The sequence below is a fragment of the Neobacillus sp. NRS-1170 genome (genome assembly GCF_050468025.1).
In genome coordinates this window covers 115,343-163,941 of record NZ_JBITPF010000039.1, presented here as the reverse complement: position 1 = coordinate 163,941, position 48,599 = coordinate 115,343, and the positions used below count along the sequence as shown (strand labels likewise).

Annotated in this window: 53 protein-coding genes, 1 other RNA gene and 3 pseudogenes (1 of these 57 cut by a window edge); 41 read left to right on the top strand and 16 right to left on the bottom strand. The window is 38.2% G+C overall.

Annotation, left to right across the window (positions count from 1 at the left end):
- The first annotated feature begins 84 nt into the window (after positions 1-84).
- The 3 genes from ACIFOT_RS18505 (at position 85) to ACIFOT_RS18495 (ending at position 1,049) form a co-directional block, all read left to right on the top strand.
- Positions 85-435: a hypothetical protein gene (locus tag ACIFOT_RS18505; RefSeq protein ID WP_430066810.1), complete on the top strand. Its 351-nt coding sequence runs from the start codon at positions 85-87 to the stop codon at positions 433-435.
- 48 nt (positions 436-483) lie between these two features.
- Positions 484-627 carry a spore germination protein gene (locus ACIFOT_RS18500; RefSeq protein WP_430066817.1) on the top strand — a complete coding sequence of 48 codons (144 nt, stop codon included), beginning with the start codon at positions 484-486 and terminating at the stop codon, positions 625-627.
- A gap of 242 nt (positions 628-869) precedes the next feature.
- Positions 870-1,049 carry a hypothetical protein gene (locus tag ACIFOT_RS18495; RefSeq protein ID WP_430066809.1) on the top strand — a complete coding sequence of 60 codons (180 nt, stop codon included), beginning with the start codon at positions 870-872 and terminating at the stop codon, positions 1,047-1,049.
- Here ACIFOT_RS18495 and ACIFOT_RS18490 read toward each other — a convergent pair.
- From ACIFOT_RS18490 to ACIFOT_RS18475, 4 genes and pseudogenes are all read right to left on the bottom strand, one after another.
- Positions 967-1,167 (bottom strand): annotated as a pseudogene (locus tag ACIFOT_RS18490) (recombinase family protein); the annotation flags it as partial. The gene ACIFOT_RS18495 and the pseudogene ACIFOT_RS18490 sit on opposite strands and share 83 nt — an antisense overlap.
- Positions 1,168-1,207: 40 nt before the next feature.
- Positions 1,208-2,257 (bottom strand): Ger(x)C family spore germination protein, encoded by a 1,050-nt coding sequence (locus ACIFOT_RS18485; protein ID WP_430066808.1) that lies wholly within the window; start codon positions 2,255-2,257, stop codon positions 1,208-1,210.
- Positions 2,244-3,326 carry a GerAB/ArcD/ProY family transporter gene (locus ACIFOT_RS18480; RefSeq protein ID WP_430066807.1) on the bottom strand — a complete coding sequence of 361 codons (1,083 nt, stop codon included), beginning with the start codon at positions 3,324-3,326 and terminating at the stop codon, positions 2,244-2,246. The genes ACIFOT_RS18485 and ACIFOT_RS18480 overlap by 14 nt, the downstream gene beginning before the upstream one ends.
- The gene (locus tag ACIFOT_RS18475) at positions 3,323-4,636 is read right to left on the bottom strand and encodes a spore germination protein (RefSeq protein WP_430066806.1); all 1,314 of its coding nucleotides are present in this window, start codon (positions 4,634-4,636) and stop codon (positions 3,323-3,325) included. Before ACIFOT_RS18475 ends, ACIFOT_RS18480 begins: the two co-directional genes overlap by 4 nt.
- Positions 4,637-5,041: 405 nt before the next feature.
- Here ACIFOT_RS18475 and ACIFOT_RS18470 point away from each other — a divergent pair.
- Positions 5,042-5,218: pseudogene (locus tag ACIFOT_RS18470) on the top strand (recombinase family protein); the annotation flags it as partial.
- 145 nt (positions 5,219-5,363) lie between these two features.
- Here the strand turns inward: ACIFOT_RS18470 and ACIFOT_RS18465 are convergent.
- Positions 5,364-6,011 carry an ATP-dependent DNA ligase gene (locus ACIFOT_RS18465; protein ID WP_430066805.1) on the bottom strand — a complete coding sequence of 216 codons (648 nt, stop codon included), beginning with the start codon at positions 6,009-6,011 and terminating at the stop codon, positions 5,364-5,366.
- A 184-nt stretch (positions 6,012-6,195) separates the two neighbouring features.
- Between ACIFOT_RS18465 and ACIFOT_RS18460 the strand changes: the two genes are divergently transcribed.
- Both ACIFOT_RS18460 and ACIFOT_RS18455 read left to right on the top strand, forming a co-directional pair.
- Positions 6,196-6,498 carry a hypothetical protein gene (locus ACIFOT_RS18460; RefSeq protein ID WP_430066804.1) on the top strand — a complete coding sequence of 101 codons (303 nt, stop codon included), beginning with the start codon at positions 6,196-6,198 and terminating at the stop codon, positions 6,496-6,498.
- A gap of 471 nt (positions 6,499-6,969) precedes the next feature.
- On the top strand, positions 6,970-7,308 hold the full coding sequence (locus ACIFOT_RS18455; RefSeq protein ID WP_430066803.1) for a YolD-like family protein: 339 nt from the start codon (positions 6,970-6,972) through the stop codon (positions 7,306-7,308).
- Positions 7,309-7,657: 349 nt separating this feature from the next.
- On the opposite strand, the gene ACIFOT_RS18450 is transcribed toward ACIFOT_RS18455, so the two are convergent.
- Positions 7,658-7,858, bottom strand: a complete 201-nt coding sequence (locus tag ACIFOT_RS18450) for a helix-turn-helix transcriptional regulator (protein WP_430066802.1) — start codon at positions 7,856-7,858, stop codon at positions 7,658-7,660.
- 464 nt (positions 7,859-8,322) lie between these two features.
- On the opposite strand from ACIFOT_RS18450, the gene ACIFOT_RS18445 reads away from it, so the two are divergent.
- The 4 genes from ACIFOT_RS18445 (at position 8,323) to ACIFOT_RS18430 (ending at position 10,381) form a co-directional block, all read left to right on the top strand.
- Positions 8,323-8,598, top strand: a complete 276-nt coding sequence (locus tag ACIFOT_RS18445; protein WP_430066801.1) for a hypothetical protein — start codon at positions 8,323-8,325, stop codon at positions 8,596-8,598.
- Positions 8,595-8,840: a hypothetical protein gene (locus ACIFOT_RS18440; RefSeq protein WP_430066800.1), complete on the top strand. Its 246-nt coding sequence runs from the start codon at positions 8,595-8,597 to the stop codon at positions 8,838-8,840. Before ACIFOT_RS18445 ends, ACIFOT_RS18440 begins: the two co-directional genes overlap by 4 nt.
- 34 nt (positions 8,841-8,874) lie before the next feature.
- Positions 8,875-9,126: a hypothetical protein gene (locus tag ACIFOT_RS18435; protein ID WP_430066799.1), complete on the top strand. Its 252-nt coding sequence runs from the start codon at positions 8,875-8,877 to the stop codon at positions 9,124-9,126.
- 358 nt (positions 9,127-9,484) lie between these two features.
- Positions 9,485-10,381 carry a DUF4238 domain-containing protein gene (locus ACIFOT_RS18430; protein ID WP_430066798.1) on the top strand — a complete coding sequence of 299 codons (897 nt, stop codon included), beginning with the start codon at positions 9,485-9,487 and terminating at the stop codon, positions 10,379-10,381.
- A gap of 626 nt (positions 10,382-11,007) precedes the next feature.
- On the opposite strand, the gene rpsD is transcribed toward ACIFOT_RS18430, so the two are convergent.
- Positions 11,008-11,610, bottom strand: coding sequence for a 30S ribosomal protein S4 (rpsD, locus tag ACIFOT_RS18425; protein WP_430066797.1), 603 nt, complete (start codon positions 11,608-11,610; stop codon positions 11,008-11,010).
- 422 nt (positions 11,611-12,032) lie between these two features.
- Between rpsD and ACIFOT_RS18420 the strand changes: the two are divergent.
- A pseudogene (locus ACIFOT_RS18420) lies at positions 12,033-12,801 on the top strand (PLP-dependent transferase); the annotation flags it as partial.
- Positions 12,802-12,836: 35 nt separating this feature from the next.
- Here ACIFOT_RS18420 and ACIFOT_RS18415 read toward each other — a convergent pair.
- Positions 12,837-13,319, bottom strand: a complete 483-nt coding sequence (locus ACIFOT_RS18415) for a GAF domain-containing protein (RefSeq protein ID WP_430066796.1) — start codon at positions 13,317-13,319, stop codon at positions 12,837-12,839.
- A gap of 157 nt (positions 13,320-13,476) precedes the next feature.
- Between ACIFOT_RS18415 and refZ the strand changes: the two genes are divergently transcribed.
- The 7 genes from refZ (at position 13,477) to rarD (ending at position 21,534) form a co-directional block, all read left to right on the top strand.
- Entirely contained in the window at positions 13,477-14,109 is a 633-nt protein-coding gene (gene refZ / locus ACIFOT_RS18410; RefSeq protein ID WP_430066795.1) for a forespore capture DNA-binding protein RefZ, read from the top strand.
- Positions 14,110-14,276: 167 nt separating this feature from the next.
- Positions 14,277-15,965 (top strand): septation ring formation regulator EzrA, encoded by a 1,689-nt coding sequence (ezrA, locus tag ACIFOT_RS18405; RefSeq protein ID WP_430066794.1) that lies wholly within the window; start codon positions 14,277-14,279, stop codon positions 15,963-15,965.
- Positions 15,966-16,053: 88 nt separating this feature from the next.
- Entirely contained in the window at positions 16,054-17,196 is a 1,143-nt protein-coding gene (locus ACIFOT_RS18400; RefSeq protein WP_430066793.1) for a cysteine desulfurase family protein, read from the top strand.
- Positions 17,197-18,402: a tRNA uracil 4-sulfurtransferase ThiI gene (gene thiI, locus ACIFOT_RS18395; RefSeq protein WP_430066792.1), complete on the top strand. Its 1,206-nt coding sequence runs from the start codon at positions 17,197-17,199 to the stop codon at positions 18,400-18,402.
- Between the two features lie 107 nt (positions 18,403-18,509).
- Positions 18,510-18,716, top strand: a complete 207-nt coding sequence (locus ACIFOT_RS18390; protein ID WP_430066791.1) for a small, acid-soluble spore protein, alpha/beta type — start codon at positions 18,510-18,512, stop codon at positions 18,714-18,716.
- Positions 18,717-18,873: 157 nt separating this feature from the next.
- A complete protein-coding gene (mbcS, locus tag ACIFOT_RS18385) occupies positions 18,874-20,460 on the top strand; it encodes an acyl-CoA synthetase MbcS (RefSeq protein WP_430066790.1) in 1,587 nt (528 codons plus the stop codon).
- A gap of 147 nt (positions 20,461-20,607) precedes the next feature.
- Positions 20,608-21,534, top strand: coding sequence for an EamA family transporter RarD (rarD, locus tag ACIFOT_RS18380; RefSeq protein WP_430066789.1), 927 nt, complete (start codon positions 20,608-20,610; stop codon positions 21,532-21,534).
- 41 nt (positions 21,535-21,575) lie between these two features.
- Here the strand turns inward: rarD and ACIFOT_RS18375 are convergent, their stop codons facing one another.
- A complete protein-coding gene (locus ACIFOT_RS18375; RefSeq protein WP_430066788.1) occupies positions 21,576-22,376 on the bottom strand; it encodes an NAD kinase in 801 nt (266 codons plus the stop codon).
- 164 nt (positions 22,377-22,540) lie between these two features.
- Here ACIFOT_RS18375 and sppA point away from each other — a divergent pair, with 164 nt between their 5' ends.
- The 9 genes from sppA (at position 22,541) to ACIFOT_RS18330 (ending at position 29,932) form a co-directional block, all read left to right on the top strand.
- Positions 22,541-23,548 (top strand): signal peptide peptidase SppA, encoded by a 1,008-nt coding sequence (gene sppA, locus ACIFOT_RS18370; RefSeq protein WP_430066787.1) that lies wholly within the window; start codon positions 22,541-22,543, stop codon positions 23,546-23,548.
- Positions 23,549-23,607: 59 nt separating this feature from the next.
- Entirely contained in the window at positions 23,608-24,033 is a 426-nt protein-coding gene (locus tag ACIFOT_RS18365; RefSeq protein ID WP_430066816.1) for an RDD family protein, read from the top strand.
- A gap of 71 nt (positions 24,034-24,104) precedes the next feature.
- Positions 24,105-24,779, top strand: coding sequence for a DUF2953 domain-containing protein (locus ACIFOT_RS18360; protein WP_430066786.1), 675 nt, complete (start codon positions 24,105-24,107; stop codon positions 24,777-24,779).
- Between the two features lie 17 nt (positions 24,780-24,796).
- Entirely contained in the window at positions 24,797-25,261 is a 465-nt protein-coding gene (gene ytfJ, locus ACIFOT_RS18355) for a GerW family sporulation protein (RefSeq protein ID WP_430066785.1), read from the top strand.
- A gap of 137 nt (positions 25,262-25,398) precedes the next feature.
- Entirely contained in the window at positions 25,399-25,899 is a 501-nt protein-coding gene (tpx, locus tag ACIFOT_RS18350) for a thiol peroxidase (protein ID WP_430066784.1), read from the top strand.
- Between the two features lie 192 nt (positions 25,900-26,091).
- A complete protein-coding gene (locus tag ACIFOT_RS18345) occupies positions 26,092-27,075 on the top strand; it encodes a class I SAM-dependent methyltransferase (protein WP_430066783.1) in 984 nt (327 codons plus the stop codon).
- 226 nt (positions 27,076-27,301) lie between these two features.
- Positions 27,302-28,492, top strand: coding sequence for an acetate kinase (locus tag ACIFOT_RS18340; protein WP_430066782.1), 1,191 nt, complete (start codon positions 27,302-27,304; stop codon positions 28,490-28,492).
- Positions 28,493-28,580: 88 nt separating this feature from the next.
- Entirely contained in the window at positions 28,581-29,423 is an 843-nt protein-coding gene (locus ACIFOT_RS18335) for an EcsC family protein (protein ID WP_430066781.1), read from the top strand.
- A complete protein-coding gene (locus ACIFOT_RS18330; protein WP_430066780.1) occupies positions 29,420-29,932 on the top strand; it encodes a MogA/MoaB family molybdenum cofactor biosynthesis protein in 513 nt (170 codons plus the stop codon). The genes ACIFOT_RS18335 and ACIFOT_RS18330 overlap by 4 nt, the downstream gene beginning before the upstream one ends.
- 31 nt (positions 29,933-29,963) lie before the next feature.
- Here the strand turns inward: ACIFOT_RS18330 and ACIFOT_RS18325 are convergent, their stop codons facing one another.
- Positions 29,964-30,278, bottom strand: a complete 315-nt coding sequence (locus tag ACIFOT_RS18325; RefSeq protein WP_430066779.1) for a hypothetical protein — start codon at positions 30,276-30,278, stop codon at positions 29,964-29,966.
- A gap of 111 nt (positions 30,279-30,389) precedes the next feature.
- Entirely contained in the window at positions 30,390-30,839 is a 450-nt protein-coding gene (locus ACIFOT_RS18320) for a universal stress protein (protein ID WP_430066778.1), read from the bottom strand.
- Positions 30,840-30,941: 102 nt separating this feature from the next.
- Between ACIFOT_RS18320 and ACIFOT_RS18315 the strand changes: the two genes are divergently transcribed.
- From ACIFOT_RS18315 to ald, 3 genes are all read left to right on the top strand, one after another.
- Positions 30,942-31,103, top strand: coding sequence for a hypothetical protein (locus ACIFOT_RS18315; protein WP_430066777.1), 162 nt, complete (start codon positions 30,942-30,944; stop codon positions 31,101-31,103).
- Positions 31,104-31,258: 155 nt separating this feature from the next.
- On the top strand, positions 31,259-31,549 hold the full coding sequence (locus tag ACIFOT_RS18310) for a hypothetical protein (protein WP_430066776.1): 291 nt from the start codon (positions 31,259-31,261) through the stop codon (positions 31,547-31,549).
- Between the two features lie 158 nt (positions 31,550-31,707).
- The gene (gene ald / locus ACIFOT_RS18305; RefSeq protein WP_430066775.1) at positions 31,708-32,826 is read left to right on the top strand and encodes an alanine dehydrogenase; all 1,119 of its coding nucleotides are present in this window, start codon (positions 31,708-31,710) and stop codon (positions 32,824-32,826) included.
- A gap of 98 nt (positions 32,827-32,924) precedes the next feature.
- Here ald and ssrS read toward each other — a convergent pair.
- Together ssrS and ACIFOT_RS18295 are read right to left on the bottom strand one after the other, a co-directional pair.
- Positions 32,925-33,120: non-coding RNA, 6S RNA (gene ssrS, locus ACIFOT_RS18300), on the bottom strand.
- Between the two features lie 50 nt (positions 33,121-33,170).
- Positions 33,171-34,268 carry a M24 family metallopeptidase gene (locus tag ACIFOT_RS18295; protein WP_430066774.1) on the bottom strand — a complete coding sequence of 366 codons (1,098 nt, stop codon included), beginning with the start codon at positions 34,266-34,268 and terminating at the stop codon, positions 33,171-33,173.
- A 178-nt stretch (positions 34,269-34,446) separates the two neighbouring features.
- On the opposite strand from ACIFOT_RS18295, the gene ACIFOT_RS18290 reads away from it, so the two are divergent.
- The 3 genes from ACIFOT_RS18290 to ACIFOT_RS18280 all read left to right on the top strand — a co-directional run bounded on the left by ACIFOT_RS18290 (position 34,447) and on the right by ACIFOT_RS18280 (position 36,874).
- Positions 34,447-35,127, top strand: a complete 681-nt coding sequence (locus ACIFOT_RS18290; protein WP_430066773.1) for a metal-dependent hydrolase — start codon at positions 34,447-34,449, stop codon at positions 35,125-35,127.
- A 78-nt stretch (positions 35,128-35,205) separates the two neighbouring features.
- Entirely contained in the window at positions 35,206-35,442 is a 237-nt protein-coding gene (locus tag ACIFOT_RS18285) for a hypothetical protein (protein WP_430066772.1), read from the top strand.
- A 112-nt stretch (positions 35,443-35,554) separates the two neighbouring features.
- Positions 35,555-36,874, top strand: coding sequence for a DRTGG domain-containing protein (locus ACIFOT_RS18280; RefSeq protein ID WP_430066771.1), 1,320 nt, complete (start codon positions 35,555-35,557; stop codon positions 36,872-36,874).
- A 51-nt stretch (positions 36,875-36,925) separates the two neighbouring features.
- Here the strand turns inward: ACIFOT_RS18280 and ACIFOT_RS18275 are convergent, their stop codons facing one another.
- Complete coding sequence (locus ACIFOT_RS18275; protein WP_430066770.1) at positions 36,926-37,234, bottom strand: YtpI family protein; 309 nt, start codon at positions 37,232-37,234, stop codon at positions 36,926-36,928.
- Positions 37,235-37,320: 86 nt separating this feature from the next.
- Between ACIFOT_RS18275 and ACIFOT_RS18270 the strand changes: the two genes are divergently transcribed.
- Positions 37,321-38,256, top strand: a complete 936-nt coding sequence (locus ACIFOT_RS18270; protein WP_430066769.1) for a DHH family phosphoesterase — start codon at positions 37,321-37,323, stop codon at positions 38,254-38,256.
- A 41-nt stretch (positions 38,257-38,297) separates the two neighbouring features.
- On the opposite strand, the gene ytrI is transcribed toward ACIFOT_RS18270, so the two are convergent.
- Together ytrI and ACIFOT_RS18260 are read right to left on the bottom strand one after the other, a co-directional pair.
- Positions 38,298-38,801, bottom strand: coding sequence for a sporulation membrane protein YtrI (gene ytrI, locus ACIFOT_RS18265; protein WP_430066768.1), 504 nt, complete (start codon positions 38,799-38,801; stop codon positions 38,298-38,300).
- Positions 38,798-39,136: a YtrH family sporulation protein gene (locus tag ACIFOT_RS18260; RefSeq protein WP_430066767.1), complete on the bottom strand. Its 339-nt coding sequence runs from the start codon at positions 39,134-39,136 to the stop codon at positions 38,798-38,800. Before ACIFOT_RS18260 ends, ytrI begins: the two co-directional genes overlap by 4 nt.
- A 284-nt stretch (positions 39,137-39,420) precedes the next feature.
- Between ACIFOT_RS18260 and dnaE the strand changes: the two genes are divergently transcribed.
- From dnaE to pyk, 7 genes are all read left to right on the top strand, one after another.
- Positions 39,421-42,783 (top strand): DNA polymerase III subunit alpha, encoded by a 3,363-nt coding sequence (dnaE, locus tag ACIFOT_RS18255; RefSeq protein WP_430066766.1) that lies wholly within the window; start codon positions 39,421-39,423, stop codon positions 42,781-42,783.
- A 115-nt stretch (positions 42,784-42,898) separates the two neighbouring features.
- The gene (locus tag ACIFOT_RS18250) at positions 42,899-44,137 is read left to right on the top strand and encodes an NAD(P)-dependent malic enzyme (RefSeq protein ID WP_430066765.1); all 1,239 of its coding nucleotides are present in this window, start codon (positions 42,899-42,901) and stop codon (positions 44,135-44,137) included.
- 56 nt (positions 44,138-44,193) lie between these two features.
- Positions 44,194-44,760: a FadR/GntR family transcriptional regulator gene (locus ACIFOT_RS18245; protein ID WP_430066815.1), complete on the top strand. Its 567-nt coding sequence runs from the start codon at positions 44,194-44,196 to the stop codon at positions 44,758-44,760.
- Positions 44,761-44,966: 206 nt separating this feature from the next.
- Complete coding sequence (gene accD, locus ACIFOT_RS18240; protein WP_430066764.1) at positions 44,967-45,842, top strand: acetyl-CoA carboxylase, carboxyltransferase subunit beta; 876 nt, start codon at positions 44,967-44,969, stop codon at positions 45,840-45,842.
- Positions 45,839-46,816: an acetyl-CoA carboxylase carboxyl transferase subunit alpha gene (gene accA, locus ACIFOT_RS18235; RefSeq protein WP_430066763.1), complete on the top strand. Its 978-nt coding sequence runs from the start codon at positions 45,839-45,841 to the stop codon at positions 46,814-46,816. The genes accD and accA overlap by 4 nt, the downstream gene beginning before the upstream one ends.
- Positions 46,817-47,111: 295 nt before the next feature.
- A complete protein-coding gene (pfkA, locus tag ACIFOT_RS18230; RefSeq protein ID WP_430066762.1) occupies positions 47,112-48,071 on the top strand; it encodes a 6-phosphofructokinase in 960 nt (319 codons plus the stop codon).
- 28 nt (positions 48,072-48,099) lie between these two features.
- Positions 48,100-48,599: the 5' portion of a pyruvate kinase gene (gene pyk, locus ACIFOT_RS18225; protein ID WP_430066761.1), read on the top strand. 1,264 nt of this gene lie beyond the right edge of the window; 500 of the gene's 1,764 nt are visible here — the first part of the coding sequence; it begins with the start codon at positions 48,100-48,102; its stop codon lies beyond the right edge, outside the window.

Genomic DNA, 48,599 nt, shown 5'->3' with positions numbered 1-48,599 from the left:
GGTTCTCTTCTACTCAACTAGTTGAAGAACTGCGGTAGGATATAATGATGTTAAATGACTTTTTTCAAAATGGGGGGGATGGGTTTGAAAAAAAATAGTTCAATGCTTATAGATGAGTTTGTAAAAAATGCAATAATCCAGGGGAATGCAACCTTAGAAGGAAATTATAAAAAAGGGAATAAAGCAAGTGATAAACTATTTAAAATAATTGAAGTTATGAAACAAGACATTAATTTGGCAAAAACTATGCTAGATGTATTAATGATAAGCGGAGAACCCAACGTAAAAATATGGGCGTGCGGAACGGCATTGGATATTGATTATAAAACTAAGGAGGCAGAACAAATATTAGAGGAAATTTCAAATTCTTCAGAACTTGGAATTTTAAGTTTTAATGCTGAAATGTCGTTGAAAGTGAGGAAAGGTGAAATATAACCCAACAAGTCTTATTCAGCTAACGGGTGCGATGGTTCAACAAATGAGCTGTCGCTTTCTTGTTCCACTAAACCAGCTAATATTATTTATGCTGCCAGTTTAAAATCCTTGGGCGTACCTTATTTAGCTCCTCTTATCCCGTTTCATCCTAACGAATGGAAGGATACCTTATACCGAGGGGAATCTAGATAATATTACCAATAGTCCTCATACCTTTCCGTCAAAAGAGAATAAAGAATGAGCAGAGTCCTGCTCATTCTTTATGGGTAATAATATTGAAATTAGGATGCTCTTGAAAATTTTCAAAATGAATAGTAAGTTGAACAGGAATTATACTCTATAATTGCAGATTGTGAAGCATTGTACTGATATGAATGAAACTGTCAATGCTCCCTACACAATTTGATTTTGTTTCGATTTTTGGATTAACACTGATGAAGGTTCAATGCCTAATCTTTGAAACAATTAATGGTATCCAAATAGCTTTTACTGATGAACTCGATATGACCCCAGATGAAGATTTACCAAATGTAATGCTTTTCCTTCCTGAGTTCGTTCTACAATCATGTTTCTTTCCATTTCCAACATGGTTTGAAAGAAGAATCGCCCCATAGTTGTGTTTTCGAGTAACCCGACATTCAATACGTGGACACGTATACCCTTATTGAATAATTCCTCTACAACGTCAATTCCTTCACGTACATTCCTGGCTAACCGATCAAGCTTGGTTACTCAAAGTAACCTATTAATCCTACACCTGGAATTAAAGTGCTCACTCCATACTGGCATGGACATGAAAATTCACTTTTAAATTAGGATAATATTTTTCTCTCCAATTTTTTAAATCATCATATGGAATTTGATTTCGGAAATATTGACCAAATCCAAAAATGTCTGTATTGTTTTCTTGGGCTTTGTCAAACATGTTGTTAAACCGCTCTTCAAAAAGCTTTTCCAGCTCTTTTTTGATCTGGTAATTCGTGATACCTGCTTCTTGTTCCAAAACGTCTATTTTTAGCTTTACGTCAGTAGACACTAGTGGTTTATTATTTTCCATAAACGTTTTATTTTTAATGGCGCTTCTTTTTACCATAACACTTGCAATACCCACATCCTCTATCTTTCCTTTTGCATTATTGGTTTGGAACAAATTAATTAAATGGGTTACATTTGGATCGATTCTTTGAGTTATTTCCCCCATTTTTAAAGCGGCAGCGCCTTTAATACTTAATACTGTATCTTTTCCAGAATCAACAACAGGAATGGATATATCTTCAGTATATGAATACAAACTACGATACACTTCCCAAATACGAGTACTTAAAATCTCGGGTGCCCAGCCAGCCCCTTTGTTAAAAAAATCATACAAAGAAGAGGAATCAGCGCCTAATTTATCGTTAATACTTGACAACAGTTTCTCAATAGGATCATCCGTAAAGGCCAACTGTGCGTTTTTAGGGATTTCATTTGATGTCATCAAAAAAGTTATAAGTTGCATTAATTCTTCTTGGTTAACTGATAAATCCTTTGATATTACAACTAATTGTATATGTGAGTAATCCACCACATTTTCAGAGTTTGTCCTTATTTGTCCAAGGGCACTAGAAAAGCTTTCATCTATACTTGTTACTATTCTCGAAATATTGCCATTTTTTTTGGGTATGGGAATTTGCACTGTTACCTTATATTCATCATTGTCATCTTTAGTAATACCCATGACCACGGGGAGAACCCTTTTATCTATATCCTTATTATTCCAACATCCGCTGAGAAAGGTTACCAAAAACATTAACGCAATCAAAGTTATATTAACCTTTTTCATCACACGCCGTGCCCCTTTTCATTACAAAGCTATAGATATAAGTGGAAAATGGAATAATTATCATAAAATACACATTGGCACCTCCACTCCATAAAAAGGATTTTTCTAACCAGGATAGACTTGGAACCAATAATGCACAAATAAATGCGACAACAGAAAAAGCAATGATCCAATAAGAGGCTTTTGCCTTTTTCCATCTCAACATCTTGTGCATAATTCTTCCAATAATCCAAAGTAAAACGGCATTCAGTATGATCGTAAATCCAATCTGTGATAAGCCCAAGAACATTGATTGCTTATTTAAAAAAAACCAATTAAGGTCAACTGTATAAATTGCTCTTACCATGGAAAATGTCAAAGTAATGGCTGACTCTTGTCCGAATATTAAAAGTGGGATATATACGGAAGAAAGAAAAAAGAACATTACACAAACCCATGCTAAAAAAATAGAACCAAATGTTAATTTAGTTTTATACGCCATGAATCCTAAAGGTAAGAAAGCCGAAAAACCCATAAGATAGAAGAATTTTTTATTAATTAAAAAATCCAAAGATGGGTGCCAAACCGGCGAAGCGTTATACCAATCAGTATTTATAAAGGATGTAAAATAGACCAACACTATCATGGGAATAATCAAGAAGAAAATGAAAAATGAAGAACGTAGAATTGTACCTAAACCTGATAAGGCGATATATGTTGTGACAAAAATGAGAAGCACCAATACCGGCCAGGAGGGTGTACGCGATAAAAAAATCGAAATAATAACCTCAGTATGTAAACGATTATTAAGTGCAACTATCGCTGTTAAGAAAATTACAAATGGGATAAGAAGAATAAATGCAACTGGTTTTCCCATTTTCAAATAAATATCAATTACATCCTGTTGGGGAAAATAACTCAATCCTTTAATGTAGATCCAAATTAAAAACAATTGAAGCAAACCTTGGCAAAGAACCACTTCCCAGTGACCAGAATTCGTTAACTGAAATATGAGATCAGGATAAAACAAATGGTTTAAACTTAAATACATGATGATAAAAATAAATCCTATCTGTAATTTTAGACTCATTTAACGTCCTCTTTTCTAATACGAAACGTTGTATACGGGATACCGTTTGATGTTAAACTTGCCAAATATACGATGGTAAAAAGAAAACCGGTAAACATACCTAAAATGCCATAAATAGAGGCTAAAATTAAAATTGGATATCTCAACAGACGGATGTACAAGGCATTTTGTATACCTGAAACCACCGAACCCGAAATGACCATGGCAGTAATCACAATAACCAATAACTGACTCACTAATTTCGCCTCCACCATCGCCTGGCCCAGTATGATTCCTCCAACCATTGTAATGGTAGGACCTACGCTTTTGGGAAGCCTCACAATCGCTTCAAGTGTCAAATCAACTATAACCACCATTATAATAGTTTCCATTAAAGCTGGAAATGGTATGCCTTGCCTGCTTTCTGAGACAAATAAAGCGAAGTCTATTTTTAATGCCTCAGGATTGACAGATATGACTGAAACATATAAAGCGGGAAGTAGGACATTGACGATAGCCCCAACCCCCCTTAGGGTTCGTATCGCATGCACCAATATTGATGGGCAATTGCGATCACTTGCAATACTAAACATATCCCATAAGGTTTGAGGAAAAACAAGTGCAAAAGGGTAATTATCTAAAAAAAGCACAATTCTGTTCTTTTTTAATAAGTGGGTGGCCTCATTCGGTATTTCTGTTTGAAAAACATGACTGACAAGACTGAGCCTACGCTCACCAAAATGTTTATTGAGATCTTCAACCGTTTCAATATCCGTGTCAATTTGTTTTATCTGCCTCTTAATCTCCCCAATTAGATCATCCGGAGCCATTCCTTTGATATAAAGCATTGACAGTTTTCGACTTTCCAGTTCTCCGACTTCATAGGAACAATGACACAGACGTTCAGTGTTCATCCTTTTCCGGATCAGCCCTATGTTAGTATTAATATCCTCGACAAAGGCATCCACGGACGCTTGAGTGGGACTTTCACTTTGTGGTTCAGCAATGCTTCTTGTTAGATTTCGGTAGACAGGGTCCACTATCGCATTAAGTTGGTCTTTCTCTGTTACGATCACCAATTTCCCTTTTAATAAAGCATTTATTATTTGCTCAGTATCAACGTCAAGCTGGTCACTGAGGTTTATAAAAAGCTCCTTTACCGAAGTTGAAGATGATGCCATTTGTCGAACATATAATTTCGATTTGGTTAAATCAATTAGCGTGTTAAATCCCATAAGGTAGATTGGCGTTCTATCTTTTAGTTCCTTCTCCATGAAAAAATCATCATGGTCAGAAAACATATTTTGTATTTCTTTAACCAAATTCCTCATTAGAATGCTCCTCAAATTTTGTGTCTTAATTAATATTGCCATCAAACGAGTTTTTATGGATATTTTTGTAATTACAAGTCTATCGATACACCAAAGTGCGGAACGAATGAGGAAGTCGATGGTTCGTCCGCGGAAAGCGAAAGTTTTTACGATTTATTAATGAACAATTAGGTAGGATTTTTAAGAACCCTGCTTAATTTTAAGGTAGGCAAAATTTAAATAAGCTGCATAGGTTGACCCCCTATGCGAAATAAAAGAGGCTACCTCTAAAGTTGCTTTTTCATCCTTATTTTTCCTAAACACTTAAATAATATGTAAACGGGAGTTCTTCAAAATTCTATTTGATGTGGTTTTGAAAAGTTTAATAACCAAGGTACATTTATCTGGAATTCTAATTGAATCACGTCAAGGCAGCGTGAGGATTTTAGAGAAGGACGACCGAAAAAATTTAAAAAGGCACAAATTGAACACGCTTTGAAGCTGCTGGAAACTAACTCTTACAAGCAAGTGGAGGATATAACCGGGATAAGCAAAAGCACTCTGATTAGGGCGAAGAAAAGGCAGGAGCAGCTCTACCAATAAAAGTAAAATCTATGTACAATAAATGGACCATCACAGGTCAAAGTTTCGATCAAGTTGCCATAATGGCAGCTTTTCCTTAGTGTGCCAGGCATGGCAACTATCTAGGTGGTGAAAGTCCACTGTGGGGGCACACATCAGCCAACCACTAATCATAGGATAAGAGCCAGCCAAATTCATCTTTACGGTACCCGTTCACTATTACATTCGCATAATGGTAATTAATCACTTTGAGCCAGGAGTATGACCGCTTCCCAATTTCATAAGTGCTGTCCTTTTTCTTCAGTACAATTCCCTCAAGATTTTGTTCTTTGATGAGATTAAAGAGGGTAATACCGTTGCCATCTATGCTCATTACTTTTGTTAAAAGGGGGGTATTAACTGGTATGATCGCATTAAGGATTTCTTTTCGCTTATATAAAGGCAGCTGGGTTACCTTCTCACCCTTATAATACAATACGTCGAATGCCACGAAAGATACTGGATTCTGCCTTGTCAACAGTTTCACCTTTTCAGAATTGAACACCGAAAACCGACTCATTACAGCTTCGAAATCAGGTTTACCTGATGTATCTGTGAGGACCACTTCCCCGTCAAGAACAGTTCCTTTTGGAATATTTAAGTTTATTAGTTCAGGAAAACGGTTGGTAACATCCGTTTTATGGCGTGTATAAAGCTTTTTATCTTTTATATAGGAATAGATGAGCCGAAACCCATCCATTTTCGGTTCTGAAAAATAATCGTCATCGTTGAACGGTTGATCCGATTTATGGAGGAGCATTGGACTTATAAACATATTTTTCACCTCTATACTATAATACTATGGAATTAGATTACAGAAATTAGGAGGTTGTTGGAATCACCTCCAAGTCCCAAGAATATTACAACAGCAGCCGTAGAAAGTTCAAATTAAATTCATAATTGTTCCATCGCTATGTTTTTTAAAAGCCTCATAATAAAAGGGAAAAGGAGTGATACAAATGAGTCGGCTTGTGTTAATGGAAGTGGCGATGAAAGAGGAATTACCTGAATTGTATGATATTTATTTTGGAGGTAAGGTGCTCCTGCATTATGAAGAAGAAATTCCTTTTATTGTGGTTGGAACGACATCAAGAATGGGTCAAGAAGCCGCAATTGAGCTTTTAAGAGGATGCGAAAATTTTAAAGCTTATCATAAGCATCTTTTCGGAACGGAAGTAAAATCATTTGTTATGGATGATAAGCAGTTTAAGAAAGTGAAAAATTGGATGTATTACTTTCATCCGAATGGAATCTACCGATAAAAAGTGATTAATTAAACAAAATGTACATAATAAAAGGCAGTCAGTCATTTCGTCAACTGCGAGCATTCCCGAAAAGATTAAATAGCAACGCTGTGAAGGCAGGAATAACAAGAATTTGCATCCGTTCTTATTTCCTCATACTGCAGCGACAATTTTCCTGGAAGCTGAATAAACCGCGCAAGATAAAGCGATAAACTATTACGTCACCTTAACGGGTGGCGTTTTTATGTACGAAAAAAGAAAAAGCGCCATAAGACGCTCTTGTAAATGTTTACATTAATCAAGGGATATTAATATATTATGAGGTTTGTCTTATAAAGACATGGACAAACATGGAGCTTATATAAAAAACCACCCTTGAATTAAAAGGATGGTTTCATATGGAGGATTCCTAATATTGTTTCTTATATATCTTTATGTATACATACAGAACATAAGTTCGTATATAATATTAAGAAAGGAGGCGATTATATGGCGATACGTGATCGCGGTATGGTTAAATGGCAGGCAGCATTTCAGTTGCCAGAGTTAGCGAAGACACAGAAGGATTTATGGCGTGATACCGAGCGGGAAAAGAAGCCAATCATTGACGAGCATGAAGCAGAAGAGTTCGATTTACGCATTATTTACGCAATGGAACATAACCATTTGGTAAAGCTGACCATATGGGTAGATGGCTTTACTAAGGAATTAGCGGGGCGAATACACTTCGTTGATCCGCTAACGCATGAGCTGCGTATTGAGGTTAAAGACGTAGAGATTGAACGATTGGGTTTCGATTGTGTGGTGGGAGTGAAGGTCGTTAGTTGACACAGATATAAAATATGCTGCTAGTACTGGTCTACAAAATTAATTTACCCAATTCCAATGAATCAGGTTTAGAAATCGTAAAGATTATATCAATCTTGGATTTGATGGTATTGGTAGACCGACACAGGCTTTTCTCCGATTAGGAAACTGATGACTTATCAAACCGTTAGTGTTGTTACTACTAGCGGTTTTTCTTGTTGGAAAAATTTCAATCCTGATTTAGTAGGGTAATACCGCTTTAAACTTCGTGGGTAATACTCCCTCCCCAATGGACGATCACTCAATCATAACCACCTTTAGCACACAGAATTACAAATTATTAGTGTCCTGGGAGGTCATACCATATCATTTATTCTTTTTTTCGTTCGTAAAGTTCATCGATGCCAACACCGAGCAAGTCTGCCAGTTCATACGCCTTATCAAATGGTATCAAGCTACGCCCGATTTCATAATTGCGTAGCTGCTTATATGTAATTCCTAATTTATCAGCGATAAAGGCTTTTTTATATCCACTCTCATTTATCAGTTTCTCAATACGGCTCCGTAACATGTGCATCACCTTATTTAATTATTCTATTTTTCCTGTTGATTGCCTATAGGAAATTTAAGTTCATGTTTTTGGTAAATTTAAATTCATATTATAGAATGACCGCTCATACCATGTATTAATCAATGGGAAGGGAGGGAGTTAACGTGTGCAAAAACAAAGTTATCAAATCGGTATCATTCAACGTTTCCAACGAAGAGGACCGACGGTGTCTCGAGCGCATTGAATCGCTGGACAATTTTAGTGGCTACGTCAAGCGGCTGATCGAGAAGGATATACGGCAGCGGAGGGTGATTAAATCCGAGAGAACACCTGTTCAAGCACCAGCTGATCATACCGCAATCGTTACGAAAGGGACTACGTTAATACTGAAAACGGAGTAGCCTCTTCTCTCGCGGGTATTTCGTAACAGTGTAACACGGTTGGCGTTGTCAATTGTCATTACTATTGGAAAGGGGATTTGCGTTTTGATAGAAGGGAAGGGGTTAGGAGGAAAGAAAGTTCATCGAGTGAATGTGTCGCTAACGAACAAGCAAGCATTTAAACTAAACCGACTGGCAACCGCATGCAATATGAAACCAACAACACTCGCGGCAGTACTTATCGAAAAAGGGCTTAATGATCCAAAGCTTGTATCAGAATTACAGCGCGATTATTGCATACAATCAGCTTACCGAGTGATAGTTGTAAATAATCATGGAGAACTGAACTATGTATTAACAAGACGGGAGGACATCCGATGAGCTGGCTAAGTTACATTTCCGGCGGTATGACTGTTTTACTGGCATATGCATTCTTTTCTACAAGTACAGACGAAGAGGAAGAGGAGCTGATCATAGAGGGGAGTAACCTAGTTGTAAATGAATTTAGCGGCAGATATGTAACGTTAAGCTGCCAGACATGCAGGAAGTTGAAACGACACAAAGAAGTTGAACCAAACTTGTTTCAGTGTACGAAGTGCAAACGGCACGTTGATATTAGGTAGTTATAACAAATTTCAAATTATAAGGAGCGAGTGTATGAATAGTGAAGATTTTAATAAATTTACAAAAGCTGAGCTGATTAAGGTAATTGAAAATTTACAGGGGCAGGTTGAATATTTAAAAGGGAGACAAGAGGACTATGAGGAACAACTCGAACAATTAAAGACAGAAAATGAACGTAATAGGAGCAGCATCCATGAATATGAACAAAAAGCCAGAGAAGAGGAGTTATACAGTCAATTTCCTCACATGAGACCATTATGGATGAAAAAGGGGTTTGACTATTAACAGCGATTGCCTTAGTAGGAATCGTAAGCCCTTCTGATATCGAGAAGGGTTTTGCTCTTTTTGTTGGAGGAGGAACAAGAAGAAATTGGAGTTGAAAAGGAAGCAGGGGTAGTGGTAAATGGTTTATCTGGCCGATATGTCACACTTTCCTGTCAAACATGCAGGAAATTAAAGAAACACCTAGAAGTTGAAACTAATCTTTACCAGTGCACGAAATGTAAGCGGCATGTAGATTTGCGGTAAATTTCAGAGAATTTTTAAATTAAGCAGATTTCGCATTCCAAATGGAGGGGTTAACTATTCTTCCTTAAGATTGAGCGAAATGATATGGTATAATATGGGTAAAAAGGAGTCTTAAATGAGTAATCCTAAAAAGCAGCATTACGTTCCTCAAGTTTATTTAAAGCATTTTACCCATGAATCTGGATTTTTATTTATTTATGACAAAGCAACTGACGAGTTTAGAAAACAAACCCCAGCGAATACAGGATATAGTAAACATTTTTATACTGTAGAGAAAAATGGGGAAAAAGATTATACGATTGAAAAATTATTAGCAGCTCACGTGGATACTCTTTATCAACCAGTTATAAAAAAAATAGAACGTAAAGAAATATTAACAAGGGAAGATAAGGTGAATTTAGCCATATTTCTATCCTTTCAACACCTTCGTACACCTGCACAGCGGAAAAATTACCACCATATGGTAGACGAATTTTATAAGAAAACTTCTAAAATAATATTTCAAATGAAAAAAGTTCATGGTCAACTTGAAAATTATAATGAACATGAGATTGAAATGCTCGAGGATATCTTTGAAAATGAAAAGTATGATGTTGAAGTACCTAAAGAACAAAGCTTGGAATTAATGTTAAAATTCTCAGAAGAAATGTCAACTATGCTTTCCAATCATAACTTTGTCATCTTGGAGGCTTCTAGCAAAAGTGTATTTATTACGAGCGATGACCCATATTGTATGGTGAAGGAAAAGTGGAGTGAACCTTGGAGTGGGTATGGTATCATCAATACCACAAAGTTATTTCCTCTTACACCTAGGCACTTACTCGTACTTAAAGATCCTGGTGAAAAGATGTTTTATATGCAAATGGATAAATCACAAGTAAGAGAAATAAACTTCACTATTGCGTTGTGGTCAGACCGATTCGTGTATTCTAGTAATGAAATTTTATTAAAAAGTTTGGTGGCGAAGATAAAGAAAAAAGTAGAGGAAAGAAACCAGAAAAGGACCGATTAATGGTCCTTTATTTTTTTATTCCAATTGAGTTTCCTGAAGGATTCCTTTTCCATTTTATATGTATGTCTTTACAATTTTTCCTGCCATGAATCTCAGTTTTATGCGATTTTGGATAAAAATAAATGGTGGTCAAATGGTGGTAAATTGGTGGCAAAACCAATCATTCTGCCACCAATTACATCTGTTTAAATCATATATACTAAAAATAAAAACATATTATATCAACGATTTAAACTAAATCTGTTATAATCGGATTCGTTTTACAACCTTGACAGGGTTGTGTTCATAGTAGGTAAAACATTGCAGCAAAAAAATAATTATTAATCTTTGCTTTCTTATAGTAAATTTCGAGGTCAATCAGGTCATTATGACCTATGTGACCTCAAAAATAAATAAAACACATGTGTCCTATTATAAAATAGGTCTCCTTACTGGCAGTCTGACTGTGCAAATAAAATGCGCCTGTCCACATAATATTTTTCCTTGAAACTTCCCCCAAAACCTCCCCCAACAAATTGGGGGATAATACATTATTCTACAAAGCAGACAAAAATAAAAAACCCTAGAAGTTGAGTAATTTCAACGTTTCTAGGGTTTTCATACGTGCAGTTTACAACTCGTATTAATTAACGAGAGTAGAACTCAACGATAAGAGCTTCGTTAATTTCAGCTGGAAGTTCAGAACGCTCAGGTAAGCGAGTGAAAGTACCTTCTAGCTTGTCAGCATCAAAAGTTAAGAAGTCAGGTACGAAGTTGTTTACTTCAACTGCTTCTTTAACTACATCAAGATTACGTGATTTTTCACGAAGGCTGATAGTTTGACCAGCTGTTACGCGGAATGATGGGATATCTACGCGTGAACCGTTAACTAGGATGTGACCGTGGTTAACTAATTGGCGAGCCGCACGACGAGTACGAGCTAAACCTAAACGGTAAACTACGTTGTCAAGACGTGATTCAAGAAGAACCATGAAGTTTTCACCGTGTTTACCAGCAAGTTTGCCAGCTTTGTCAAATAGGTTGCGGAATTGACGCTCATTGATTCCGTACATGTGACGAAGCTTTTGCTTCTCTTGTAATTGTAATCCGTATTCAGAAAGCTTTTTGCGTTGGTTTGGACCATGTTGTCCAGGAGCGTAAGGACGCTTTTCTAATTCTTTACCTGTGCCGCTTAGAGAGATTCCAAGACGACGGGATAATTTCCAGCTTGGGCCGGTATAACGAGCCATGAATGACTCCTCCTCTGTGTTTTTATTTTGGTAAAATAAAAACCGTTATGAAACATCATTAAAGCCATTTTGTTTTCATGCACCTTCGCCCTAGCAGCTAAGGGTTACAAGATGCACCTTCGTAAGGCGGCTGCCTTATGAGGAACAAAATGAATCAAATAAAGTTGTTCACATAGGCTGCAATATTTTACACAAAGAGTATTATATATTTTTTATTCATCAAAAGTCAAGTATATTTTTTGTCTGTCAGCAAAAGGAACAAGAATGATGTGAAAAATATTTATAAATTATTCAAATTAATATTCCAAAAATATACGAATATTATCCATAATTAGGGTACGGTGTATATTTTTGGAATTGAAAATGTGTGGAAAATTAGGTGGAGATGGAATGGATATTCTCGAAAGAGAGTTAATCTTGCCCTAGAAAATAACATTCGTCCGAATACAGCTTGTATTTATATTGAAACTCCGATTAACCCTACTATGAAGCTCGTTAATTTGGAAATGGCAGCAAAAGTAGCTAAGGAAAGAGGAATACCTGTTGTTGTAGATAATACATTTTGCTCCCCATACCTGCAAACGCCTATTACCCAAGGCTGTGATGTTGTCATTCATAGTGCTACCAAATATATTTGTGGTCATGGGGATGTCATAGCTGGTCTGGTCGTAGGAAAGACAGAATTTATACGGCAGATCGCTCAATCTACCCAAAAAGATATTGGAGGCATAATTTCTCCCTTTGATGCATGGCTGTTATTAAGAGGGATAAAAACCCTGCCCGTACGGATGGACCGGCACTCCGAAAATGCCAGGCATTTATTTGCATATTTAAAAAATCATCCGAAAATCGAAACAGTTTATTACCCTGGGGATCCGGACCGGAGCACTCCGATTATAAAATTATGAAAAAACAGATGAAACAAGCTGGAGGACTTATTTCCTTTTCAATCAAGGGGACGAAGGAAACCGCGCAAAGGTTCATGAACCAACTGAAATTGATAAAGATTGCTGTAAGTTTAGGCGAGATAGAAACATTAATACAGCATATAGCTACCATGACCCATTCGGTTGTTCCCGAAGAAGAGCGTAAAAAATGGGCATCTCCAATACTTTGGTTCGTCTGTCGGTTGGACTTGAAGCATCTGTGGATTTACTTGAAGATCTGGAACAAGCATTTAAAAAAATATAAATAGGCACGGAGGAATTTCTCCGTGCCTAATTTTATTAAATATGCTCTAATAAAACAGCCGTAATTTCTTCCAGTTTTTGTTGATCGATTTCGTCGAAGCGATTTTTTTCAGGTGAATCGATATCCAATACCCCAATAAGCTGTTCCCCTTTTACTAGTGGAATGACAATCTCTGATTGGGATGCAGCATCGCAGGCGATATGACCAGGAAATTGGTGCACATCCTCGATGCGTAATGTTTCTCTTTTCAAAGCAGCAGTCCCGCAAACTCCTTTACCAAGCGGAATACGGACACAGGCCGGCAAACCTTGGAAGGGTCCTAATACAAGCTCGCCGTTTGAATCTAAGAGATAAAAACCGACCCAGTTGATTCGGTCAAGAAATTGGTTTAATAATGCAGAAGCGTTACTGAGATTTGCAATTTGATTTTTTTCATCGTGCAGAAGTGCCTGCAATTGTTTTTTCACGAGATCATAATTTTCTTCGCGACTTCTACTATACATTTCGACGTTAAACATGAAATTTCTCCTTTTTCTTATAATTTTTATAGTTTATTTTATCAAAACAAGAAGAAAATGAGCAGACTTTGTCGATATTTTCATAAAGGAATTTAGTGTGACACAAAGAATCTTTATGTAAGGGGATATTCGGTGTTTTAATTGGGGGGGAAAGCTGATGAAGAAAAATTCAAAAGATGCGATTGTGAAAGCCGCCGTATTATTGTTTAATTCAAAAGGTTACACTGGTACATCAATCAGGGATATTGCTCATTTAGCAAAAGTAAATTCGGCAACGATTGCTTATCATTTTGAAAACAAAGCTGGGTTGTTAGAATATTGCTTTACGCATTTTTTTGAACAATATATCAGCAAAATGGAAGAAGCTTACCTCTCAATTGAACGAGGCGCTGAAGTCTGTTTAAAGCGAGTTGTCGCCGATTTAATTCACTTTCAATGTGAAAATCTTCAACTGGCATGCTTCGTATATCGTGAAATGTCAATCGATTCTCAGGTTGTAAGAGAAATTATGTCAACCTATTCATTAAAAGAAAAATATTTCTTTCAAAAAATCTTTGAAAGAGGGTTTGAATGGGGAGAGTTCCGCCCCCATTCCATCCCATATTTAATCATACAACTTAAGGGTTTAATCATGATGCCCTTTATGAACAATCATTATATGAGAGAAGTATTATATGTTTTTCCAAATGAGCAATTTTTTGAGCAGAAATATTTAAAAGATATCAATCATTGGATTGATAAAACTTTATGCTCGGATGTGCCAATTAAAAAAGGAGCAATGCTAAAATAGCGGCAATCGCTATTTTTTTTTATTTTACAAAAAAATTGAATTTAATAGTCAAAAAATGTCGTTTACATGGTATCATAATAGCATTGAATAAAACATTAAGTGATCTTTTTATATAGACGAAAAAATTCTCTAATAGAATCATTGTGTTTGAGCTAGGAGGCTGTCAAGTGAAGTATTTCATTGGTTTATTCTTCCTATTACTAGCCCTATTTGTAGTGGGATATTTAATAAAGAAAAAATATTTTAAAGAAATGGATCGATTGGAAGCTTGGAAAATTGATCTAATGAATCGTCCGATACTGGATGAAATGTCGAAAGTGAAACAGCTTAATATGACTGGACAAACCGAAGAGCTTTTTGAACATTGGCGGAATCAATGGGATGATGTCGTAACGGTGAAGCTTCCAGACTTAGAAGAGATGCTGTTTGATGCAGAAGAGTACATAGATAAGTACCGTTTCAAAAAGTCAAGGGAAGTTCAACAAAAGATTGCAGAAAAACTACAGGAAACTGAAGACCAAATTAAAAGTATTTTGGAAGAACTCCATGAACTTGTTGGCAGCGAGGAGAAAAACAGAGTAGAGATCGAGGAATTAAAAGAGCTTTATCGGGAATCGAAAAAAATGCTCTTAGCTCACCGTCATAGCTTTGGTAATGCTGAAAAATGCTTAGAAGTGCAGCTTAGTGAAGTGACGCAAAAATTTCATGAATATGATGAAAAAACGGAAAACGGCAATTACCTTGAAGCACGTGAAGTCGTATTGTTGATTCATAGTACACTTGCCGCAATCAAAAACAATATGAATGTAATCCCTCAGTACTTAATTGAGTGTCAGTCATTGCTTCCAAATCAGCTTGCTGATGTTTTCGATGGATACCGTGAAATGACTGATCAAGGATATTATTTAGAGCACATAAATGTGGAAACAGAAAAAATTCTCTTGGAAGAAAAGCTCACCGAGATTATAATGCTAATTGAAAAAACAGAAATAGAGCAAGCTGAAGAAGGAATAAAAGAAGTAAAGGAAAGAGTCGATATTCTTTTTGACCTTTTGGAAAAGGAAGTACATGCCAAGCATTTCGTGTTGAAGAATGAAAAGGTAACCAGCGGCCTTCTTGTTGCAGCCGAGGAAGAGTATAGGAATCTTTCAAATGAAGTATTTCATATTCAAGAAGGATATCAGTTATCAGATGATGATTTTGAAACACAGCGGAATTTGGAAAAAGAACTTACTGCTGTTTTTAAGCATTATGATATTTTATTGGAAAAATTAAAACTCAACGAAACGGCTCAATCTGTTCTAGGTGAGGAATTAAGTGAACTAAAAGAACAATTAGAAATCATCCTCGAAGGACAACATGCATTTGCTTATAAGCTGCAAGCATTGAGAAAAGATGAAATTGAGGCAAGAGATAAACTAAAAGAACTAACTAAAAAAGTTGGGGAGACTGTACGCCTTGTTGCTAAGAGCAATGCTCCAGGCCTACCTGATGACTACAAGTACCTTTATGAAGATGCTAACGATAGTATTCAAAATGTCAGGTATCAGTTGGAGGAAAAGCCGCTTAACAATTCCGCCCTTAATCAATATTTAGAAATTGCCGTATTAACTGTTGATAAACTTGTTTCTTCGACCATTGAATTGATTGAGAATGCAACTCTTGCGGAAAAGGCCATTCAATATGGAAACCGATACCGACGCCAGTATCCTTCTGTTGCAAAAGGCTTAACCGATGCAGAAAACGCTTTTAGACACTATGATTATCAAGAGGCTTTAGAGCAGGTTGCCGCTTCATTGGAAGGTATTGACCCAGAAGCATTAAAGAAAATAAAAGCTTCGGCTGCCATGGAATAAAAAACCGATTCTCTCTGAATCGGTTTTTTCTTTTCTTTTTCAAAAGATAGGTTTATGATAAGATTTATTTTTGACGGAGGATAAAACGATGATTTATTTTGATAATAGTGCAACGACAAAACCATATAAAGAGGTTTTAGATTCATTTGTAACAGTATCCAGTGAATATTTTGGCAACCCCTCTTCATTGCATAGTATGGGAGGGCAGGCAGAAAAGCTTTTAACACAGGCTAGAGAGCAGGTTGCCGGTCTTTTAAAGGTAAAGGCAAATGAGATTTATTTTACCTCTGGCGGGACCGAAAGCAACAACATTGCCATTAAAGGTGCTGCTTTATTAAATCGACATAAAGGGCGGCACTTAATTACTTCGAGTGTAGAGCACGCATCAGTCCGAGCAGCAATGGAGCAGCTTGAGCAGGAAGGTTTTGAAATCACCCGATTGCCTGTTGATGAGATCGGTCGAATCTCAGTTGAAGATTTGGAAAAGGCCATTCGAAAAGAAACGATATTAATCTCGATTATGGAGGTAAATAATGAGGTTGGAACCATTCAGCCTATTGAAGAAATAGGCAATATTCTTAAAAAATATCCATCCATCCTCTTTCATGTGGATGCTGTACAAAGTGTAGGAAAAGTACCACTTTCTTTATATAAAAATAATGTAGATCTTTGTTCACTATCAGGCCATAAATTTCATGGCTTAAAAGGCACTGGTGTCCTATTTATACGTGAGGGCGCAAGACTGACCCCGTTATTTTCAGGCGGCAACCAAGAGCGGAGGATGCGAAGCGGTACCGAAAATGTGGCAGGATTTGTCGCGATGGCAAAGGCGCTCAGGATGACAATGTTGAAAAGTGATGCGGGAATTGCAGGAATGGAAAAGGTCCAAAATTTGCTCCGAAAAGGCTTAAGCAAAATCGAAGACATTCAGATTCACACACCCGTCCAACATACTGCACCACATATTTTAAATTTTTCTTTAAAAGGGATTAAATCAGAAGTGTTCATCCATGCTCTTGAGCAAAATGGGATTTTTGTGTCTACGACTAGTGCTTGTTCATCAAAAAAGAAATCACCCAGCAATACACTGCTCGCTATGGGAGTTCCAGAAAGCCTAGCAGAGAGTGCTATAAGAATTAGCTTATCATTTGATAATACAGAGGCTGAAGCCTTAGAAGTCCTCGCAGTAATTGAAAAAACGGTAAACCAACTAAGAAAGGTAATGAAATAGATGAATTATGATCGTATTTTAATACGCTATGGAGAGATATCCACCAAAGGAAGAAATCGCAATAAATTTATTGATAAATTGAAAAAGAGTGTTCGAATCGCCCTTGCGCCATTTCCAAAAGTAAAAATTGAAGCAAGCCGTGACCGAATGTATGTATTACTAAATGGTGAAAATGGGATTGAAATCATTGAAAAATTAAAGAATATATTTGGGATTCAGTCCTATAGCCCGGCAATAAGAGTAGAAAAAGATGTGGAGGCATTGAAACAGGCCTCGTTTGAGTTAGTAAAATCCCAATTCAAGGATGGTCAAACCTTCAAAATTACAGCTAAAAGGTCGGATAAAACGTTTGAATTGAATACTGATGGAATCAATCAAACAATTGGGGCACATTTGTTAAAAAATATTTCTGGATTAAAAGTGGATGTAAAGAAGCCGGATATTAATTTACGAGTCGAAGTTAGACCAGATGCCATCTATTTATCATCAGAAACAATTCAAGGGGCCGGCGGACTGCCAATTGGATCAGGCGGGAAAGCGATGCTCATGCTTTCAGGCGGCATTGATAGCCCGGTAGCGGGATACCTATCTATGAAACGCGGCTTGGAAATTGAGGCTGTTCACTTTTTCAGCCCGCCTTTTACAAGTGAAAGATCCAAGGAAAAGGTCATCGACCTATCGAAAAATCTTGCAGGAATTTTTGGCTCCATAACACTTCATATCGTACACTTTACAGATATTCAACAGGCCATCCGTGAGCAGGTACCGGAAAATTATACGATGACTTCGACGCGGAGAATGATGTTAAGGATTACAGATGAAATTAGAAAAAAACAAGAGGGCCTTGCGATTATTACTGGTGAGAGTCTTGGACAGGTAGCAAGCCAGACGCTTGAGAGTATGTATGCAATTAACGAGGTGACGAATACCCCAATTTTACGTCCCTTGATTTCGATGGACAAAACGGATATTATTAAAATCGCTGAGGAAATTGATACTCTCGATATTTCGATTCGTCCTTTTGAAGATTGCTGTACTATTTTTGTCCCATCATCTCCAAAGACAAAACCGAAACGAGAAAAAGTTAACCAGTATGAAAGTTTTTTTGATTTTGAACCATTAATTCAAGAGGCTGTTCAAGAGGTTGAAACGCTTGTAATAAAACCAGACAGCGAACATCGCTCGGAATTTAATGAGTTATTTTAAGTATTTGTAAAGTATTTGTGAATTTTTTGTGAAAAATTACCAATTGATATTTAGAATGAACCTTGTGAGTTCTACACATTCTATACTCACAAGGAGGTGATTATCACATGGCTAGAAGTAACAACTCTAATCAACTACTAGTTCCTGGTGTTGAACAAGCTCTTGACCAAATGAAATATGAAATTGCTTCTGAATTTGGAGTACAGCTTGGTGCAGACACTACTTCACGTGCTAACGGTTCTGTTGGTGGTGAAATCACAAAGCGTTTAGTTCAAATGGCTGAGTCACAATTAGGCGGCGGATTTGCTCGTTAATCAAATTAAATATGATGGCTACAGGGAGTGAGGCTCATGCCTCACTCTCTTATTTTGTTGAGAAATATTTTTAAATGAATAATAATTTAAAATTTTAGAATAATTTTGTATAATAAATTTGAGGGAATTTTATTTTCTGAAATTGAGGGGGAGAAGAATGAAACGCGAAGATTTAATTGCACCAGAAAAGTATAATCTTGTGTCAGAGGTTGAGAGATTTGCAAAAGATCCGAGCCATATGGCAATAAAATGGGAAAATGAATCTGGTGAAACAAAGCAGGTTACATATGAGCAATTATTAAAACAAGTTAACCAAGCTGCAAATGTTTTTGCTCAAAATGGTTTGGAAAAAGGCGATGTCGTACTCGTAATCGTTCCACGCCTAATTGAAGCATATGTTGTTTACTTAGCCGCCTTAAAATCAGGGATGGTAGTCATTCCAAGCTCGGAAATGTTAAGGGAAAAGGACCTGCAGTACCGGATTACACATGGTGATGTGAAAGCTGTTGTCAGCTATTATCCTTACGTAGACCAATTTGAAAATATAAAAGCGACACAGCCGCTCGTTAAGTTTACGATTGGGGCTGAAGAGAATGGCTGGATTCATTTAGATGAAGATATGAAAGCGGCTTCAGTAGAGTTCCCATTAGCTGACACACGTCGGGAGGATATGGCCTTTTTATCCTATACTTCAGGAACAACAGGAAATCCAAAAGGGGTAGTCCATACACATGGATGGGCGTTTGCTCATTTAAAGACCGCTGCAGCCAAATGGCTTTGCATCGAAGAAGGTGATACAGTTTGGGCAACAGCAGGCCCAGGCTGGCAAAAGTGGATATGGAGTCCTTTCCTTTCCGTTCTTGGATCAGGCGGAACTGGATTAGTCTATAGTGGAAAATTTGAGCCGAAAAAGTATTTAACTCTTCTGCAAAAATATGATGTGAATGTTCTATGCTGTACACCTACAGAATACCGCTTAATGGCAAAGGTAGATAATTTAGCTGACTACAAGCTGTCAAATCTACATAGCGCTGTTTCAGCCGGAGAGCCCCTAAATCGTGAGGTCATTGACACGTTTAGAAAATATTTCAATGTGGATGTCCGTGATGGCTATGGTCAAACAGAGAATACATTACTTGTTGGTGTGACCAAAGGGATGGAATTAAAGCCGGGTTCAATGGGCAAGCCGACTCCAGGGAACAGAGTTGAAATTATCAATGAAGAAGGCCAGGTCTGCGCAGTTGGAGAAGTTGGCGATATCGCTGTACACGTGGAAACGCCGGCATTATTCAAAAATTATTATAAGGACCCGGAAAGAACAGCCATGCAGTTCCGCGGCGATTATTATGTCACGGGTGATAAAGCCAAAATGGACGAGGAAGGTTATTTTTGGTTCGAAGGCCGCGGGGATGATATTATCATCAGTTCCGGATACACAATTGGGCCTTTTGAAGTTGAGGATGCCCTTGTTAAACACCCACTTGTAAAAGAATGTGCGGTTGTCGCAAGCCCTGATGAAATTCGTGGATTTATTGTTAAGGCATTTGTTGTCTTACAAGAAAATGTTGATCCGAATGAGCCTGAATTAACTAAAAATCTTCAGGAGCATGTAAAAACACTGACAGCTCCATATAAGTATCCAAGAAAAATTGAGTATTTGACAGAGCTTCCGAAAACAACTTCTGGTAAAATTCGCCGGATTGAACTGCGCCAAAAAGAAATGGAAGCTGTAAAGAAAAATTAATGTTCATAATCAAAAAGCAGGCTGGATTCGTATCTGCCTGCTTTTTTAATGGAATGAATTAGTAGGCAAAAAAATCCCCATTTAAGGTTGTTTCACGTTATAATATAAAATATTTCGAAACTAGAAAGATAGGGGCTCGAGAGATATATGAAAAAGAGTGAAACACAGATAGGGGTTATACATGCCGGATTTTCCTATCTGCTTTGGGGATTATTGCCGATTTATTGGAAGCTTTTAGATAATGTAAATGCAAAGGAAATTCTTGCAAACCGCGTTTTTTGGTCATTTATTTTTATGGTAGTTGTTCTTTTCTTCTCAAAAAAATGGGGATTATTCATTCGCACTTTTAAAGGCTTTGCCCAAAATAAAAAACAGATGTATGCCTTAATCATTGCTTCACTGCTTATCAGTATTAATTGGTTTATTTATATTTGGGCAGTAAATAGCGGTCATATGATCGAAGCAAGTCTCGGCTATTATATTAATCCTTTAGTGAGCATTTTATTGGGAATGGTTGTCTTGAAGGAAAAGTTATCGGTGTCCCAATATGTATCCTTCGTTTTGGCTGGGATTGGGGTTGCGATTATAACAATATCTCATGGGAATTTCCCTTGGATCGCCATCAGCCTTGCTGTTTCCTTCGGAATATACGGACTGGCTAAAAAGTTGATTAATGTCGATTCTGTGGTTGGGTTAACCTTAGAAACTTTAGTAGTGGCTCCAATCGCTGCGATATATATTGTTATCTTATTTGTAAATGATTCAAATGCATTTTTATCGGAAGGTATTGGCACCGATTTACTCTTAGTTGGTGCTGGGGCCGCTACAGCAGTTCCTTTGCTTTATTTTGCAAAAGGGGCACAAAAAATTCCCCTTTCTTTACTCGGCATCCTGCAATATATCGCACCAACAATCACACTGCTGCTAGGTGTATTTATTTATCAAGAACATTTTTCAAAAATACAGCTGCTTTCGTTCTTATTCATTTGGTCCGCTTTAACCATTTATTCTCTTTCAAAAACCAAGCTATTTCCACAAAGTGGATTAAAGGTTCGGGGAGAAAAAAGAACATAAAAATAAAACCTTATCCTGTTTTTTAGGATAAGGTTTTTTTATTAAAGGAATGTCCGCTTTACTTTTTGCCAGAAGGAGTTGTCCTTTAATTTAAGGGTTTTTATTTTTTTGTCACTTAAGGAAATTTTGATTTTGTCCACATGACGAATGCTTAATGCCTCGTTGTCCATGCCCATTGTCGGGTGGTCGTTGCCTTCCTGAATAACCCTTAGCGTTAGTGTTCGGTCACTGCTTAAAATAAACGAAGAACCGAGGGTACGGTACCGATTATTATTATTGGATGCAACCTCACTAACTTGCATACAGGAGAGTAAAGGGTCAACAATGGAACCGTTAACGGATTTATTATAGGCGGTGCTTCCGGTTGGTGTGGCAACAATCAGGCCATCACCGCGGAATGTTTCTAAATGAAGGTCATCGACAATCACATCCACCACGAGCGTTTTAATTATCGACGAGCGGATGGAGAATTCATTTAAGCAAGGAAAAGTTCCTTGTCCATCAACAGAAACCTCAATCAGCGGATAACGGCGAACCTCTAACTTTTCATTTAGCATAGCTAAAATCATGGATGGAATGTCTTCAATTTTAAAATCACAATACATATTTAAACTGTTTTTTATCGAAATCCCCATATAAAGACAATCATCTCGAAAACCAGTTTTTCTAACTGCTTGGAGAAAGGCACCGTCATCGCCAATACTGGCAATGATATTTGCTTTCCGATAATCATTCACGATGGTAAATCCATAACGTTCACTTGCTTCAAAAAGAGGAGCGGCTTTTGCAAGCAATTCGGGATCTCGCTTGTAATCATAGTAAATATTGCGTCTTTCTGTCATGGCAGGGCCCCCTTGTCCAAGAATTGAAATATAGAGTGTTTCCCCTATTTTCAATTTAATCATTGGTAAATTAATGTTTGAATGCATTTAGTTTAGCATGTTTAAGAAACAATATGAATGAATGAACGTAAAAGTTCAGAGTTTTGACAAAAGGGGGAAACACATTGAATGGAAAACGCTGGGCCGCACTTGGAATTGCAGCCGTGTTATTTATCGGATCAGTCATCATTAATCTATTATCATCCTTTGCTTTTAAAGGAATTGAAACGGATTTAAATGACTTTATGGATTCAGATAAGCCATATTCGGAGGAAGTGGTTCAAAACGGAAGCGAGTTAAAAAAAATCGTCATCCTTGATATAAATGGAGTAATCCAGGACACAGGGGACTCAGAATCGATTTTACAAAGCCCAGGTTATAACCACCAGGAGTTTATGAAGAAGCTAAATTATATTAAAAAGGATGATACGGTTAAAGGAATCATCATTAAGGTTAATTCTCCTGGAGGAGGGGTGGTTGAAAGCGCAGAAATTCATGATAGGTTAAAGGAAGTCCAAAGGGATACGAAAAAACCAGTATATATATCTATGGGGTCCATGGCTGCATCAGGAGGATATTATATTTCAACGGCAGCGAAAAAAATTTATGCCAGCCCTGAAACACTTACTGGCAGCCTTGGGGTAATCATGGAAGGAATTAATTATCAAGGATTGGCAGATAAATATGGTGTGGATTTTGTTACGATTAAAAGCGGAAAATATAAGGATATCATGAGCCCGACAAGAAAAATGACGGACGAAGAACGGCAAATTATACAAAGAATGATTGATAATTCATATGAGGGCTTTGTCAAAGTGATCTCTGAAGGGCGTCATATGACAGTGGAACAAGTTAAAAAGATTGCAGATGGCCGAGTCTATGATGGCCGGCAGGCGAAGGATTTAAATCTTATCGATGGATTCGGCTATTTAGATGATGTCATCTCGGAGATGAAAAGTAATGAAAAGCTTAAAGGTGTCAAGGTGGTGCGTTATTCTGATGATCTTGGCATAGGTTCATTATTTAATTTAACAGCGAAAAAATGGATGAGTGATCGCATTGAAATGACAGGTCTTATGAAAGTACTTTCTAAGCCGAATGCACCGCGTCTTATGTATCTTTATGCTGAATAGGGGGGCTATAAATGGAAACGAATGATTACTCTGACGGCGGGCATAGTGTTTTAGAGACAATGAATGTGCCAGTTCGCTATGCTGGCTTTTGGATGCGGTTTTGGGCCTATCTCCTTGATTTAATCGTTATCAGCAGTATCGGGCGCATTCTAATCAAGCCTGTTTTACGCGTGCTTGATCTATCATTATCCGATTTTAATATGTTTGCCCCTATATCAATTGCTTCTGCTGTCATTTTTTACGCGTACTTCATACTGATGACAAAATATTTCAATCAAACACTAGGAAAAATGGTTTTTGGGCTTAAAGTAAAGGATTTACATCAGGAAAAATTATCATGGGGAACGGTTCTTTTTCGCGAATGGATTGGCCGGTTTATTTCAGCAACTATTATATTAGGATATATCATTGTTGCGTTTTTACCTAAAAAACAAGGAATACATGATCTATTCACTGACACAACAGTCATTCATGCCGAACGCTAAAAAATAGAACTATCAACTACAAAGTTGATAGTTTTTTTTGTGAATAGGAAATACTAACAGTCGGAAAGGTTGTGAATATTTTGTTTTGGCTGTTGCTTTCCCTGTCTATCCTGTTGCTCTTATTTATCCTTATCATATTTTCTAAATTAACGATTCTTGTAAATTATTATCACTATAACGACAATGATGATTTAAAGGTAGAGTTTAGGGTTTGGTTTGGATTAATTAGATTTAAAAAACATATTCCATTAATCAAAGTCGATGATAATTCCCCAAGCATTGTGGTAGAAGATGATTCATCCGATAAAAATGTCAAACAAATTACTTCAGACGATATGCTTACGAATCTAAAAAATACAAGAGAAATGCTGAAACACGTTTTTGGAATGCATATCATCGTAAGGAGGTTCTTCCAGAAAGTCACGATAAAAAAATTTGAGTGGCACTCGATGATTGGGGTCGGCGATGCTGCACATACTGGAATGGCAACAGGTGCGTTATGGGCGGTGAAAGGGGGCATTCTTGGACTGCTGAGCCATTTTTTAAAACTAAAAGAAATGCCACAATTGACGGTAACCCCGCATTTTCAAGCAGCTGTTATTCAAACACAGTTAACATGTATTTTTCAGTTTCGAATCGGGCAAGCTATTCTAGCAGGATTAAAACTGATTAAATTCTGGAAGGGCGGGAAACCGCACTTTAAAAGCAAAGCAAATATTTCAAATGAAAAAATGAATTCCATTTGAATGAGGAGGATACGATCATGTCTGATCACCCAATTCAAGGTTTAATGACAACGGCGATGGAAAGCTTGAAAGAAATGATTGATGTAAATACGATCATTGGGGATCCAGTTGAAACCCCAGACGGAAGTGTCATTTTAACAGTTTCAAAGGTTGGATTTGGATTTGCTGCAGGGGGCAGTGAGTTTAAGATGGATAGTTCCCAGTCTGGCGGCCAAAAACAAGAGCAAGGCCAAGGTCAAAGTCAAGTCAAGCTGCCATTTGGCGGCGGTAGCGGGGGCGGAGTTTCGATTACACCAATTGCCTTTTTAATTGTTAATTCACACGGAGTCAAAATGCTTCACCTAGACGAAAGTACTCATTTATATGAGAAAATATTAGAGGTTGCACCGCAGGCAGTTGATAAAATTCAGCAAATGTTCTCGAAAAAAGATGATGGTAGGATTCAAACTCACCATCAGACTAAACATGATTTAGATTTATAAAGATAAAGGTTAATCTTCCAACGAACGAGGAAGATTAACTTTTTTCATGATATAAGCTATGCGAAAGCCTTAATAATTGCAAAAATAATTCTGAAAAGATATATTTACACTGTACATAATCAAAGGAGGATGTAAATATGGCAAATGTTACTTTTAAGGGGAACCCAGTTACATTACTTGGAAATGAAGTAAAAGTAGGAGACAAAGCTCCAAATTTCTCCGTACTTGCAAATGACTTATCTGCTGTTACTTTAGAAAGTACGAAGGGGCAGGTTCGTTTAATCAGTTCAGTACCTTCACTGGATACTGGTGTATGTGATGCAGAAACACGCCGTTTTAACGAAGAAGCTAATTCTTTAGGAGGCGTAAAAATCTTAACAATCAGCTGTGATCTTCCATTTGCACAAAAACGCTGGTGTGCAGCAGCTGGAATCGAAAATGTACAAACATTATCAGATCACCGTGACCTTTCTTTTGGTGAAGCATTTGGCGTAGCGATCCAAGAATTAAGATTATTAACTCGTGCCATTTTTGTTGTGGATTCAAGCGACACAGTTACCTATGTGGAATATGTAAGTGAAGCTACTAACCACCCTAACTATGAAGCAGCACTTGGAGCAGCAAGAGCGGCAAAATAAATCTAAATAAATGACTGTGTTAAGCTTAATTTTAATTTTGAAACCCTGTTGATTGGAGCGCAAATCAACAGCTAAGTTTAACAAAGCCAAATAAATAAAGGTCTCGTCAATTGGCGGGGCCTTTTTAGTTGTTTAAATTTTTATTTTTCGTTTAAAATGAGTAAGGAAATTAATAGATGGGGAGTAACAAAAATGAAAATAACTCCAACAGAACAGTTATTTACTTTATTCAATGAAACAGCTCTTATTCTGCAGGAAGAATTAGATTGTACTTATCTAGAAGCCCTGGCTGAAACAGGGGAAAATTTATTTCAAGGCTCTATACTTCAGGAGGAACTAAGTGAATTAACCGTTAAAAGGTTGAAGAAACAATATGAAGAAATTCATTTACAAAAGTTTTCGAATGAGGAAATACGCAAAGCGTACCAGCTGGTTATTTTAAAAGGGATGAAGGAAAATGTTCAGCCCAATCATCAAATGACCCCTGATACGGTAGGGATGCTAATAGGCTATCTAGTCGATAGATTTATGAAACAATCAAGTTTTCGCCTGCTGGACCCTGCTGTCGGAACCGGGAATTTATTAACGACAGTTCTAAATCACCTGCATAAAAAAGTAGCTTCAATTGGTGTAGAGATTGACGACTTGTTAATCAAACTTGCTTATGTCAATGCTAATTTACAGGAACATCCAGTCCAGCTTTTTAATCAGGACACCCTGGAGCCGTTATTTATTGATCCTGTTGAAGCAGTCATCGCGGATTTACCAGTTGGATTTTATCCTAATGATGTAAGAGCAGCAGATTATCAATTAAAAGCAAATGAAGGTCATTCTTTTGCCCATCATTTATTTATTGAGCAAAGTGTCAGGCACACAAAGCCTGGAGGCTATTTATTCTTCATTATTCCTAATGGACTGTTTGAAAGTGAGCAAGCTGCCCAGCTGCGGGAATATTTTAAGGATCAGGTTATCATCCAGGGATTGCTTCAACTGCCGACAGGTATGTTTAAAAATAAAAACGCGGCAAAGAGCATCCTTATTTTGCAGAAAAAAGGAGTTGACGTCGAGCCTCCAAAACAAGCGCTGCTTGTTGATTTGCCAAGTTTGTCAAACGCTGTGGAAATGGATAATATTTTAACAAAAATGGAAAAATGGTTTCAAGAAAATAAAGGATAAAATCGGTAAAAACTGCCGGTTTTATCCTTTTTGATTATTCGATTAATTTGAATATAATTATATTTCCGCTGAAAACGTTCCCAGCTAAATTATTCCTTGAAATGTGATTACTACAGTGATTTAATGAGGAATTGAGAGAAAGAAACAAGGTCGGTTTGCACAAAATAAAGTTGTATTAATTTCGTATACTCCAACCGATGTTGTTATATAAAAGGAGCGTCAGCAAATGGCAAAAGTTATTGCAATTAATGCAGGAAGTTCGTCCTTAAAGTTTCAATTGTTCGAAATGCCAAGTGAAAATGTAATTACTAAGGGTCTTATTGAACGGATTGGTTTAAAAGATTCTATTTTTAATATCACAGTAAACGGTGAAAAAATACAAGAAATTACTGATATACCTGATCATGAAGTGGCTGTAAAAATGCTTTTGGATAAATTAACAACCCTAGGTATTATTGCTTCACTTAGTGAAATTGAAGGGATTGGCCACCGTGTTGTACATGGGGGAGAAGAATTTAATGATTCGGTCCTAATTACAGATGAAGTCATGGAGAAAATTCAAGAATTATCGGACTTAGCGCCTTTGCATAATCCTGCAAATATCATAGGAATCCAGGCTTTCAAGCGTGTGCTTCCAGATGTTCCGGCTGTTGCGGTGTTTGACACAGCATTCCATCAAACAATGCCAGAGAGTTCATTCCTTTATAGTCTTCCATACGAATATTACGAAAAATATGGAATACGAAAGTACGGTTTTCATGGAACGTCTCATAAATATGTATCCCAGCGTGCTGCAGAACTATTAGGTCGTCCTGTAGAACAGCTTCGATTAATTTCTTGCCACCTTGGGAACGGGGCAAGTATCGCTGCGATTGAGGGCGGAAAGTCGATTGATACTTCCATGGGCTTTACACCTCTTGCAGGAGTAACAATGGGAACTCGTTCTGGAAATATTGACCCTGCTCTTATTCCGTTTATTATGGAGAAAACCGGGCAATCTGTTGAAGAGGTACTTGATGTACTAAATAAAAAGAGCGGTATGTTAGGTGTGACAGGCTTCTCCAGCGATTTAAGGGATATTGAAATCCAGGCAAAGCAAGGAAATAACCGGGCACAGCTTGCCCTGGATGTGTTTGCAAATCGCATTCATAAATATATTGGTTCTTATGCTTCACGTATGTATGGAGTTGATGCGATTATTTTTACAGCAGGTATTGGTGAAAACAGTGATGTCATTAGAGAAAATGTCTTAAAAGGCCTTGAATTTATGGGTGTTTATTGGGATCCAGCTTTAAATAAAGTTAGAGGTGAGGAAGCTTTTATTAATTACCCTCACTCCCCGGTAAAGGTCATCATCATTCCAACAAATGAAGAAGTAATGATCGCAAGAGACGCCGTCCGTTTAGCGGCAATCTAATAAAACAAAAAGGCAAAGGCAGGTGACTGCTTTTGCCTTTCTTTGTGCTATACTGAAGGAAATAGATATAAAAAGGGGGAGCCTAAACATGCCGCTGACTGACCGCGAGAGCAGAGTCTTGAATGATATTCGCGAATGGGAAAAGAAAATACTTAACTATGAAGCAAGCGATTTTCGTTTAACATATGAAAAATATTTAGAACGTTCCTTTTCCTTATTACCTGAAATTGTTCAAACGCAGTTTTTTTCGGTTATAGATAGTTGGTTGTTTTATTTAAATGGAATTATCCAGGGTTCCCAGCTTCAAATGGATGCGAAGAACAGAATTCTTTCTTCGGGGAGAGTTTTTCTGAAGGATATCGAAAAGATAGAAGACTTAAAGCAATTAGAGATTGATCAATTGCAATACATAGCTGACCAGCAAATAGGGAGGCACCGCTTATATTCGTTTGTCCAAGGGGGATTTGCAGGTACAGGCGGACCCCTCCTTTTAGGAACCGATATTCCCGCAATGGCAGTGATTAATTTAAGAGCGGTTCAATTAATTGCATGTGTATATGGTTTTGAAGTGAATTCCCCATATGAAATGATGACATCACTCAAGGTTTTTCATACAGCAACACTGCCCGCGGGAATCCAAAAGGATGGCTGGTCCTCCTTGATGGAGGACCTAGAAGCTAAGGGGGATCCTTATTTTTATGAAGGTAAGGAAGAAATCACCGATCTCACCTGGCTTGAGCAGCCTGTCCAACAATTATTAAAAGCGATGGTGATTGCCTTGTTTCGAAAAAAATTGATTCAAGGGGTTCCGCTAATCAGTATGGCCATAGGTGCAGGTGCAAATTATCAATTAACGAAAAATGTAACGGATTTGGCCCATAGATATTATCAACTCCGCTATCTTATGGAAAAAGAGGAGTCTTTTGAATGAGCACAAAGGAGCATAAACAAGAAGCACCTAAAACGGTAAAATGCAAGGTCATCACGGTCAGCGATACGAGAGATAAGGATACAGATAAAAGTGGAAAGCTGATGATCGACTTACTTGAACAAGCTGGGCATAAGATTGTTGACTATGTGATTGTGAAAGACGAAACGGCGCCTATTGAAACGGAAATTCTCCAAGGCTGCAGTCGCGATGATATTGATGTTATTTTAACAAATGGCGGTACTGGGATCGCCAAGCGGGATGTTACAATTGAAACGGTTCAAAATCTTTTGGAGAAGGAAATTGTCGGCTTCGGTGAGTTGTTCCGGATGCTAAGTTATCATGAGGATATTGGGGCCTCGGCCATCCTTTCGAGAGCGATTGCCGGAGTGGTCCAAAATAAAGCTGTATTCTCCACCCCAGGCTCAACAGGAGCTGTCAAGCTTGCAATGAATAAATTAATCCTACCTGAACTAGGTCATGTAGTAAGAGAAATAAAGAAAGATTTATAAAATGAGAAAACTCCCTTTTTAAGGGAGTTTTTTAGTGATGGGATTTAGCAGATAAACTTTGGTTTGCACGGAACCATAGCCATAAATCATTAATGATTGAGGCCAAATCTGCTATTTCGGTATTTAATTGACATGACCGCTTGAAGTCACTTTCATCGGAAAGCTGTGCTTGTTTATGATTGATTTCGTTTTCGAGATCGGCAATTCGGTCAGGAATGGAGCCGCGGATTTGCTCCCAATTAAATAAAATGCCTTGCTGGGTTTCTTTACTATATTCGTCCCAATCAATGGTTAAATCAGGAAGGAAAATACCAAGACGTTCATCGAAAGAAAAATGCTCTTTCATTTTTTGCCTCCAAGCTTGAGTAGTTATTTTAATTGTACTACACATCTAGTATTCATTCACGATAAAACTATTAAAAAAGCACGAAACTGGATTAGCTTCGTCTTATCGTTATTAATTTTCTTTTTCTGTACGGACAACTAGAACGTCACATGGAGCATACCGGGTAATATGTTCAGAGACACTTCCGATAAAGAACCTTTCGACAACATTCATACCAGTCGCACCACAAAGGATTAAATCCACCTTGTGTTTTCTAGCTAATTCCCTAGGGATTCTAACTTTAGGAGAGCCAAAATCAATTTCATATTGAACTTCTGGTAATCCAGCATCTATTGCCTGTTGTTGATAGTTTTCAAGCATATCCTTGGCCAGCTTTTCTGCCCGATCTCCAATGACAGTATCGTACGTTTCTACTAATGCAAATGATCTTGTGTCGATTACATGGACTAAAAGTAGTTTGGCATTATTTCTTTTGGCAATTTCAATTCCTTTTTTAAATGCCCAATCTGCTTCCTTTGAACCATCAACTGCGACTAAAATATTTTGATATTTAAGTCCCATGATCATCATCTCCTCACCTTTATTATACAAAATTTAACAGCGTATAAATGTTGCAATTTTTCGAACAATAATCAGGAATCTTACAATGAAAAGGGGAATTATATGATGATTAATCGTGATCCTAATAAACAGTTTTCATTTGAGTTTGATGAACAAGGGGCAAATGAAGTAAGCGAGCAAATTTTTGATTCTTATAATACGGGTTTTATTGATCAAGGAACTGCGATTGCTGATAGTGATGATTTTACGTCAGTTGAAGAATAGAAACGAAAAAGAAGGGACTGTCCTGAACGGGACAGTCTTTTTTTGATGGACATATGTCTTGGAAATTTTGTATTTGAAGGGCATTTACCCAAGAATTTGGTTAAGCAATGGCATATTCTTTAGTGTGCAATTTATATAAAATGAGGAGGAAAAAAATGAATACTGGAATGCCTGCTGAGGTGCATGATATTGTAAATCCAGGTGATGAGAGGATTCGCCCATTTGGAGGTTTTGGCCATTTTGGTGGATTTGGTGGATTTGGCCGACCTGGCTTTGGATTCGGTCGGCCATTTGGTTTTGGCTTCGGGTTCCCATTCTTAACTGGGTTAGCGGCTGGTGCCTTATTAGCACCAGGTTGGGGCTATGGTTATGATTATGGTTATGGTTATCCATACGATCCGTACTATCCTTACGATCTTTACTACCCGTACTATCCTTACTATTAGAAAATTGAGAAACAAAAGCTTTGCTCCGATTGGTAAAGCTTTTGTTATCGTTATCTTTCATAGGTATTGCTTATTGTTACATCTTCATTAGGGAAAAGGTTATAATAAAATAGTCTTGGTTTATTTTAGGATTGATAATTTAATGTGGAGGTAATCGCATGCGGATCGGGGTACCTAAAGAGATTAAAAATAATGAAAACCGTGTAGCTATGACACCGGCAGGAGTGGTTAATCTTGTGAAATTTGGTCATGAGGTTATGATTGAAATTGGCGCAGGACTCGGTTCGGGTTTTTCCGATGAAGATTATAGCTCTGCTGGTGCGAAACTAGTAGAAACTGCAGAAGAAGCATGGTCAATGGAAATGGTTATGAAGGTAAAAGAGCCGCTTCCAAGTGAATATAAATACTTCCGTGAAGGGTTAATCTTATTTACATATTTACATTTAGCGCCTGAACCAGAATTAACGAAGGCGTTAATTGATAATAAAGTGGTCGGCATCGCTTATGAAACGGTTCAGTTAGAAAACCGCAGCCTGCCGTTATTAACGCCGATGAGTGAAGTAGCAGGGAGAATGGCTGCCCAGATAGGTGCTCAATTTTTAGAAAAGGTTTACGGTGGTAAGGGAATACTTCTCTCCGGTGTTCCTGGTGTTCAGAGGGGAATAGTAACGATTATTGGCGGTGGAGTAGCTGGAACAAATGCCGCTAAAATGGCGATTGGCTTAGGAGCCAAGGTTACGATTATTGATTTAAATCCTGACCGTTTACGCCAATTAGATGATATTTTTGGATCAGATGTAACGACATTAATGTCTAACCCTTATAATATTGCCGAAGCGGTTAAGGAATCCGATTTAGTCATAGGTGCGGTTCTCATCCCTGGGGCGAAGGCGCCAAAGCTTGTAACGGAGGAAATGATACAATCGATGAAACCTGGCAGTGTGGTCGTTGATATTGCTATTGATCAAGGCGGTATTTTTGAAACAACTGACCGAATCACCACACATGATAATCCAACATACGAAAAGCATGGTGTAGTGCATTATGCTGTAGCCAATATGCCGGGTGCGGTACCGAGAACTTCGACGATTGCGTTAACTAATGTGACTGTTCCATATGCTGTCCAAATTGCCAACAAGGGCTATCAAAAGGCGTGCCTGGGTAATGAAGCACTTTTAAAAGGAATCAATACACTTGGCGGTTTTGTTACCTATGAGGCAGTCGCAGAAGCCCATGGCTTAGAATTTAAAGATACGAGAACATTGCTGGAAAAATAAAAACTTTCTGGAAGAAGGGGATTAGTATAACAGCCTCTTCTTTTTTTGTAGATAAGAAAAACCAGTTCCAAAATGGAACTGGTTTTACGTTTAAAACTTATGTAGCCGCCTTTGCCGTATCTATATAAGAAAGTTTTAAACCACCACTCCTCAAAGTGGGTGTTTTCAGAAACTTTTCTGCGTGTCCTCCAAGTCTTATAGACAGAGGCTTGTCATGCCAGCTTCGATGTTTAAACTCCCTATTACAGCTTAAAGGTTAAAACTTTATTATCATTACGTACAACGCAGCTTGTATTTGTATAATACACCAATTAGCCGTGTGATTCAATGTAAAAAAAATACAATTACTTAATAATCTGAAGTTCTTTCGGGAATTTCGTTAAAACTTTAGCACCATCTGCTCCAATAAACAAATCATCCTCAATCCGGACACCGGCAACTTCAGGTACATATATTCCCGGTTCTATTGTATAAACCATGCCTTCTTCAATAATTAGCTGATTGGTCTCCGTTAATGACGGATATTCATGAACGCTGATTCCAAGTCCATGTCCAAGGCGGTGTGGGAAATACTCGCCATATCCTGCTTCCGCAATAATCCTGCGTGCAGTTAAATCGACTTCAGCAGCAGACACACCAGGCTTACTTGCCTCAACCGCAGCAAGTTGTGCTTTTAACACAGTATCATAAATTTCTTTTTGCTTATCGTTTATATCACCAAATGCAACTGTTCTGGTAATATCAGAACAATAGCGATCAACGACAACGCCTAAATCAAATAAAACTAAATCACCTTTTTGAATTCTCGTTGTCCCAGGATTGCCGTGAGGGGAAGCTGCATTTGTGCCAGTCAAAACCATCGTTGAGAAGGACATTTCTGTAACGCCCTTTTGTTTAAGCGCATACTCAACCGCATTTAGAACTTCCAGCTCTGTCCGGCCCTCTTTTATTTCACTTACACCGACTTCTATGGCATAATCCGCTAGGGCACATGCTTCTTCGATAATCTTTAATTCTTTGGCATCTTTGATCATACGAAGTATTCTTAGTTTTTCCTCTGCTGAAACATATGCTGCACTAGGGAATAGTCTTGAAAGATGTTCATACCGCTCTACATTCATATGTTCTTTTTCAATAGCAACCTTTGCAACAGCATTAATCCGACTATTGGTAGCATGTAACACCATTTCCCATGGATTTTCGATATCGCTGAATCCAATGATTTCATGCTCCCATCCCGAACGTCTGGCATCATGGACTTCCATGGCCGGACAGACCAGGAACGGCTCCTGCTCTTGAAAAACGGCAAGCGCAAGCAATCGTTCATGCGGGTTGGTATAGTAACCGCTTAAATAAAATACGTTTTCAGAAGAGGTTAGGAAGCTAACTTCAATATCATTTTCTTTCATCCATGTCTGAAGCTTTTCTAAACGTTGATTCATTATTTGGAGCCCCCCTAAAAAATTCAAATCCACTATGAGATTATCAATATTAAAAGTAATTGTAAACTATCTGACCTTAGCATGTGCTAAAACAAATCAGTTCTGGATATAAATGAGGAAGGAAATCCAAACTTTTTATGGAAGTACATAATAGAGCATATTTGAAAGGGGATAAAAAATGAAAATTTCTTACCATGGCCACTCAGTTGTTCAAATTTTTTCTAATGGAAAAACGATTATGATCGATCCATTCATTTCTGGCAACTCATTGACAGATTTAAAAGTCGAGGAGGTAAAACCAGATGTCATCATTTTATCACATGGCCACGGTGATCATGTCGGTGATACCGTGCAATTAGCGAAAAAACATAATGCTCTTGTCATCGCCAACGCTGAGCTTTCTGATTTTTTAAGCTGGCAAGGAGTAAATACCCATGCTATGCATATTGGCGGTGCTTATCAGTTTGATTTTGGGAAAGTGAAGCTGACGCAGGCGTTTCATGGTTCGAGTTATACGCTAGAAAATAATCAAATCGTCTATTGCGGAATGCCAGCTGGAATTCTATTTATGAATGAAGGAAAAACGGTTTACCACGCCGGTGACACCGGATTATTCTCTGATATGAAATTAATAGGGGAACGTCATCCAATTGATCTCGCCTTCCTGCCAATCGGTGATAATTTTACAATGGGACCTGAAGATGCTGCTTATGCAGCAAAACTATTGAATGCAAAAACAGTTGTTCCAATGCACTATAATACCTTCCCGCCTATCAAACAGGATCCATATCAATTTATTGAAATGCTGGATGCTAAAAATGGTAAGGTGTTAAATCCTGGAGAGGCTATAGAATTATAAAGTTCCTGGGCATTCGCATACTTTTTTTCCTCCCAAATGCATAAAAATGAAACAAGCACTTATGAAGGAGGAAGAAAGTTGAAGAAAAATAGATATTTACTATGCCTGTTGCTATGTGGATTTATGCTTTATTTTGCTGTACCACGATTATCGCTTCATGCTGAGGGGCTAGAGGGTGCTTTTTCGCTTGTCTGGCTGGCCTTTGCATTAATTGTAATGGCAGGGAATTTAACAGGAATCTTATATAGTCCTAAGAAAGCTGTTCAAAAAAACCAGTCTCAGAAATTAAAGAGAAAATCACGCTCTTTTCATTAATCAGTGAGAAACCGCATTGAATCAAGGCTTTTTAAACTTTATAATAAAATTTATACGTAATTTGCTAATCTTGACAGAATAGATTGGAATTTGATTATAAAGGGTGAAGGTCTTGGCTACTAAGCATGAACAAATTTTACAATACATTGATGGACTTCCAATCGGTGAAAAAATATCTGTGCGGCAAATCGCCAAGGCGATGACTGTAAGTGAAGGAACAGCCTATCGTGCGATTAAAGAGGCAGAAAATAAAGGCTATGTCAGCACGATTGAACGAGTTGGAACGATTAGAATTGAACGGAAAAAGAAAGAAAATATCGAAAAGCTTACATTTGCCGAAGTGGTAAACATTGTTGACGGTCAGGTTCTAGGTGGACGAGCGGGATTGCATAAAACCCTTAATAAATTTGTTATTGGTGCGATGAAATTAGAGGCTATGATGCGCTACACAGAGGCTGGCAACCTGTTAATTGTCGGGAACCGAACTCAGGCCCATGAGCTTGCCTTAAAGGCTGGTGCAGCTGTCCTTATTACGGGTGGATTTGATACGGAGGACCATGTTAAAAGAATAGCAGATAAACTGGAATTGCCGATCATCTCCACCAGTTATGATACGTTTACTGTTGCCACAATGATAAACAGGGCTATTTATGACCAGTTAATCAAAAAAGAAATTATTTTGGTGGAAGATATTTTAACTCCTATTTCGGAAACCTTTTTTCTAAAAACCTCTGAAAAAGTGTCAAAATGGCATGAATTAAATCAGCAAACGACACATAGCCGATATCCTGTAGTTGACCAAAACATGAAGATTCAGGGGATGGTGACGAGTAAGGATGTATTAGGTCAGGATGCGGATACTTCTATTGATAAAATTATGACCAAACATCCGATGACCGTAAATGGGAAAACGAGTGTTGCGTCCACTGCCCATATGATGGTGTGGGAAGGAATTGAGGTTCTTCCAGTTGCGGATGACGCCAATCGTCTGGAAGGGTTGATCAGCAGGCAGGATGTCCTAAAAGCACTGCAAATGAACCAAAGGCAGCCTCAAGTCGGTGAAACGATTGATGATATCGTGACCAATCAGATGGTGTTAATGCAAGGAAGGGCAAAAGGGGAAGATGTCTTTTCATGTGAAGTAACCCCGCAAATGACGAACCATCTTGGGACGATTTCCTATGGTGTATTTACGACCATTGTCTCAGATGCCGCGAACCGAGTGCTCAGAAGCTACAAAAAAGGCGACCTCGTAGTAGAAAACATGACCATCTACTTTATTAAACCAGTTCAAATGGAAAGCAGGCTGGAGATTTTTCCAAAAATACTAGAAGTTGGCCGTAAGTTTGGGAAAGTGGATGTAGAAGTGTTCAATGAAGGAGTCTTAGTCGGAAAAGCGATGATGATGTGCCAGTTGATAGATCGGACCTAAAAGGATATACCAAAAGAAAGCCGCTTCTTATGGAAAGAAGCGGCTTAGCTATTATTTTTGCATTTCTAGTTCTTTAGCTTCCTCAATCGCAAAAGGCAGGTAGTGTTTATATTTTTTGTATCCTACCCAGCTAAATAATGCTCCATAGATAATAAAAATTGCGGCAACAATGTAGGTGCCGGTTGTCTGAGATACAAATATGGAATTAATCCCAAAAAAGAAAACAAAAAGCCCAAGGGCAATATTGGATTTAGCAGAAAGCCATTTCTTTTCGACTAAACGGTTGCTTCGGATGTATTTTGTTTTATAAAATAAATAAAAAGCAAATAATATGACGATTAAAAAGGCAAAAACAAGCATGATCTGTCCTCCAAGTTTCAAAATCATCTATTATTGTAACTTTTATTTTAAAAAAACGCCATATTTCGTTGTAAAAAGGAGATTGTATGAAAGAGAAAATTTTGGAAACGATTGAACAATATGAAACGATTATTGTCCATCGTCATGTTCGCCCCGACCCAGATGCCTATGGCTCCCAAGGTGGATTAGTTGCGATTTTACAAGCATCCTATCCGGAGAAAAAGATTTATGCAGTTGGCCAAGAGGAATCGACGCTGCATTACATGCGCAGACTCGATGTGATTGAAAACGATGTTTATAAAGGAGCGCTGGTAATTATCTGTGATACCGCCAATGCCGAAAGAATTTGTGATAAGCGGTATTCACTGGGAGATAAGCTCATTAAAATTGACCATCATCCAAATGAAGACCCGTATGGTGACTTATTATGGGTCCAAACAAGTGCAAGTTCATGCAGTGAAATGATTTATGAGTTTTATCTGTATGGAAAAGATAAAGGTTTGAAAATGAATGATGAAGCGGCACGGCTCTTGTTTGCTGGAATTGTCGGGGATACAGGAAGATTTCTGTTTCCTAGTTCAACAGAAAAAACATTCACTTATGCAGGGGAATTAATCCATTACAATTTCTCTCGGACAGAGCTATTTGATAAAATGTACGAATTGGATGCCAATATTATTAAGCTAAAAGGTTACATATTACAAAACTTCGGGTTACATGAGAACGGCGTAGCCTCTGTGAAGTTAACAAAAGAATTATTAGCCGAATACAATGCAAGGCCGGCTAAGGCATCGCTTCTTGTTGGGATATTAGGAGATGTAAAAGGGATTAAAGCATGGGTTTTCTTTATCGAGGAAAACGACCAAATTAGAGTGCGTTTACGCTCTAAGGGTCCAGTCATTAATGGGGTTGCCAGAAAGTTTAAAGGAGGCGGTCATCCGCTTGCGGCCGGTGCATCCATCTATTCATGGGATGAGGTAAGCCAAGTCCTCAAAGAATTAGAGGAAGTATGTAAAGGTTAATACAAATAAAAAATCGGTCCCCTTCAAATGGACCGATTTTTTTATTTGTCAAATTGCAGCTCTACTTGAATAGAGAGAGTGGTATAGATGACCATTTCCGTAACCTTGAGCTTATACCTCTTTTCATTGATTTTCAATGGCTTGTTTTCAATGATTTTTTTCAGGAGATCCTTGCTTTTATATACAGTCTCTAAGTCCTTGGCAAGCATGATACTTAATTCATCTCTAACCGCTTCTTCGGTTTGAAAGGCACTAAAATAATCAAGCTTATACTTTTCATAATTAGTGATTTTAATGTTTATTTTTTGAACCGTAATTTTTTCTAAGTTCCGCTTATTTAATTCCTTATATTCTTCCTGCCAAATTTTCTTTTCTTTATTTAAATCAGAAATATTATCCTGGAGACTAAGGATTTGTTTTGAATACTTCTCTTGCCAAACTCCGTGTATATATAAAAAAATGCACCAGCTAATCGCGCCGCCAATCACCATTCCAGAAAAAAATCGCTGCCAGGAGGGCCTGCGGTAATAGGGAGGGATTCTCATGATGAAATATGCTCCTGGGTCAGCCAATTGATGATAAGAGCCCCAGTCTGAGCGCCGCCTAATGCCGAGAGAATAAGTAAAAATTGTTTAAAAAGATCTCTTGTTTCCGCATTAAGGATTCCCCTCTCAAAACTATACACGGTATCAAACGTTCCGCCAATCGCCGCGACGATCGCCCAGATTCTAAGTGCAGAAGATAAGCGGTACACCGTTGTTAAGGGAGGTTGTCCAGTTAAGAAAGAAGCAAACCCCCCTATCAATGCCCCCCCAAGAATGACTCCTAAGGCAATAAAATAGCTTTCGATAAACGCAGGAAAAAAACCAATTTCTTTCATACCTTCATCCGCCCCTACAAAAAAATCCTTTTATTCATCTATATGGACAAACCATTGTGATTATGTTCAATTCGAGAACTATCTAGCTGCAGCGCCTAGGGGCTCGCAGGTCTACAGCCAATCCGTCATGAAGGTTAAAAAGCAACCTTCAAGCCGGCTCGTCTTATGCTTGTTGCCCCTGGGCAAGGCGCTTCCGCTTTTAAATTAAAATGAGAACATATTTTCCTTTTTTAGCATGAAGTCCTATAATAGATAGTGAGATAATTTATAAGGGTGTGACGTTTATGTCTTTTATTCACCTTCATGTATATAGTGCGTATAGTTTGTTGACTAGTACGGCTTCGGTCCCGGAATTAATCAAAAACGCCCAATCAAAGGGCTTTCGGGCGCTTGCCTTAACCGACAGAAATGTAATGTATGGGGCCATTGAATTTTATAAGCTCTGTAAAAAGCATAATATAAAACCGATAATCGGCTTAACCGTGGATGTTGCCAGTGAGATAAACGAAAACGAAGCATATCCACTCGTTTTACTTGCCGAAAATGATCGTGGTTTTAAGAATCTATTAAAAATATCCAGTGCTGTTCAAACAAAAGTAGAAAATGGGATACCGCTAAAATGGCTAAAACATTATTCAGATGGACTGATTGCCATCACACCGGGACTTGAAGGAGAAATCGAACAGCTATTATTAAAGAGCAACGAGGATTCGGCCCGTGCATTAATTAGAAAATTAACCGCTATTTTCGGCAGCGGCAACTTTTTTCTATCACTGCAAAATCATCAGCTTGAGCAAGAGAAGATTATTCGAAATCAGCTACAGTCCCTTTCGAGAGAAATGAATATCCCATTGGTTGCTTCCAATCGTGTCCATTATTTAGAAAAGGAAGATACCTTTGCTCACGAATGTTTGCTGGCGATTAAGAATGGTGATAAATTGCAGGATGATCATAAAGAGAAATTGGGAAGCGATCAATTCTATTTAAAACCCACATCAGAGATGATAGATGCTTTCTCAGATGTTCCAGAAGCTTTAGAAAATGCCCTGAATATTGCCGATAGATGTCAGGTGAATATCGAATTAAATAAAACCTATTTGCCGACTTATCCGACGGAAGATGGGATACCCTCAGAGGAATACCTTGAAATGCTTTGTAAAAGAGGCCTTCTTGAACGCTTTTCCTCTCCTAACAAAGAGTATCACAATCGTTTATTCTATGAATTAGAAGTAATTAAACGAATGAAGTTTAGTAATTATTTTTTAATTGTCTGGGATTTTATGAGATATGCCCGTGAAAATGGAATATTAACAGGCCCTGGAAGGGGGTCTGCTGCAGGATCACTGGTTGCATATGTTTTATATATTACCGATGTCGATCCGTTAAAACATAATTTGCTATTTGAGCGTTTTTTAAATCCAGAGCGGATTTCAATGCCCGATATTGATATCGATTTTCCAGACCATCGCCGCGATGAAGTAATTGAATATGTTGCAAAGAAATACGGAGGACTTCATGTCGCGCAAATTGTTACATTTGGGACACTTGCTGCCAAGGCATCATTAAGAGATGTCGGCAGAGTATTTGGCTTGAATTCAAAAGAGCTCGAGCAATTATCGCGTTTTATCCCTTCCCAGCTAGGAATAAATATCCAATCTGCCTACAATGAATCAGAGGGGTTTCAACGGTTTGTCCAGGAGTCTTCGATCAACCGAAAACTTTTTGAAACAGCCTTAAAGCTGGAAGGCTTGCCGCGCCATACCTCTACACATGCCGCAGGTGTGGTTATTAGTGAAAAGCAGCTCATAGAGTTAGTTCCGATTCAAAAGGGTTCGAATAATGTCTATCTAACCCAATATTCAATGGAATACTTAGAAGAGATTGGCTTGCTGAAGATGGATTTTTTAGGACTTAGGAATCTATCGCTTATAGAATCCATTTTATCTTCCATATCACGTCATACAGGAACGAATCTGGATATCAGGTCGATTCCATTAGATGATCCAAATGTCTTCGAACTATTGTCAAAGGGGGAAACGACAGGAATTTTCCAGCTGGAGTCGGAAGGGATGAGAAAGGTTTTAACACGGTTAAAGCCATCAAGATTTGAAGATATTGTTGCAGTTAATGCACTTTATCGGCCTGGTCCAATGGAGAATATCCCCCTGTTTATTGACAGGAAGCATGGCCGGCAGGCAGTCGAATACCCACATCCGGATCTGAAGCCAATTCTTGAGAATACATATGGAGTTATTGTTTACCAAGAACAAATAATTCAAATTGCTTCGAAAATGGCAGGGTTTACTCTCGGTGAAGCAGATCTGTTAAGAAGGGCTGTCGGGAAAAAGCAAAAAGAGGTATTGGACAAAGAGCGCCATCACTTTGTTCAAGGAGCGCTTAAAAAAGGATACAATTCATCCCTCGCCAATGACATTTATGATTTAATTGTCCGATTTGCCAATTATGGATTCAACAGAAGCCATGCGGTTGCCTACAGTATGATTGCATACCAGCTAGCCTATTTAAAAGCAAATTTTCCAGTGTATTTTATGGCTGGATTACTGACAACTGCCATTGGAAATGAGTCAAAAATCGCGCAATACATTATGGAAACAAAGCAGAAGGATATCATAATTCTTCCCCCGTCGATTAATCAGAGCGGTTATTCCTTTTTAGTTGAAAAAGGGGCAATCCGCTATAGCCTTGCAGCGATTAAAAGCGTGGGCGGCACCGCTTTAAAAGAAATTTTTCAAACAAGGAAAACAAAGAAGTTTCTGGACTTATTTGATTTTTGTATTCGGGTTTCCCCGAAAGCCATTAATCGGAAAACACTGGAGTCTCTCGTTCATTCCGGAAGCTTCGATGAATTTGGCGAGGATCGTGCGGTGATGCTAGCCAGTTTGGATGTTGCCATTGAACATGCCCAAATATTCAAACCGGATGATTCTAATCAATTTGATTTATTTGAGGAAGAATTTAATCTAAAGCCGAAGTATGTTGAGGTCGACCCAATCAGCCAGGAAAATAAACTATATTTTGAAAAAGAAGCACTTGGACTCTACCTGTCAGACCATCCGATTTCTATTTTCGAAAAGAGTCTAAAAAAGATAGGTGCGGTAGTGTTGATTCATCTTAAAACTGATCAGCGGAGAGCTGGTGTGGGTGTCTATATTTCCTCAATGAAACCCATTCGCACAAGAAAAGGGGATTCGATGGCATTTTTAACGGTGAGTGATGGCAGCGGAGAAATGGAGGCGGTCGCATTCCCAAATGTATATAAAAAAGCTTCGCTATTTTTAGTGCAGGGAAAATTCGCCTGGCTGGAGGGAAAAATAGAAGAACGGGATGGAAAACGGCAATTTATCATTCAACAAGTATTTGATTTAGAACAGTGGCTAGAAACCAAAATAGGAAAACAATCCATTTTGTATTTAAAAATTGTCACGGAAAAACAGGATGAAAAGTCGCTTAAGCAAATTAATCATGTTTTAAAGGAAAATAAAGGGGAAACGGGAGTTGTTTTACATTATGAAACAACCCGTAAAACCATTAAATTAGGATCAGAAAATAATGTTAATCCAAGCTCTGCTTTATTGAATAAATTAAGGACCATTCTTGGATCAGAAAATGTTGTGCTAAAAGATTAATTCTTTACAACTATCGAAGATATGTTATAGTGATAAAGAGACAAGTGTGGTCTGACCACCAATTTAACAGAATGTTCTACTAATTTTTTTGTAATTATTCGAGGGGTGACATATCTTGACTTTACGTGAAGAAGCATTACATATGCATCGAATTAACAAGGGCAAATTAGAATCAAAATCAAAGGTCCAAGTTCGGAATGCGACTGATTTAAGCCTAGCTTATTCACCAGGTGTAGCCGAACCATGTAAAGAGATTTATGAGAAACCAGAAACCGTATACGACTATACCATGAAAGGAAACATGGTTGCGGTAGTATCTGATGGTACAGCGGTTCTTGGACTTGGAAATATTGGTCCTGAAGCAGCTCTCCCAGTAATGGAGGGAAAAGCAGTATTATTTAAAAGCTTTGCCGGGGTTGATGCTTTTCCGATTTGCTTAAACACTACAGATGTTGATAAAATTGTTGAAACTGTTAAGTTACTTGAGCCAACCTTTGGCGGCGTAAATCTTGAAGACATTGCAGCCCCAAATTGTTTTGTTATTGAGGAAAGACTGAAAAAGGAAGCCAATATCCCAATCTTTCACGATGACCAGCATGGTACTGCGATTGTAACCGTTGCAGGTCTAGTCAATGCCTTAAAGCTTGTTGGCAAGAAAATGACAGAAATTAAAGTCGTTGCAAACGGTGCTGGGGCCGCTGGTATTGCTATTATTAAATTATTATATAGCTATGGCGTAAGAGATATCATTATGTGTGATACGAAGGGTGCCATCTACGAGGGCCGCCCTCAAGGTATGAACAATGTAAAAGCAGAAGTAGCAAAATATACAAATCGCGATAATCTTTCTGGCAGTCTTGCAGATGTTATTAAAGGCGCCGATGTCTTTATTGGAGTATCTGTTGCTGGGGCTCTAACGAAAGAAATGGTAGCATCCATGAATCCAGACTCAATCATTTTTGCGATGGCTAATCCAGTTCCAGAAATTATGCCTGATGATGCAAAAGAAGCAGGAGCGAAAGTTGTAGGAACAGGCCGCTCTGATTTCCCAAATCAAGTAAACAATGTACTTGCCTTCCCAGGCATTTTCCGCGGTGCGCTTGATGTTCGTGCTACCCATATTAACGAAAAAATGAAAGTGGCTGCAGTGGAAGCGATTGCGGGATTAATCCATGAAGATGAGTTAAATGCAGATTATGTTATTCCAGCTCCATTTGATCCAAGGGTTGCTCCAAATGTGGCAGCAGCAGTCGCTAAAGCTGCGATGGAAACAGGTGTCGCCCGCATAAAAGTAGACCCAGAAGAAGTGAAAGAAAAAACACAAAGGCTCGCTTTGATTGGCAAAAGTGAGTGATTCCATTAGTGACAAGCTCAAAGGTATATTTAGAGATTGTAAAGCAATTACGAGAAATGATTACAATTGATGGGCTGAAGTCAGGAGATAAAATCCCTTCAGAACGAGAATTGTCAGAGCGCCTGAATTTCGGGCGCTCTTCAGTTCGAGAAGCATTAAGAGCATTAGAATTACTTGGCTTAATTGAAACACGCCGCGGTGAAGGAACTTACATCAGAGACTTCCGCGGTAATCAGCTGGTCCAGCTTCTCGGCACATTTATTTTACAGGATGAAAAAGCCAAACGGGATGTGTTCGAAACTAAAAACTATATCGAGATGGATTGTCTGCGATTGGTCCTTCAAAGGATGGACGATCATCATTTAGCCCTTTTGCAGGATTGGATTAATAAAGAAGAACATTTTACAGATGATGAGTTCTTTTACCGAATCATCGAAATGTCTGACAATCACCTGTTCTTGAGGATCTGGTTAATCTTAAAAGAGTATTATTATTCTTTGGATCCCATCGAGGGTGCCAATAAGTTTGAAGACTATATACTTTTACTAAATGGATTAGCTGAGAAAGATGAAGCAAAAACACTTTCTGCTTACTGCAACTTAAGAAATTTGTCTTCATTTTAATGACAAGAACTAACAAATTTTGAACTCTTTTTATTTTATAGTGAATTCTGTACAAGCCCAATTTAAAGGGTATATAAAATCATCCGGTGGTCTGACCACTTTTGTGAATATAAACGTATGAAGTTTAAATAAGATAGAAAGACTTCTGAATAGAATATAGTGGGGGATCGTCCCATAATGCAGAAGCGAACCAGGGAGGTTTAATTTTGGCGCTTAAAGATCTATTTACAAAAAACCAAACAAAAAAGAAAAAATACGCAACTATACCGACAGAAGCAGCAAAAAGTGATGTTCCGGAAGGAATTATGACGAAGTGTCCTACATGTAAGAAAATCATGTATACAAAAGAGCTCACTAAAAATTTTATGGTTTGTTTACATTGCGGACATCATTTTCCGATGAATGCGAAAGAACGAATCGATAGCTTTATTGATGAGGGAAGCTTTGAAGAAATTAATGAAAATATGATTTCCAAAAATCCACTTGATTTTCCGGATTATTTGGAAAAGCTTGAAAAGGACCGGCAAAAAAGTAAGTTAAATGAAGCAGTTGTAACGGGAATAGGGACGGTTAGCGGACATAAAATCGTCGTGGCCATCATGGATTCATCCTTCCGAATGGGAAGTATGGGATCAGTTGTTGGCGAGAAAATTACACTTGCAATTGAAAAAGCAGATGAAATTGGTGTACCATTTGTCATTTTTACAGCCTCTGGCGGTGCTAGAATGCAGGAGGGTGCTTTAAGCTTGATGCAAATGGCTAAGACGAGTGTTGCTTTAAAGAAATTCAGCGACAACGGCGGCTTGATTATTTCCATTATGACTCATCCGACAACAGGCGGTGTTTCGGCAAGCTTTGCTTCATTAGGGGATTACAACCTGGCTGAACCTGGAGCGTTAATTGCATTTGCCGGACGGCGAGTAATTGAGCAATCAATCCGTGAAGAATTGCCAGAGGATTTTCAAACAGCAGAGTTTCTATTAAAGCATGGTCAGCTGGATGCAATTATTTCGCGTCTTGAAATGGTGGAGAAAATTTCAACTATTCTAGATATTCATCAACCAGGGGGTGAACTGGCATGATTGGAGAATTGGAATTTGAACGTCCGGTAGTGGAGCTAAGGAAGAAAATTAGTGAATTAAAGGAATTCACAAAAAACGCTGATGTCGATTTAAGCTCTGAAATTAAAAAATTAGAGGGACGTTTAGCAAAGCTTGAGCAGGATATTTACGAGAATATTAAACCGTGGGACAGGGTCCAAATCGCTCGCCTTGCGAACAGACCGACAACCCTCGATTATATTTCCTTCCTGTTTGAGGATTTCTTTGAATGTCATGGTGATCGCACCTTTGCTGATGATGAAGCAATTGTCGGCGGAATAGCTAAATTTAAAGGTCTTCCGGTTACTGTCATTGGCCATCAGCGAGGAAAAGACACGAAGGAAAACATTCGCCGAAACTTTGGAATGCCACATCCTGAGGGCTATAGAAAAGCCCTTCGCTTAATGAAGCAGGCAGATAAATTTAATCGGCCAATTATTTGCTTTATTGATACAAAAGGTGCCTATCCAGGGAAGGCTGCAGAAGAACGGGGCCAAAGTGAAGCGATCGCCCGCAATCTGTTTGAGATGGCTGGTTTAAAGGTACCCGTTATTTGTATTGTTATTGGAGAAGGCGGCAGCGGCGGGGCCTTGGCACTCGGAGTAGGGAATCGCATTTATATGCTCGAAAACTCAACCTACTCGGTTATTTCACCAGAGGGGGCAGCTGCAATTTTATGGAAGGATGCCTCTTTCGCTAAAAATGCAGCCGAAACGATGAAAATTACCGCTCCTGACTTAAAAGAACTCGGTGTAATTGATGACATCATCCCTGAAATAAAGGGCGGTGCCCATAAGGATGTTCAAAAACAGGCGGAGGAAATTGATAAGGTTCTTAACGCCTCCTTACAGCAACTGTTAAAATTATCTGAGGATGAGTTAATTTCCGATCGGTACAATCGATTCCGCACAATCGGTGAATATGCTTTAATCAATGATCTAATTGGAGTTAAATAAAAAATCGTGCTCACTGGGGCACGATTTTTTTACTCGTTCAAAAAATAAACACGGAAATTTCAAGGAAAAGACAATAATGACGCTTACAACCACTGATAAAACGCTTCCAGTTAACTAACTATTCTGTCTATTGTAATTACTAATACGATTGGGTTGTTATGGCTATTTCTTCATGTTATTTTATTAATATTCAAAGGTTTTATGTCTAATAATAAAAAAAGGTATTTTGGCATATTCTGTGTTTCTTTCAAGGAATGATTACATAATTTTTTATTTTGATATTGAGGTGGTAGCCATGAAAAAAATTGGGGTACTTACGAGCGGTGGAGATTCCCCGGGGATGAATCCAGCCATCCGCGCTGTCGTTCGAAAAGCAATCTATCATAATGTTGAGGTTTATGGTATTTACGGCGGATATTCCGGATTAATCTGTGGAAATATTAAAAAATTAGAGCTTGGTTCCGTTGGGGACATTATTCATCGTGGTGGTACCATGCTGCATTCAGCACGGTGTCCGGAGTTTAAAACAAAAGAAGTCCAGCAAAAAGGGATTGAGCAGCTGAATGTCCACGGGATTGAAGGCCTTGTTGTTATTGGCGGGGATGGTTCATACCGTGGGGCGAAGGCATTGACAGAGCTTGGCTATCCATGTGTCGGTGTTCCTGGAACGATTGATAATGATATTCCAGGAACAGAACTAACAATTGGTTTTGATACGGCATTAAATACAGTTATAGATGCAGTCGATAAAATACGTGACACTGCTACATCTCATGAAAGAACTTTTGTCATTGAAGTAATGGGCCGGGACGCAGGGGATATTGCTCTATGGGCAGGACTTGCCGGCGGTGCAGAAACAATTCTTATTCCAGAAGAAAATTATGACATGAATGAGGTAGCTGAAAGGCTCCGTAAAGGACAAGAGCGTGGGAAAAAGCATAGTATTATCATTGTTGCTGAAGGCGTGTGCAGCGGCGTTGAATTTGCCAAGCAGCTTCAAGATTTAACGAACTTTGACACACGGGTTTCAGTGTTGGGGCATATGCAGCGCGGGGGATCCCCGACAGCTGCTGACAGAGTATTAGCCAGCAGATTAGGAGCAAGAGCAGTTGAGCTTCTCATTGAAGGTAAAGGCGGCCGGGCCGTAGGAATAGAAAAAAATCAGCTAGTTGATTACGACATTAGTGAAGCTTTAGGCCGGAAGCATGTATTAGATCTTGAATTGTTTAAGCTATCAAAGGAATTATCTATTTAACTATTTTGTGGTATCGGAGGATAAAAGGATGTTACGTAAAACAAAAATCGTTTGTACGATTGGGCCTGCTAGTGAAAGTGTTGAAAAGTTAACCCAATTAATAAATTCAGGAATGAATGTGGCCCGGTTGAATTTCTCCCATGGGGATTTTGAAGAGCATGGCGGACGGATTCGAAATATCCGCGAAGCAGCAGAGCAGACTGGAAAAACCGTTGCCATTTTACTTGATACAAAGGGCCCGGAAATTCGGACAAACAATATGGTAAACGGTGCGATTGAGTTAAAGGCCGGAGAAAATATTATTGTTTCAATGACAGAAGTCGAAGGAACGGTTGAAAAATTCTCTGTTACATATCCAGGGCTGATAGAAGATGTGCATATCGGTTCAAAAATCCTACTAGACGATGGATTGATTGGACTTGAAGTTATCAAGATAGATAATGCCGAAAATGAAATTCATACTAAAATTTTAAACAGCGGCACGTTAAAAAATAAAAAAGGTGTCAATGTTCCGGGCGTGTCGGTTAA

Excerpts from the sequence above, each read along its gene's own strand:
- ACIFOT_RS18495 (WP_430066809.1), top strand. The coding sequence starts at position 870 with ATGAAGGTTCAATGCCTAATCTTTGAAACAATTAATGGTATCCAAATA.
- ACIFOT_RS18485 (WP_430066808.1), bottom strand. The coding sequence starts at position 2,257 with ATGAAAAAGGTTAATATAACTTTGATTGCGTTAATGTTTTTGGTAACC.
- ACIFOT_RS18480 (WP_430066807.1), bottom strand. The coding sequence starts at position 3,326 with ATGAGTCTAAAATTACAGATAGGATTTATTTTTATCATCATGTATTTA.
- ACIFOT_RS18475 (WP_430066806.1), bottom strand. The coding sequence starts at position 4,636 with ATGAGGAATTTGGTTAAAGAAATACAAAATATGTTTTCTGACCATGAT.
- ACIFOT_RS18465 (WP_430066805.1), bottom strand. The coding sequence starts at position 6,011 with ATGTTTATAAGTCCAATGCTCCTCCATAAATCGGATCAACCGTTCAAC.
- ACIFOT_RS18460 (WP_430066804.1), top strand. The coding sequence starts at position 6,196 with ATGAGTCGGCTTGTGTTAATGGAAGTGGCGATGAAAGAGGAATTACCT.
- ACIFOT_RS18455 (WP_430066803.1), top strand. The coding sequence starts at position 6,970 with ATGGCGATACGTGATCGCGGTATGGTTAAATGGCAGGCAGCATTTCAG.
- ACIFOT_RS18450 (WP_430066802.1), bottom strand. The coding sequence starts at position 7,858 with ATGTTACGGAGCCGTATTGAGAAACTGATAAATGAGAGTGGATATAAA.
- ACIFOT_RS18440 (WP_430066800.1), top strand. The coding sequence starts at position 8,595 with ATGAGCTGGCTAAGTTACATTTCCGGCGGTATGACTGTTTTACTGGCA.
- ACIFOT_RS18435 (WP_430066799.1), top strand. The coding sequence starts at position 8,875 with ATGAATAGTGAAGATTTTAATAAATTTACAAAAGCTGAGCTGATTAAG.
- ACIFOT_RS18430 (WP_430066798.1), top strand. The coding sequence starts at position 9,485 with ATGAGTAATCCTAAAAAGCAGCATTACGTTCCTCAAGTTTATTTAAAG.
- rpsD (WP_430066797.1), bottom strand. The coding sequence starts at position 11,610 with ATGGCTCGTTATACCGGCCCAAGCTGGAAATTATCCCGTCGTCTTGGA.
- ACIFOT_RS18415 (WP_430066796.1), bottom strand. The coding sequence starts at position 13,319 with ATGTTTAACGTCGAAATGTATAGTAGAAGTCGCGAAGAAAATTATGAT.
- refZ (WP_430066795.1), top strand. The coding sequence starts at position 13,477 with ATGAAGAAAAATTCAAAAGATGCGATTGTGAAAGCCGCCGTATTATTG.
- ACIFOT_RS18400 (WP_430066793.1), top strand. The coding sequence starts at position 16,054 with ATGATTTATTTTGATAATAGTGCAACGACAAAACCATATAAAGAGGTT.
- thiI (WP_430066792.1), top strand. The coding sequence starts at position 17,197 with ATGAATTATGATCGTATTTTAATACGCTATGGAGAGATATCCACCAAA.
- ACIFOT_RS18390 (WP_430066791.1), top strand. The coding sequence starts at position 18,510 with ATGGCTAGAAGTAACAACTCTAATCAACTACTAGTTCCTGGTGTTGAA.
- mbcS (WP_430066790.1), top strand. The coding sequence starts at position 18,874 with ATGAAACGCGAAGATTTAATTGCACCAGAAAAGTATAATCTTGTGTCA.
- rarD (WP_430066789.1), top strand. The coding sequence starts at position 20,608 with ATGAAAAAGAGTGAAACACAGATAGGGGTTATACATGCCGGATTTTCC.
- ACIFOT_RS18375 (WP_430066788.1), bottom strand. The coding sequence starts at position 22,376 with ATGACAGAAAGACGCAATATTTACTATGATTACAAGCGAGATCCCGAA.
- ACIFOT_RS18365 (WP_430066816.1), top strand. The coding sequence starts at position 23,608 with ATGAATGTGCCAGTTCGCTATGCTGGCTTTTGGATGCGGTTTTGGGCC.
- ytfJ (WP_430066785.1), top strand. The coding sequence starts at position 24,797 with ATGTCTGATCACCCAATTCAAGGTTTAATGACAACGGCGATGGAAAGC.
- tpx (WP_430066784.1), top strand. The coding sequence starts at position 25,399 with ATGGCAAATGTTACTTTTAAGGGGAACCCAGTTACATTACTTGGAAAT.
- ACIFOT_RS18345 (WP_430066783.1), top strand. The coding sequence starts at position 26,092 with ATGAAAATAACTCCAACAGAACAGTTATTTACTTTATTCAATGAAACA.
- ACIFOT_RS18340 (WP_430066782.1), top strand. The coding sequence starts at position 27,302 with ATGGCAAAAGTTATTGCAATTAATGCAGGAAGTTCGTCCTTAAAGTTT.
- ACIFOT_RS18335 (WP_430066781.1), top strand. The coding sequence starts at position 28,581 with ATGCCGCTGACTGACCGCGAGAGCAGAGTCTTGAATGATATTCGCGAA.
- ACIFOT_RS18330 (WP_430066780.1), top strand. The coding sequence starts at position 29,420 with ATGAGCACAAAGGAGCATAAACAAGAAGCACCTAAAACGGTAAAATGC.
- ACIFOT_RS18325 (WP_430066779.1), bottom strand. The coding sequence starts at position 30,278 with ATGAAAGAGCATTTTTCTTTCGATGAACGTCTTGGTATTTTCCTTCCT.
- ACIFOT_RS18320 (WP_430066778.1), bottom strand. The coding sequence starts at position 30,839 with ATGGGACTTAAATATCAAAATATTTTAGTCGCAGTTGATGGTTCAAAG.
- ACIFOT_RS18315 (WP_430066777.1), top strand. The coding sequence starts at position 30,942 with ATGATGATTAATCGTGATCCTAATAAACAGTTTTCATTTGAGTTTGAT.
- ACIFOT_RS18310 (WP_430066776.1), top strand. The coding sequence starts at position 31,259 with ATGAATACTGGAATGCCTGCTGAGGTGCATGATATTGTAAATCCAGGT.
- ald (WP_430066775.1), top strand. The coding sequence starts at position 31,708 with ATGCGGATCGGGGTACCTAAAGAGATTAAAAATAATGAAAACCGTGTA.
- ACIFOT_RS18295 (WP_430066774.1), bottom strand. The coding sequence starts at position 34,268 with ATGAATCAACGTTTAGAAAAGCTTCAGACATGGATGAAAGAAAATGAT.
- ACIFOT_RS18290 (WP_430066773.1), top strand. The coding sequence starts at position 34,447 with ATGAAAATTTCTTACCATGGCCACTCAGTTGTTCAAATTTTTTCTAAT.
- ACIFOT_RS18275 (WP_430066770.1), bottom strand. The coding sequence starts at position 37,234 with ATGCTTGTTTTTGCCTTTTTAATCGTCATATTATTTGCTTTTTATTTA.
- ACIFOT_RS18270 (WP_430066769.1), top strand. The coding sequence starts at position 37,321 with ATGAAAGAGAAAATTTTGGAAACGATTGAACAATATGAAACGATTATT.
- ytrI (WP_430066768.1), bottom strand. The coding sequence starts at position 38,801 with ATGAGAATCCCTCCCTATTACCGCAGGCCCTCCTGGCAGCGATTTTTT.
- ACIFOT_RS18260 (WP_430066767.1), bottom strand. The coding sequence starts at position 39,136 with ATGAAAGAAATTGGTTTTTTTCCTGCGTTTATCGAAAGCTATTTTATT.
- dnaE (WP_430066766.1), top strand. The coding sequence starts at position 39,421 with ATGTCTTTTATTCACCTTCATGTATATAGTGCGTATAGTTTGTTGACT.
- ACIFOT_RS18245 (WP_430066815.1), top strand. The coding sequence starts at position 44,194 with ATGATTACAATTGATGGGCTGAAGTCAGGAGATAAAATCCCTTCAGAA.
- accA (WP_430066763.1), top strand. The coding sequence starts at position 45,839 with ATGATTGGAGAATTGGAATTTGAACGTCCGGTAGTGGAGCTAAGGAAG.
- pfkA (WP_430066762.1), top strand. The coding sequence starts at position 47,112 with ATGAAAAAAATTGGGGTACTTACGAGCGGTGGAGATTCCCCGGGGATG.